The sequence below is a fragment of the Marinovum sedimenti genome, assembly GCF_054052205.1.
Window position 1 is genome coordinate 3537409 of the sequence record NZ_CM133223.1, and the last position, 55246, is coordinate 3592654.

The 55246-nt window shown below is 60.7% G+C and carries 53 protein-coding genes, 1 tRNA gene and 3 pseudogenes (2 of these 57 running past the window's edge); 15 read left to right on the forward strand and 42 right to left on the reverse strand.

Features of this window, described 5'->3' with window-relative positions:
• The 14 genes from ACW9UO_RS16890 to alr form a co-directional block, all read right to left on the reverse strand.
• Positions 1-295: the 5' portion of a LysM peptidoglycan-binding domain-containing protein gene (locus ACW9UO_RS16890; RefSeq protein ID WP_457086929.1), read on the reverse strand. It extends 875 nt beyond the left edge of the window; 295 of the gene's 1170 nt are visible here — the first part of the coding sequence; it begins with the start codon at positions 293-295; its stop codon lies beyond the left edge, outside the window.
• A gap of 63 nt (positions 296-358) precedes the next feature.
• Positions 359-1003 carry a protein-L-isoaspartate(D-aspartate) O-methyltransferase gene (locus ACW9UO_RS16895; RefSeq protein ID WP_457086930.1) on the reverse strand — a complete coding sequence of 215 codons (645 nt, stop codon included), beginning with the start codon at positions 1001-1003 and terminating at the stop codon, positions 359-361.
• Positions 1000-1785 (reverse strand): 5'/3'-nucleotidase SurE, encoded by a 786-nt coding sequence (gene surE, locus ACW9UO_RS16900; RefSeq protein ID WP_457086931.1) that lies wholly within the window; start codon positions 1783-1785, stop codon positions 1000-1002. Before surE ends, ACW9UO_RS16895 begins: the two co-directional genes overlap by 4 nt.
• Positions 1786-2055: 270 nt before the next feature.
• Positions 2056-2703 carry an SDR family NAD(P)-dependent oxidoreductase gene (locus ACW9UO_RS16905; RefSeq protein ID WP_457086932.1) on the reverse strand — a complete coding sequence of 216 codons (648 nt, stop codon included), beginning with the start codon at positions 2701-2703 and terminating at the stop codon, positions 2056-2058.
• 151 nt (positions 2704-2854) lie between these two features.
• Positions 2855-3118 carry a hypothetical protein gene (locus ACW9UO_RS16910; RefSeq protein ID WP_457086933.1) on the reverse strand — a complete coding sequence of 88 codons (264 nt, stop codon included), beginning with the start codon at positions 3116-3118 and terminating at the stop codon, positions 2855-2857.
• Positions 3119-3330: 212 nt separating this feature from the next.
• The gene (gene purF / locus ACW9UO_RS16915; protein WP_457086934.1) at positions 3331-4788 is read right to left on the reverse strand and encodes an amidophosphoribosyltransferase; all 1458 of its coding nucleotides are present in this window, start codon (positions 4786-4788) and stop codon (positions 3331-3333) included.
• Between the two features lie 293 nt (positions 4789-5081).
• The gene (locus ACW9UO_RS16920; RefSeq protein WP_457086935.1) at positions 5082-5645 is read right to left on the reverse strand and encodes a CvpA family protein; all 564 of its coding nucleotides are present in this window, start codon (positions 5643-5645) and stop codon (positions 5082-5084) included.
• Positions 5646-5675: 30 nt separating this feature from the next.
• Complete coding sequence (gene radA / locus ACW9UO_RS16925) at positions 5676-7043, reverse strand: DNA repair protein RadA (RefSeq protein ID WP_457086936.1); 1368 nt, start codon at positions 7041-7043, stop codon at positions 5676-5678.
• A gap of 58 nt (positions 7044-7101) precedes the next feature.
• Positions 7102-7830 carry a DNA repair protein gene (locus ACW9UO_RS16930; RefSeq protein WP_457086937.1) on the reverse strand — a complete coding sequence of 243 codons (729 nt, stop codon included), beginning with the start codon at positions 7828-7830 and terminating at the stop codon, positions 7102-7104.
• A gap of 169 nt (positions 7831-7999) precedes the next feature.
• Complete coding sequence (locus tag ACW9UO_RS16935) at positions 8000-8461, reverse strand: paraquat-inducible protein A (RefSeq protein WP_457086938.1); 462 nt, start codon at positions 8459-8461, stop codon at positions 8000-8002.
• Complete coding sequence (locus tag ACW9UO_RS16940; protein ID WP_457086939.1) at positions 8458-8853, reverse strand: hypothetical protein; 396 nt, start codon at positions 8851-8853, stop codon at positions 8458-8460. The genes ACW9UO_RS16935 and ACW9UO_RS16940 overlap by 4 nt, the downstream gene beginning before the upstream one ends.
• Positions 8850-9596, reverse strand: coding sequence for an ABC transporter ATP-binding protein (locus tag ACW9UO_RS16945; protein ID WP_457086940.1), 747 nt, complete (start codon positions 9594-9596; stop codon positions 8850-8852). The genes ACW9UO_RS16940 and ACW9UO_RS16945 overlap by 4 nt, the downstream gene beginning before the upstream one ends.
• Positions 9593-10378, reverse strand: coding sequence for an MlaE family ABC transporter permease (locus ACW9UO_RS16950; RefSeq protein ID WP_457086941.1), 786 nt, complete (start codon positions 10376-10378; stop codon positions 9593-9595). Before ACW9UO_RS16950 ends, ACW9UO_RS16945 begins: the two co-directional genes overlap by 4 nt.
• Positions 10375-11412: an alanine racemase gene (gene alr, locus ACW9UO_RS16955; protein ID WP_457086942.1), complete on the reverse strand. Its 1038-nt coding sequence runs from the start codon at positions 11410-11412 to the stop codon at positions 10375-10377. The genes ACW9UO_RS16950 and alr overlap by 4 nt, the downstream gene beginning before the upstream one ends.
• Before the next feature lie 104 nt (positions 11413-11516).
• On the opposite strand from alr, the gene cobT reads away from it, so the two are divergent.
• The 3 genes from cobT to cobC are packed head-to-tail and all read left to right on the forward strand — an operon-like array spanning position 11517 to position 13803.
• Positions 11517-12530, forward strand: a complete 1014-nt coding sequence (gene cobT / locus ACW9UO_RS16960; RefSeq protein ID WP_457086943.1) for a nicotinate-nucleotide--dimethylbenzimidazole phosphoribosyltransferase — start codon at positions 11517-11519, stop codon at positions 12528-12530.
• Between the two features lie 47 nt (positions 12531-12577).
• Positions 12578-13294, forward strand: coding sequence for an adenosylcobinamide-GDP ribazoletransferase (gene cobS / locus ACW9UO_RS16965; protein ID WP_457086944.1), 717 nt, complete (start codon positions 12578-12580; stop codon positions 13292-13294).
• Positions 13282-13803 (forward strand): alpha-ribazole phosphatase family protein, encoded by a 522-nt coding sequence (gene cobC / locus ACW9UO_RS16970; RefSeq protein ID WP_457086945.1) that lies wholly within the window; start codon positions 13282-13284, stop codon positions 13801-13803. The genes cobS and cobC overlap by 13 nt, the downstream gene beginning before the upstream one ends.
• 133 nt (positions 13804-13936) lie before the next feature.
• Here cobC and ACW9UO_RS16975 read toward each other — a convergent pair whose 3' ends face one another.
• The 8 genes from ACW9UO_RS16975 to ACW9UO_RS17010 all read right to left on the reverse strand — a co-directional run bounded on the left by ACW9UO_RS16975 (position 13937) and on the right by ACW9UO_RS17010 (position 23894).
• Positions 13937-15427 carry a replicative DNA helicase gene (locus ACW9UO_RS16975; RefSeq protein WP_457086946.1) on the reverse strand — a complete coding sequence of 497 codons (1491 nt, stop codon included), beginning with the start codon at positions 15425-15427 and terminating at the stop codon, positions 13937-13939.
• A gap of 224 nt (positions 15428-15651) precedes the next feature.
• Entirely contained in the window at positions 15652-16329 is a 678-nt protein-coding gene (locus tag ACW9UO_RS16980; protein ID WP_457086947.1) for an orotate phosphoribosyltransferase, read from the reverse strand.
• A gap of 77 nt (positions 16330-16406) precedes the next feature.
• A complete protein-coding gene (gene pyrC / locus ACW9UO_RS16985) occupies positions 16407-17444 on the reverse strand; it encodes a dihydroorotase (protein ID WP_457086948.1) in 1038 nt (345 codons plus the stop codon).
• A 297-nt stretch (positions 17445-17741) separates the two neighbouring features.
• The gene (locus tag ACW9UO_RS16990) at positions 17742-18698 is read right to left on the reverse strand and encodes a phosphoadenosine phosphosulfate reductase (protein WP_457086949.1); all 957 of its coding nucleotides are present in this window, start codon (positions 18696-18698) and stop codon (positions 17742-17744) included.
• 138 nt (positions 18699-18836) lie between these two features.
• Positions 18837-19880 (reverse strand): glycosyltransferase family 2 protein, encoded by a 1044-nt coding sequence (locus tag ACW9UO_RS16995; RefSeq protein ID WP_457086950.1) that lies wholly within the window; start codon positions 19878-19880, stop codon positions 18837-18839.
• On the reverse strand, positions 19880-22207 hold the full coding sequence (locus ACW9UO_RS17000; RefSeq protein ID WP_457086951.1) for a glycosyltransferase family 2 protein: 2328 nt from the start codon (positions 22205-22207) through the stop codon (positions 19880-19882). Before ACW9UO_RS17000 ends, ACW9UO_RS16995 begins: the two co-directional genes overlap by 1 nt.
• Complete coding sequence (locus ACW9UO_RS17005) at positions 22204-22851, reverse strand: hypothetical protein (protein WP_457086952.1); 648 nt, start codon at positions 22849-22851, stop codon at positions 22204-22206. Before ACW9UO_RS17005 ends, ACW9UO_RS17000 begins: the two co-directional genes overlap by 4 nt.
• Complete coding sequence (locus ACW9UO_RS17010; protein ID WP_457086953.1) at positions 22848-23894, reverse strand: glycosyltransferase family 2 protein; 1047 nt, start codon at positions 23892-23894, stop codon at positions 22848-22850. The genes ACW9UO_RS17005 and ACW9UO_RS17010 overlap by 4 nt, the downstream gene beginning before the upstream one ends.
• A 227-nt stretch (positions 23895-24121) precedes the next feature.
• On the opposite strand from ACW9UO_RS17010, the gene ACW9UO_RS17015 reads away from it, so the two are divergent.
• Positions 24122-25033 (forward strand): AAA family ATPase, encoded by a 912-nt coding sequence (locus tag ACW9UO_RS17015; RefSeq protein ID WP_457086954.1) that lies wholly within the window; start codon positions 24122-24124, stop codon positions 25031-25033.
• A 12-nt stretch (positions 25034-25045) separates the two neighbouring features.
• Here ACW9UO_RS17015 and ACW9UO_RS17020 read toward each other — a convergent pair whose 3' ends face one another.
• The 4 genes from ACW9UO_RS17020 to ACW9UO_RS17035 all read right to left on the reverse strand — a co-directional run bounded on the left by ACW9UO_RS17020 (position 25046) and on the right by ACW9UO_RS17035 (position 31779).
• A complete protein-coding gene (locus ACW9UO_RS17020) occupies positions 25046-28075 on the reverse strand; it encodes an FG-GAP-like repeat-containing protein (protein ID WP_457086955.1) in 3030 nt (1009 codons plus the stop codon).
• A 122-nt stretch (positions 28076-28197) separates the two neighbouring features.
• On the reverse strand, positions 28198-29424 hold the full coding sequence (locus tag ACW9UO_RS17025) for a tetratricopeptide repeat protein (RefSeq protein WP_457086956.1): 1227 nt from the start codon (positions 29422-29424) through the stop codon (positions 28198-28200).
• The gene (locus ACW9UO_RS17030) at positions 29421-30920 is read right to left on the reverse strand and encodes a tetratricopeptide repeat protein (protein WP_457086957.1); all 1500 of its coding nucleotides are present in this window, start codon (positions 30918-30920) and stop codon (positions 29421-29423) included. Before ACW9UO_RS17030 ends, ACW9UO_RS17025 begins: the two co-directional genes overlap by 4 nt.
• A 289-nt stretch (positions 30921-31209) precedes the next feature.
• Entirely contained in the window at positions 31210-31779 is a 570-nt protein-coding gene (locus ACW9UO_RS17035; RefSeq protein ID WP_457086958.1) for a YcbK family protein, read from the reverse strand.
• Between the two features lie 340 nt (positions 31780-32119).
• Here ACW9UO_RS17035 and ACW9UO_RS17040 point away from each other — a divergent pair, with 340 nt between their 5' ends.
• From ACW9UO_RS17040 to ACW9UO_RS17055, 4 genes are read left to right on the forward strand one after another with little or no spacing between them, the layout of a single operon-like run.
• A complete protein-coding gene (locus ACW9UO_RS17040) occupies positions 32120-33736 on the forward strand; it encodes a L,D-transpeptidase family protein (RefSeq protein WP_457086959.1) in 1617 nt (538 codons plus the stop codon).
• 33 nt (positions 33737-33769) lie between these two features.
• Complete coding sequence (locus ACW9UO_RS17045; protein WP_457086960.1) at positions 33770-34861, forward strand: UDP-3-O-(3-hydroxymyristoyl)glucosamine N-acyltransferase; 1092 nt, start codon at positions 33770-33772, stop codon at positions 34859-34861.
• 36 nt (positions 34862-34897) lie between these two features.
• The gene (locus ACW9UO_RS17050; RefSeq protein ID WP_457086961.1) at positions 34898-35158 is read left to right on the forward strand and encodes an acyl carrier protein; all 261 of its coding nucleotides are present in this window, start codon (positions 34898-34900) and stop codon (positions 35156-35158) included.
• A 33-nt stretch (positions 35159-35191) separates the two neighbouring features.
• Positions 35192-36400, forward strand: a complete 1209-nt coding sequence (locus ACW9UO_RS17055) for a beta-ketoacyl-[acyl-carrier-protein] synthase family protein (protein WP_457086962.1) — start codon at positions 35192-35194, stop codon at positions 36398-36400.
• Between the two features lie 80 nt (positions 36401-36480).
• Here ACW9UO_RS17055 and ACW9UO_RS17060 read toward each other — a convergent pair whose 3' ends face one another.
• From ACW9UO_RS17060 to ACW9UO_RS17075, 4 genes are all read right to left on the reverse strand, one after another.
• Positions 36481-37296: a lytic murein transglycosylase gene (locus ACW9UO_RS17060; RefSeq protein ID WP_457086963.1), complete on the reverse strand. Its 816-nt coding sequence runs from the start codon at positions 37294-37296 to the stop codon at positions 36481-36483.
• An 80-nt stretch (positions 37297-37376) separates the two neighbouring features.
• The gene (locus ACW9UO_RS17065) at positions 37377-37793 is read right to left on the reverse strand and encodes a hypothetical protein (protein WP_457086964.1); all 417 of its coding nucleotides are present in this window, start codon (positions 37791-37793) and stop codon (positions 37377-37379) included.
• A gap of 153 nt (positions 37794-37946) precedes the next feature.
• Positions 37947-39353, reverse strand: coding sequence for a type I glutamate--ammonia ligase (gene glnA, locus ACW9UO_RS17070; protein WP_457086965.1), 1407 nt, complete (start codon positions 39351-39353; stop codon positions 37947-37949).
• A gap of 116 nt (positions 39354-39469) precedes the next feature.
• Positions 39470-39808: a P-II family nitrogen regulator gene (locus ACW9UO_RS17075; protein ID WP_457086966.1), complete on the reverse strand. Its 339-nt coding sequence runs from the start codon at positions 39806-39808 to the stop codon at positions 39470-39472.
• A gap of 167 nt (positions 39809-39975) precedes the next feature.
• Here ACW9UO_RS17075 and ACW9UO_RS17080 point away from each other — a divergent pair, with 167 nt between their 5' ends.
• Positions 39976-41583, forward strand: a complete 1608-nt coding sequence (locus tag ACW9UO_RS17080; RefSeq protein ID WP_457086967.1) for an NAD(P)H-hydrate dehydratase — start codon at positions 39976-39978, stop codon at positions 41581-41583.
• On the opposite strand, the gene ACW9UO_RS17085 is transcribed toward ACW9UO_RS17080, so the two are convergent.
• On the reverse strand, positions 41580-42107 hold the full coding sequence (locus tag ACW9UO_RS17085; RefSeq protein WP_457086968.1) for a Hint domain-containing protein: 528 nt from the start codon (positions 42105-42107) through the stop codon (positions 41580-41582). The genes ACW9UO_RS17080 and ACW9UO_RS17085 overlap by 4 nt on opposite strands.
• A 168-nt stretch (positions 42108-42275) precedes the next feature.
• Between ACW9UO_RS17085 and ACW9UO_RS17090 the strand changes: the two genes are divergently transcribed.
• Positions 42276-42359 (forward strand) — tRNA-Leu (locus tag ACW9UO_RS17090).
• Between the two features lie 247 nt (positions 42360-42606).
• Here the strand turns inward: ACW9UO_RS17090 and ACW9UO_RS17095 are convergent.
• The 4 genes from ACW9UO_RS17095 to ACW9UO_RS17110 form a co-directional block, all read right to left on the reverse strand.
• Positions 42607-43623: a zinc-binding alcohol dehydrogenase family protein gene (locus tag ACW9UO_RS17095; protein ID WP_457086969.1), complete on the reverse strand. Its 1017-nt coding sequence runs from the start codon at positions 43621-43623 to the stop codon at positions 42607-42609.
• Complete coding sequence (locus ACW9UO_RS17100) at positions 43620-44366, reverse strand: ATP-binding cassette domain-containing protein (protein ID WP_457086970.1); 747 nt, start codon at positions 44364-44366, stop codon at positions 43620-43622. The genes ACW9UO_RS17095 and ACW9UO_RS17100 overlap by 4 nt, the downstream gene beginning before the upstream one ends.
• 99 nt (positions 44367-44465) lie before the next feature.
• Positions 44466-45407: an ABC transporter substrate-binding protein gene (locus tag ACW9UO_RS17105; RefSeq protein WP_457086971.1), complete on the reverse strand. Its 942-nt coding sequence runs from the start codon at positions 45405-45407 to the stop codon at positions 44466-44468.
• 35 nt (positions 45408-45442) lie between these two features.
• Entirely contained in the window at positions 45443-46456 is a 1014-nt protein-coding gene (locus ACW9UO_RS17110; protein WP_457086972.1) for an ABC transporter permease, read from the reverse strand.
• 165 nt (positions 46457-46621) lie between these two features.
• Here ACW9UO_RS17110 and ACW9UO_RS17115 point away from each other — a divergent pair, with 165 nt between their 5' ends.
• Positions 46622-47527, forward strand: a complete 906-nt coding sequence (locus ACW9UO_RS17115; protein ID WP_457086973.1) for a GntR family transcriptional regulator — start codon at positions 46622-46624, stop codon at positions 47525-47527.
• Positions 47528-47531: 4 nt separating this feature from the next.
• On the opposite strand, the gene ACW9UO_RS17120 is transcribed toward ACW9UO_RS17115, so the two are convergent.
• On the reverse strand, positions 47532-47858 hold the full coding sequence (locus tag ACW9UO_RS17120; RefSeq protein WP_457086974.1) for an aldo/keto reductase: 327 nt from the start codon (positions 47856-47858) through the stop codon (positions 47532-47534).
• Entirely contained in the window at positions 47858-48970 is a 1113-nt protein-coding gene (locus ACW9UO_RS17125) for a mannitol dehydrogenase family protein (protein WP_457086975.1), read from the reverse strand. The genes ACW9UO_RS17120 and ACW9UO_RS17125 overlap by 1 nt, the downstream gene beginning before the upstream one ends.
• 104 nt (positions 48971-49074) lie before the next feature.
• Between ACW9UO_RS17125 and ACW9UO_RS17130 the strand changes: the two genes are divergently transcribed.
• Positions 49075-49323: a hypothetical protein gene (locus ACW9UO_RS17130; protein WP_457086976.1), complete on the forward strand. Its 249-nt coding sequence runs from the start codon at positions 49075-49077 to the stop codon at positions 49321-49323.
• A gap of 247 nt (positions 49324-49570) precedes the next feature.
• On the opposite strand, the gene parA is transcribed toward ACW9UO_RS17130, so the two are convergent.
• From parA to ACW9UO_RS17145, 3 genes are all read right to left on the reverse strand, one after another.
• Positions 49571-50209, reverse strand: coding sequence for a ParA family partition ATPase (gene parA, locus ACW9UO_RS17135; RefSeq protein ID WP_457086977.1), 639 nt, complete (start codon positions 50207-50209; stop codon positions 49571-49573).
• A gap of 141 nt (positions 50210-50350) precedes the next feature.
• The gene (locus ACW9UO_RS17140; RefSeq protein ID WP_457088683.1) at positions 50351-50986 is read right to left on the reverse strand and encodes a LysE family translocator; all 636 of its coding nucleotides are present in this window, start codon (positions 50984-50986) and stop codon (positions 50351-50353) included.
• 99 nt (positions 50987-51085) lie between these two features.
• Complete coding sequence (locus ACW9UO_RS17145) at positions 51086-51463, reverse strand: hypothetical protein (protein ID WP_457086978.1); 378 nt, start codon at positions 51461-51463, stop codon at positions 51086-51088.
• 89 nt (positions 51464-51552) lie between these two features.
• Between ACW9UO_RS17145 and ACW9UO_RS17150 the strand changes: the two genes are divergently transcribed.
• Positions 51553-52191, forward strand: coding sequence for a TetR/AcrR family transcriptional regulator (locus ACW9UO_RS17150; protein WP_457086979.1), 639 nt, complete (start codon positions 51553-51555; stop codon positions 52189-52191).
• Between the two features lie 43 nt (positions 52192-52234).
• Here the strand turns inward: ACW9UO_RS17150 and ACW9UO_RS17155 are convergent.
• Positions 52235-52528: pseudogene (locus tag ACW9UO_RS17155) on the reverse strand (integrase core domain-containing protein); the annotation flags it as partial.
• Positions 52529-52664: 136 nt separating this feature from the next.
• Between ACW9UO_RS17155 and ACW9UO_RS17160 the strand changes: the two are divergent.
• A pseudogene (locus ACW9UO_RS17160) lies at positions 52665-53956 on the forward strand (IS110 family RNA-guided transposase).
• Positions 53957-54157: 201 nt separating this feature from the next.
• Here the strand turns inward: ACW9UO_RS17160 and ACW9UO_RS17165 are convergent.
• Positions 54158-54894, reverse strand: a pseudogene (locus ACW9UO_RS17165) (IS3 family transposase); the annotation flags it as partial.
• A gap of 74 nt (positions 54895-54968) precedes the next feature.
• Between ACW9UO_RS17165 and tnpA the strand changes: the two are divergent.
• On the forward strand, positions 54969-55246 hold the 5' portion of the coding sequence (tnpA, locus tag ACW9UO_RS17170; protein ID WP_457085816.1) for an IS66-like element accessory protein TnpA. Its footprint extends 100 nt past the window's final position; only the first 278 of its 378 coding nucleotides appear in the window; the start codon lies at positions 54969-54971; the stop codon falls past the right edge of the window.

Here is a 55246-nt window from a genome sequence, read left to right on the forward strand (position 1 = left end):
TGCCGTTGAACTTTGAAAGATCGGCGACGCTCATGCCAATGCGTGTGGCCAGCTTGCCAAGCGTATCGCCGCGTTGGGCCACAGCGACCTGATAGCTCGGGTAGGAAATAATCCCGCGCGCATCAGGTGTTGGCCGATTGGCCGTGGCATTGCGGGCGGCATCCGACGTGTCGAACTTGCTGTCGCCAATCTTGCCGCGCAGGTCAAAATCATTGGGCAGCTGATCACATCCAGCCAGAAACGCCAGTGCCGAACCGGCCATGATCACCGCAAAACGGGGCGGAGTACTCCACATCTCGATATCCTCAAACTTCGTCCGGTTGCCCCGGGTCGTCACGTTACCAGTTGTATACACGCATCATGTGTCGCGCCCAAGGCCTTCGACCAAGGGCACAAAGCGCACGGCGCGCAGTTCATCGTATTGCAGACCATCTTCCTCGCGGCGCACCCGTATGAGGTGCTGCACCGCATCGGATTGACCGACCGGCACCACCATGACGCCACCGACGCGCAGCTGCGCGAGCAGGGGGCCGGGGGGGTCTTCGGCGGCGGCAGTCACGAGGATGCGGTCAAACGGCGCCTGATCGGGCAGGCCGAACGAGCCATCGGCGGTGAAGGCGGTGATATTGGTCAGATCGAGCTTGTCAAACACCGCGCGGGCGCCCTGCACCAGCCGCTTGTGACGGTCGACGGTATAGACCCGCCGCGCCAGCTGGCTCAGGATCGCGGCCTGATAGCCCGATCCGGTGCCAACCTCGAGCACGGTGTCGCGAGGCTGCACGTCAAGCGCCTGGGTCATCAAGCCGACCACCGAGGGCTGGCTGATGGTTTGGCCACAGGCGATGGGCAGCGGCATATCCTCATAGGCGCGTTCGGAAAAGAAGCCTTGGATGAAGTTGGCGCGGTCGACCCGCTCCATCGCCGTCAGCACACGCTTGTCGGTCACGCCCTTGGAGCGGAGCGCGTAGAGGAACTGCATTTTGCGTTCGGCGTCGACGGTCATGCCAGGTGATCTTTCAGCGCGTCTAGGGCGTCATGTGCGGTCAGGTCGGCGCGCATGGGCGTGACCGAGATATAGCCGTCGAGGTTGACGCCAGCATCGCTGTCGGGGGCGACAGGGGCGCGCTGATCGCCACCGCGGATCCAGAGAAAGCGGCGGCCTGAGGGCGAAAGATGCGGCTCGACGCTAAAGGAGGTGCCTTGGCGCAGGCCCTGTGTCGCGGCGCGCAGGCCTTTGACATTGGCGGCGGTTTCGGGCGGGAAGTTGATATTGTAAAACAGCCCGTAAGGCTGGGGGTTGGCCAGATCGGCGGCCAGAATTTTCCGGATGGTGGCGGCACCGTGCACGCGGGCGGCCTCGAACGGGTCTTCGGCATCGCGGTTGCCGGGGCCGTAGTACTGCGAGAGCGCCATCGCGGGCAGGCCCTGCAGCGCGGCTTCCATCGCGCCGCCAAGGGTGCCGGAATACAGCGCGTTCTCGGCGGAGTTGTTGCCACGGTTCACGCCGGAGAGCACCAGATCGGGCGGGCTGTCTTTGAGAACGTCATGCAGGCCGACGAGGACGCAATCGGCCGGGCTGCCTTCGGCGGCAAAATGGCGCGGGCCCATCTGGCTGACCATGAAAGGGTGGGTGTAGGAAATGCAATGCGCCACGCCAGACTGCTCAAACGCGGGGGCCACGGTCCAGACTTCGCCATTGGGGCCAGCGAGGTCTTCGGCGATGTCCTGAAGAACCTGGAGGCCCGGTGCGTTGATGCCGTCGTCGTTGGTGATGAGAATGCGCATGTAGGTCCCGTGAATGCTCGCAATCTGCTTAGTGGAGCGGGGCGGGAGGAGCAAGGCGGGGCGCAGAGATTGTCACCACCGGAGCCGATCCATCGATGGATCGGTGCCGATCCGTCAACGGATCGGGCGGTTGTGCGGTTTGGTGCCGTCGGGGGCCTCTGCGTTTGGCCGCGGTGAGAGTGGGCAAAATGGGCGCAGAACGTGGTGCTGACGGCGCCGATCCATTGATGGATCGGTCCCGATCCGTCGACGGATCGGGCTGTTGCGTGATTAGCTGAGGTTTAGTGCTGCCAGCACTGCCTGCGCTTCATCGCGGGGGCGTGCCAGTTCGCCAGCCACTTGGCCGGGGAAGAACCGCGCGCGGGTGCCCGAGGGCATTTCGGCGGGTTGCAGGATATGAACCTTGGGCCCAAGGCTGGCGCTTTCGATCTGCCAGCTGCGGGCGAGGGCGATCTGCGCGGCCTTGGTTGCGCCGTAAGAGGCAAAGAATTTCTCGCCTGCACGCGGATCATCAAAGAACACGGCCTGACCCTCAGTGCCCAAAAGCGGGGCCAGAAAGGGGATCAAACGACCCACTGCCGTCACATTGACCTCAATGCTCTTTTGCCAGTCGCGCATATCGAGATGCTCGGCTGGGGTCAGCGGGGCCGCATGGACCGCAGTGTGGCACCAGAGGTCGAGCTTGCCCCAACGGTCATATATGCTGCGGCAGAGCTGCGCCATCGCCGCCTCTGTCGTGATATCCATCGGTGCCAGCGTGGCCTTATGGCCTTTGGCCTGAATCCGGTCATCCAGCTCTTCGAGCGCGCCGGTGGTCCGGGCCACGGCAATGACGTGGTGGGTGGGCGCGAGCGCTTCGGCCAGTGCGGCACCAAGGCCGCGGGAGGCGCCGGTGATAAGGGCGGTTTTCTCTGTCATGCGGCGGGTTTGGGACGGTTTTGCGCCAAGGTCAAGCGGTGGTGCGGACCCTGCGCCCAAAATCCTGCCCTTGCGACGAGACGACGCTTGCGCGGCTCACCTCGGGCAGCGCGCCATCACCGGCCGCTGCCAAACCGCAGGGGCGCGCGTTTCAGTACCCCGGAATGGTCAGTTTCAGGCCGGTGCCCTCATGCGATATGAAAACCTCGCCCTCGCCAATTGCGGTGACTTCGCCGCCATTGATATGCGACCCGATGCCGACGGTGTTCACGCCGCCATAGCCGTTGCGCAGAATGGCTTTCGGCCCCGACGGTGTGCTCAGCGTGCCGAGCAGGACAGTTTCGAGAAGTGGCAGTTCCCCAGACTGGGTTGCTGCTGCTTGCGTTTCAGGCGTGATCTTGACGTTCTGTGCCATGTGGCATTCCCCATTTGTATAAGCACCGCAAACCTACCGGGTAGGTCGTTGCATCGCGACGCCGCGAAACGGCATCTAGGGGGTTATTGTAGGTATGAGAAGTATACCAAAGAATAACGGCAGAAACATGCTGTACGGACTGATAGCGCAAGCAACTTGCCGCTTGCTGTGCCGCTAGGTCGCAGGGGAAGGGCGCGCGGAATAAACGCTGATTATTCCGCGGCTTTCATTTCGAAACCTTTTTCGATCATATCCGCCGGTATCACCGGATATTCACCCGAGAAACAGGCGTCGCAATATTGCGGACAGCTTTTCTTGCGGCCCTCAGCTTCGCCTACAGCACGGTACAGACCGTCGAGCGAGATGAACTTCAGAGAATCAATCCCAAGGTGTTCGCGCATCTCGTCTTCGCTCATCGTTGCCGCCAGCAGCTTTTCGCGCTGGGGGGTGTCGACGCCGTAAAAACACGGCCAGGCGGTGGGCGGTGAGGCGATGCGGAAGTGGACTTCGGCGGCTCCAGCATCAAGGATCATCTCCTTGATTTTGCGCGATGTTGTGCCCCGCACAACGCTGTCATCCACCAGGATCACCCGCTTGCCTTCGATCAGCGCGCGGTTGACGTTAAGCTTGAGCCGCACACCCATGTTGCGGATCTGTTCGGTCGGCTCAATAAACGTCCGGCCCATATATTGATTGCGGATGATGCCCATACCGAAGGGAATCCCGCTTTCATGCGCAAAGCCGATGGCCGCCGGGGTGCCACTGTCGGGCACCGGACAGACCAGATCTGCCTCGACCGGAGCCTCTTTCGCCAGTTCCACACCGATCTGACGGCGGGTTTCATAGACGGAGCGGCCGCCGAGAATCGAATCAGGGCGCGAGAAATAGACGTGTTCAAAGATGCAGAACCGCGATTTCGCAGGCGCGAAGGGCCGGTGTGAATGAACCACACCATTCTCAACCACCACCATTTCGCCCGGTTCGACTTCGCGCACCAGTTCGGCACCGATGATATCAAGCGCACAGGTCTCAGAGCTCAGCACATAGCCGTCATCGCCGATCTTGCCCAACACCAGCGGGCGCACGCCCAGCGGGTCACGCACACCGATCAGCTTGGTCCGGGTCATGGCAACGATGGAAAATGCGCCTTCGACGCGGCGCAGAGCGTCCTGCATCCGGTCGGGCACTTTGCGTTGCAACGACACTGCCATCAAGTGAATGATGCATTCGCTGTCTGACGACGACTGGAAAATCGACCCGCGATCAATCAGTTCGCGGCGCAGGGCCTCGGCATTGGTGATATTGCCGTTGTGGGCAATCGCCGCGCCACCCATCGAGAATTCGCCAAAGAACGGCTGCACATCGCGGATCGCGGTCTGGCCTTTCGATCCGGCGGTGGAATAGCGGACATGGCCAATGGCAAGCGACCCCGGCAGGGTCTCCATCAGCGAATGCTTGGTGAAATTGTCACGCACATAGCCAAATCGGCGGGCCGAGTTGAAATCATGGTCGGGATGGTAGGATACGATCCCGCCAGCCTCCTGGCCACGGTGCTGCAGTGCGTGCAGACCAAGCGCGACGAAATTGGCGGCGTCGGTTACTCCGACAACGCCGAAAACGCCGCATTCTTCTTTGAGTTTGTCATCATCAAAAGGATGTGCGGGGGGCATCTGGGCGTCGGCCAAGGGGGGCTCCGAATCCGTTGCAGCTTCGGGCTCTACTTAATCCTTCGCTGCGGCTATGTCACGGCACTATGACGTTTATCACAAATTTGGCCGGTTTTACGGTGTCAATTGCCTGTGATCGGGCGTGCGGGGCGATGTTCGGCTGTTTCCTAATCAAGACAATGCTGCGGTGCGGAAAGGATGTGTCGCGCGTGTCGGCTTTCGCAGAATAAATGAAAAAGGCCCGTTCGCCACCGAGATGGGGAACGGGCCTTGAATACGGGTCGGGCCGAATCTGATTACTGCGCGGGTGCGTCGCAGGCGCCGACAAGCTCTTCGTATTGGGTGGTGACCCAGCCAAGCGCCTGTTCGGGGTTGCGCTGTTCGATGGCGGCGGTCATGCGGCCAAAGACCTGCGCCGACCGGCTGTCATCAATCATCTGGATGTCCTGGCTGGTGATCACCGTGTCATAGACAAAGAACGCAATCGCCACGAGCAGGATGCCGCGCGCCACGCCAAACAGGAAGCCAAGCCCCTGATCCAAGCCGCCAAGCGCCGAGCGTTGGACAATCGACGAAAACAGCGGCGTGAACAGCGACACCACAACAAGCGCCAGCGCAAAGACGGCGGCAAAGGCGGTGATGATGCTCAGCTCACAGCTGTCGCGGATGAAATCGCCGACAACCGGGATTTCCTTGACCAGCGGATCAACCTGCGGCGCAAAGATGAACGCGAGGATCGCAGCCGCGACCCAACCGGCAATCGCCATAGCTTCGCGTACGATGCCACGCGAATACGCCAGCAGCGCAGATAGCACGATAACAACGGCAACGATGCCGTCTACCAGTGTAAAACCTTCCATGTCCTGCCCTTCACTGCCCTTTGCGGTGCACTACCCGGCACCAAACGTTTCGCCCACGAATGCGGTCAGATCAGCCATGCAGTTAAGCTTTAACCCGGCGCTACCGGAAACTTTACCGCCCGTCGGCACGATCGCCGCCGTAAAACCAAGTTTGGCCGCTTCTTTCAACCTGTTTTCGCTCTGGCTGACCGGTCGCAAGGCTCCAGATAGGCTGATTTCGCCGAAAACCACTGTCTCGGGCGGTAATGCTACATCTTCACGCGCAGAAAGAAGTGCGGCGGCCACAGCCAAATCGGCCGCAGGTTCGCTGACTTTCATGCCACCGGCCACGTTCAGGTACACATCGAGCCCCGCAAAGGGGATGCCGCAGCGCGCTTCAAGCACCGCGAGAATCATCGCCAGCCGCGAGCCATCCCAGCCAACAACGCTGCGCCGCGCCTGTGCGTGGGGCGAGGGGGCAACGAGGGCCTGAAGCTCGACCAATACCGGGCGCGTGCCTTCGATGCCGGAAAACACCACCGAACCGGGGGCCGGGGTGCCGCGTTCGGACAGGAACAGCGCCGAGGGGTTGGTGACCTCTTGCAAGCCGGCGCCGGTCATCTCGAACACGCCGATCTCATCCGCCGGGCCAAAGCGGTTCTTGACCGCGCGCAGAATGCGGAACTGGTGGCCACGCTCGCCTTCGAAATAGAGCACGGTGTCGACCATATGTTCGACCACGCGCGGGCCAGCGATCTGGCCGTCTTTGGTGACATGGCCAACAAGGATCACCGACATGCCTTTGCGCTTGGCAAAAGAGGTCAGCTCATGCGCTGCCGCGCGAACCTGGCTTACCGAACCGGGCGCAGAGCCAACATTGTCGGCCCACATCGTCTGGATCGAATCGATGATCGCAAGCTGCGGGCGTTCCTGTTCCAGTGTGGTGAGAATGTCGCGCAGGTTGGTTTCGGCCCCAAGCTTGACCGCCGCCTGTGTCAGACCCAAACGCTGCGCCCGCATACGGACCTGCGCGCTGGCCTCTTCGCCCGAGATATAGACGGTCTTCAGACCCCGGTCGGCAAACTTTGCCGCCGCCTGCAACAGCAGGGTTGATTTGCCGATGCCAGGATCGCCGCCGACAAGGATTGCACTTGAGGGCACAAGACCGCCGCCCAACACCCGGTCAAGCTCGTCCATGCCGGAATTGGTGCGGGGCGGGGGGGCCTCTTCGCTCGACAGGTCAGACAGGGCGACCGAGCGGCCACGGGACTGCCCCAGCGAGGTGGCCACCGGGCCAGTCGAAATGCCGGTGTCTTCGGTGATGGAGTTCCACTCACCGCAGGCTTCACATCGGCCCGCCCACTTGTTGGTGACGTCGCCGCAGGCGTTGCAGGAGAAGGATTGTTTAGCTTTGGCCATAAGGCGTCATGCCTTATGGCCGGAGGCTTGCCAAGCGCTGTAGCCGCGCTTGGAGTGTTTATTCAGCGGCCTGCCGGTTTGCCAGTTCGATCATCCGACCATTGGCCATACGGCTGGTTTCGCGGATGTCGGGTTTGTTGGCGTCGTCAAGCTCTGGCATGACCTCGAACAACATCTCCTGCAAACGCTGGATTTCCGAGCGCGCCACATCTTCTTCCAATTCGACGCGCATCGCCCAGTTGTGCATGTCATTGGCGATGATCTTGGCCTCTTCGAGCCGCTCTTCCATCTGTTTCACCTCTTGCTGACGCTGGGTGAGGAAGGCGCGGGCGCGGTCGACCTTTTCATCGGAGTAGGACTCGGCCAGCTCGTGGCTGATCGACCCCATTTGCGAGGCGACTTCGAGCAAATCAGTCTCAAGACCGCCAAGATCGGGGTGATTACGCAGGTAAGTCATCCGCTCGCGCACCGCATCAAATTCGGACTTCATCGCAAACACGCCTTCGCGGTCGGCGCGGTGGACGGCGTCATAGGCGCGGGCCACATCCTGCATGTTCATCGCAAAACGGCGGTGCGAGGTTTCAAGCCGCAAAATGCGCTTGTTGCCGGGCAGGTAAGCCACCAGCCCCAGAACCAGCACCGTCAGGCCCGTTTGAACCATCCAACCGGCCTCCATCGGCGGGACATCGCCGAACTGCAGGGGGAGACTAAGCCAAGGCGCAAGACCTGCGGCAGATGCTATGGTATAAGCCAGCAGCGCGAGCCCGGATGCGACATACAAAGCCATGAAAAGCATCTGAAAAACTACGGCGGCCAAGCGTAGTGCGGCGTTAATGTTTTGCATAAGATCCTCCTGGGATCGTAAAGTTGGCGGCCTGTATCAGTATGCGGCCCTGCGACGTTACGACCTAGGAGAAATTAAGGATTGGTCAAACTTTGCCGATGCGAAGTGAAGATTATTTCGATTCGAAATGTTTCGTGAGAATTGAGCAGGTCATTGATGCCAAAATGCATACAGTGAACAGGTAGAGGCCCCATTGTGTCTCGATTCGGCCTATACCGATTCCCTTGACCACCGTGATGTAGAGGGCAATCAGGAAGATGTCGGCCATCGCCAGCTTGCCGAGGTAGGCCAGTACCGGCACAAGCCGGTGATCCGCCAGATCGAAGTGTACCAGCGCCAGGCCAATGGTCTTGAGGTAGGGGGCAAACAGCGCAAAGACGGTGACAATCAGCGCCAGCATGATGTCGGTCGACCAAAGCGCCTGAAGCCCGGTGATCACGCTGATCTGCTCCAGCCCAAACAGCGGCAGAAGCCCGGCCTGCATCAGCGGCGCAAACCACGCCACCGGGAACGCCACCAGCAGCGCCAGATTGACCCAGCGCACCGCCGTGATCAGCGCGGCTTTGCCGATCAAAACACCCGCGTCCAACCCCAAAGCCCCAGCAGCACCGCGATCAGCACGTAATGCGCCAGGTCGACCCAGCGCCAGTTGCGCCCGCGCACAAAAGCCGAGGCGAGAAGCGGCACAGAGGCGATGAGGGGCAGGGCCATGCCGCCGCCGGTCTTGGTCAGGGTCGAGGCCAATTGCGGCAGGGGGCCGGTGTACAGCTTTAACGCCGCCGGGCCGAAATGCGCGGCCATCCCCGTCAGCGCGAGCAGCAGCGACAGGGCCGCCAACAGCCGCGCGGGCCCATGCCCGGCACCGGCGCGGCAGGCGCAGAGCAGGGCCAGCAGCGGCAGATAGAAAAACGATTGCAATCCCAGCAGCGCCAGCACCGCAGGACTTGGTTGCAGAAAGGCACTCATCGCACCGCCTCAATCGGGCCGTCGGCGCGGCCGTGGATGAACTGTTGCAGGTAAGGATCTGATGCGCGGTCCATTTCCCCAATCGGCCCTTCCCATTGAATGACCCCATCATGCAGCATCGCCACGCGGTCCGCGATGGTGCGCACGCTGGTCATGTCATGGGTGATGGTCATCGTGGTCGCGCCCATTTCGGTGACGATTTCCCGGATCAGCTCGTTGATCACGCCCGCCATAATCGGGTCAAGCCCAGTCGTCGGCTCGTCGAAAAAGATGATCTCCGGCTCGGCGGCAATGGCACGGGCCAGGCCCACGCGCTTTTGCATGCCGCCCGAAAGCTCGGCAGGAAAGCGATCGGCCACATCCGGCGACAGCCCGACGCGCCGCAGCTTTTCAATCGCAATCTCGCGCGCTTCGGCGCGGGGCCGCTTAAGCGCGCCGCGCAGCAGACGAAAGGCCACGTTCTGCCACACCGGCAGGCTGTCAAACAGCGCACCGCCCTGAAACAGCATCCCAAATCGCGCCAAAAACGCATCGCGGTCGCCTTGATTGACATCGCGCCCGTCAACCTCGATCAGTCCGCGATCCGGGGCCACCAGCCCGAGCACCGACTTGATCGCCACAGATTTGCCCGTGCCCGACCCGCCGATGATCACCATCGACTGGCCCTTGGGCACAAACAGATCGACCCCGCGCAAGACGTGGTTGCTGCCAAAGGATTTATGAACGCCGGTCAGTCGGATCATGCTGCGAAAAACACCTCGGTCAGGATATAGTTCGCCGCGAAGATCAGAACAGAGGCTGTCACCACCGCCGATTTCGTCGCCCGACCCACGCCTTGTGCGCCGCGCCCCGAGTTCATGCCGAAATAACAGCCGCACAGCGCCACGATAAAGCCGAACACCGCGCCTTTGATCAGCCCCGAGGTGACATCCCAAAGCTCAAGGAAGTCGACGGTGTTTTTGAGGTAGGCGGCAGAGTTGAAATCAAGCCGCGTCACGCCCACCAGAAAGCCGCCAAAGATGCCGATGCTGTCGCCCACGGCCACCAGAACCGGCACCGCCAGCGTGGCCGCGACCACGCGCGGCACGGTGAGGTATTTCATCGGATGGGTCGAAAGCGTCACCAGCGCGTCAATCTGTTCGGTCACCTTCATCGTGCCGATTTCCGCCGCGATGGACGAGGCAACCCGCGCCGCCACCATCAAACCGCCCAAGACAGGCCCCAACTCGCGCACCATGCCGATGGCCACGATCGAGGGCACCGCAAATTCCGCCTGAAACCGCGCCCCGCCCGAGTAAATCTGAAGCGCCAGCGCGCCGCCGGTAAACAGCGCCGTCATCCCGACAACAGGCAGCGACAGCCAGCCGATCTGCACCAGCGCGATGCCGAATTCGCGCCAATACCACGGCGGGCGAAACACATGCGCCACCGCCTGTCCGGCAAACAACGCGAGGCGCCCGATATAGGCCAACATGCCCAAAGTTGAGCGCCCGACCGCGGCGAGCAGAGAGGCCACAAGCGTCATTCGCCGCGATACACCCGGTTATAGCGCGCCCCGAGCGAGGTCAGGATCTCGTACCCGATGGTACCGCCCCATTCCGCCAGCGTATCGACAGTCTGGACGTCGCCCAAAAGCGCCAGCGTATCGGGCACTTCGCGCGCGTCGGTGACATCGACGCCGATCAGGTCCATCGAAATCCGCCCCGCCACCGGGCAGCGCGTTTCGCCTGCCATCAGGCTGGCATTTGGCCCCATCGCCCGCAGGATACCATCGGCATAACCCGCCGAAATCGTTGCAATCCGCGTCGGGCGCTGCACGACAAAGGTGGCTCCGTAGCCAACCACATCCCCGGGTTCGAGATCGCGAATCTGGATCACCGGAATGTCGAGGCTGACCACCGGCGCGGCGTCCTCAAACGGTGCGCCGCCATAGAGGCCAACACCGGGGCGGGTGAGGTCAAAGTGATACTCTGGCCCGAGCAGAATACCGCCCGTCGCCGCCAGCGAACGCGGCACTTCAAGGCCGTCGGTCATGTCGCGAAATGTCTGAAGCTGATAGGCATTCATCGGGTGATCGGGCGTGTCCGCACAGGCCAGATGGCTCATCAACAGCACCGGACTTTGCGCCAATGCAATGTCGCGCAGCGCCGACCATTCAGCAGGCTGCATGCCCAGACGGCTCATCCCGGTATCAAGCTGGATGCCAAAGGGCGCCCCCGGAAGCGCTTCGACGTGGCGCAGCATCTGATCGATGTTGTTGATCATCGGTACCAGTGCGAGATCGCCAATCATGTCGGTGTCGCCCGCCATATGCCCGGAAAACACGCAGATTTCCGGCCCCGGACCCAGCGCCTCGCGCAGGGCCGCACCTTCCTCGGCCAATGCGACAAAGAACCGCCGCACGCCATCATGGGCCAAAGCGCGCGCCACCCGCGCCGCGCCGAGGCCATAGCCATCGGCCTTGACCACCGCTGCGGTTTCCGCCGTCGAGAGCATGTTAAGCGTGCGCCAGTTGCTGCGCAGCGCGTCGAGGTCAATTGTCAGTTTTGCCTGTGCCATAGCGGCTTAGTCATCCCGGCAGGGGGCCAAGGTCAAGGGGGAATTGGACGCCATGTGTCGCATTCGCGATTGTCCGCGCGGGGGCAGGGCGCTACTCAGTCAGGATGGAACAGATTACACAAGATTTTCGCCGGTCGCTGCAGGCCAAAATTGACCAAAAGACCAAGCCGCTCGGCGCGCTGGGCCGGATCGAGGAGCTTGCCGCGCGCATCGCCATGGTTCAGGCCCGGCTTGATCCCCGGATGGAGAACTGTCAGCTGACAATCTTTGCCGCCGATCATGGTTTGGCCGACGAAGGCGTGTCGGCGTTTCCGGCGGAAGTCACCCGCCAAATGGTGCTCAACTTCGCCTCTGGCGGCGCGGCGGCCAACGTCTTTGCCCGCGCCAATGGCGTGGCGCTTGAGGTGGTCAACGCCGGGGTGCGCGGCGGCGATTTCGCCGTCGAAGGCGTGCGCGACCTGCCCTTGGGCGAAGGCACCGCCTCGGCCCTGCGCGGCCCGGCCCTTAGCCCCGACCAACTGGCGCGCGGGCTTGAAGAGGGTGCGCGTCTGGGCGCGGCAGGCGATTGGGATGCAATGGCCTTTGGCGAGATGGGCATCGGCAACACCTCCTCTGCAACGCTGATTGCGCACCGCTTGCTGGCGCTGCCGATTGGCGATCTGGTGGGCCGGGGCACGGGCGTCGATGATGACGGTCTGCGCCACAAGCAAGAGGTGCTCGAGGCGGCGTCTGACCGTGTACAGGGCGCTCTCGCCCCCGAAGATGTGCTGCGTGAATTTGGCGGTTTCGAGATCGCGATGATGACCGGCGCAATGATCGCCGCGGCCAAGGCCGGGCGCGTCGTGATCGTCGATGGCTTCATCGCCTCCGCGGCGGCTTTGCTCGCGGCGCGCATGGCACCGACCAGCCGCGATGCGATGGTCTTTGCCCACCACTCTGCCGAGGCCGGCCACGGTGCCATCCTTGCCGCCCTTGAGGCGCAGCCACTGTTGCACCTTGGGTTGCGCTTGGGCGAAGGCACCGGTGCGATCCTGGCCTGGCCCCTGCTCAAATCGGCCGCGGCGATGCTCAACGACATGGCCTCGTTTGCAGAGGCGGGCGTGTCGGACAAAACCTGATGGGGTGGCGCGCCGAACGCCAGTCGGTCCTGCTTGCGGTCCAGTTCATGACCCGACTGCCGGTGCCACGCGACCTGGCGTTCTCGGACAGTGCGATGCTGCGGGCGTCGCGCTACTATCCGCTGGTGGGTCTGCTTGTGGGCGGGATCGGCGCGCTGGTGCTTTGGCTCGCCAGTCTGGTGCTGCCGATGATGGTCGCGGTCCTGATCTCCACCGGTGCCACCCTCCTTGTCACCGGTGCCTTCCACGAAGACGGGCTGGCCGATTGCGCCGATGGTCTGGGCGGAGGGCTGACCCGCGACCGCTGCCTCGACATCATGCGCGACAGCCGGATCGGCACCTATGGCGCGGTGTCTCTGGGATTGGTGCTGGCGCTTAAGGTTGCAACTCTGGCGCAACTGCCGATGTCCCTCGCGGCGGTGCTGCTGATCACCGGCCACGGGCTCAGCCGTATGGCCGCAGTTTATGTGATCACCCGCCACGCCTATGCCCGCGAAACCGGGGCGAAATTCGTCGCCCCCAGCGTCTCACCCGCAAGCCTCCGCATCGCGCTGATCACCAGCGCTCTGCTGGCGGTCCTGTTGCTGGCCACCACCGGCCCCGGCCTGGCCCTCACAGCCCTCGGCACCGGCGCGCTTGCCGCAGCGATACTAACGCGCGCTTACCTGCGCAAACTCGACGGCTACACCGGCGACTGCCTCGGCGCGACGCAGCAACTGGCGGAATGTGGCTTCTATCTCGGGGCGCTGGCATGGGCCGCATAACGCTGCTGCGCCACACCATGCCCGCAGTGACGCCGGGCACCTGCTACGGGCGCACCGATCTCGGGCTGAGCGACACGTTCCACACCGAAGCGCAAACCGCCCTCGCCACTCTGCCAGTGTTCGACGTGCTGATCTCCAGCCCGCTGCAACGCTGTCAAAGCCTCGCCGGGCACATCGCCCAAGCCACCGGCACCGCGCTACAGATCGCGCCGCTCTGGACCGAAATGGACTTCGGCAACTGGGAGGGCACCGCTTGGTCCGACATCAACCGCACCGCGCTTGACGCATGGGCCGCCGACATCCTGCACTACAACGGCCACGGCGGCGAAACCGTCGCCCAGATGCGCACCCGGGTCGCCACAGCCCTCGCCGATCTGCCCGACGCACGCTGCCTGATCGTCACCCACATGGGCTGTATCAAGGCCGCGCGCCACCTGACCGGCGACCCCCACGCCTGGGAGTACAGCCAACCGTTCGGCAGCCACACGGTCCTACCTTCTTCTGTTTAAAAATATCGCGGGGGGGCCCGAAGGGCGGGGGCAGAGCCCCCAAAACCCGACCCGCCACATATAGTACGGGCCGAACTTGCCCAGTCCGACCCGCACCCTGCCTCACGCTCGATTATCTCTCAAATGCAGGCGCTTATCCGTAATTATTGTCGCCATCCTGTTGCCAGGATTTAGCGAGATTGCCGAACCGGGTGAACTGCGCCTCAAAGGCCAGCTCGACCGTGCCAATCGGACCGTGCCGCTGCTTGCCAATGATGACCTCAGCCTTGGCGTGCAAGCGCGACATCGCCTCTTGCCACTCGGCCATCTTGTCCAACTCGTGATCGCCCGGCTTTTCGCGCTCTTTGTAATATTCCTCGCGGAACACGAACATCACCACGTCGGCATCCTGTTCAATCGACCCCGATTCCCGAAGATCCGAAAGCTGCGGCCGCTTGTCCTCGCGGTTTTCCACCTGACGCGACAACTGCGACAGCGCAATCACCGGAATGTTCAGCTCTTTCGCAATCGCCTTTAGCCCCATCGAGATTTCGGCAATCTCCTGCACCCGGTTTTCGGCGGTGCCGCGTGCGAGTTGCAGATAGTCGATGATCAACAGATCAAGCCCATGTGTCCGTTTCAGCCGCCGTGCCCGCGCCGCGAGTTGCGAAATCGGGATCGACGGCGTGTCGTCGATGTACAGCGGGCAGGCCTCTAGCGATTTCGCCGCTTCGACAAACCGGCGGAACTCGCTCTCGTCCATGTCACCCTGACGGATCTTGTGCGACGAGATTTCCGAGGCTTCGGCCAAAATCCGGCCCGCGAGCTGTTCTGCCGACATCTCGAGCGAGAAGAACCCCACCACGCCGCCGTCAATCGCGCCTTCGGTGCCGTCGGGCCGCTGCCCGCGCTTATAGGCTTTGGCCACGTTGAACGCGATGTTGGTCGCCAGTGAGGTTTTGCCCATCGACGGACGCCCGGCAAGGATCAGAAGGTCCGACGGGTGCAAACCGCCGAGCTTCTTGTCCATGTCGATCAACCCGGTGGAAATCCCGGCCATGCCACCTTCGCGCTGGTAGGCGGCGTTGGCGACGTTGACCGCATCGGTGACCGCCTTCAGGAAGGATTGAAAGCCGCCCTCGGTGTGGCCCTGTTCGGCCAGCTTATACAGCTTTTGCTCGGCTTCGACGATCTGTTCGCGCGGCTCAGAGGCGATGTCGACCCGCGCCGCCTTGGCGCTGATGTCGCGGCCGAGCGCGATTAGATCGCGGCGCACGGCAAGGTCATAGATGATCTGCGCATAGTCGCGCACCGCAAAGGCGCTGACCGCCGCCCCCGCAAGCCGCACCAGATAGGCCGGACCGCCAAGCTCTTGCAGCCCTTCGTCGCCCTCCATGAACGCCTTGAGCGTGACGGGCGAGGCAAGGTTGTTTTTGCCGATCCGAGCGGCGGCGATTTCAAAAATGCGGGCGTGGACGGGTTCGTAGAAATGCTTGGGCGTGATGATCGCGGCTACGCGGTCATAGACGTCATTGTTGGTCAGAATCGCACCCAGAAGCTGTTGCTCGGCTTCGGTGGAGTGCGGCATGGTTTCTTCTGCCTGAATCTCCACGCCTGTCGGATTGATCGTTGCGATCTCGTTCATGACTGCTCTTCTTGATTTTGTCCGCTAAGCGCTCCTTCTAGCCAATGTGGACCGTTCGATCCATCTGGATAAACCTGTGGATACTCCGCAGGGATAACTTGGCTGACCTTGCGTCAGAGGAATGTCTAACTGCCCGATATGGTAGCGGATCGGGCAGTTTTTGCCAAATGTTGATTTCTCAGGGGATTCGATTAACAGTTTTCCCCAGTTATCCACAGGTGGATTTATTTCTTGTTTGCTTCCTGCCACTTACGGGGATCGTTCAGGAAAGCTTCGACTTCGCTCAGGGTGTCGGCGTCGAAATTGCCCTGTGTCTTGGCCTCGGCGAGCACGTCCCACCAGGTGCAGAGGTGGTGCAGCTGCACCCCATGATCGCCCAGCGTTTTGATCGTTTCCGGAAAGATGTCGTAGTAAAAGATCACCGCGGTATGGCCACAGCTCGCCCCGGTTTCACGGATCGCGTCGACAAACGACAGCTTTGATCCGCCGTCGGTTGTGAGGTCTTCAACTAGCAGCACTCGCTCGCCTTCGGACATCACACCTTCAATGCGCGCGTTGCGGCCATAGCCTTTGGGCTTCTTGCGCACATAGGTCATCGGCAGGGCCAAACGCTCGGCCATCAGGGCGGCAAAAGGGATGCCTGCGGTTTCGCCACCGGCGATATTGTCGAACGCTTCAAAGCCTGCGTCGCGCATCACCGTCACCGCCATAAAATCCATCAGCGTGGTGCGGATGCGCGGGTAAGAGATCAGCTTGCGGCAGTCGATATAGCTCGGCGAGGGCAGGCCGGAGGCGAGGGTGAACGGCTTTTTGGTGTTGAAATCCACCGCGCCGATTTCCAGCAGCATCCGCGCGGTCAGGCGGGCGATTTCTTCTTTCGGGGGATAGCTTGTCGGGATCATGGGATCGGTCCTTTGGGGGCGGTGCGCCAGCGGCCTGTTTGGCCACTGGCGGGAATAGTCTTTGCCAGAGCAGGCGGTTAAGCGACGCGCCAATGCACGGGAAAGCCGGGGTCAAACACGGTGACAGGGCCATCCTCGGTGTCGATCCTGTCGGGGAAGGCCACAGCGTCGCCTTTGGTCAGGGTCAGCGTGGCGTCATTCACCGGCAGGCCGTAAAAGCCGGGGCCATTGCGTGAAGCGAAGCCTTCCAGCTTGTCCAGCGCGCCTTCCTCTTCGAACACATGCGCGAGCAGCGGCATGGTGTTCGTCGCGGTGAAACATCCCGCACAGCCACAGGCCGACAGCTTGTTGTCATCGGTGTGCGGCGCGCTGTCGGTGCCAAGGAAGAACCGCGCGTCGCCCGACGTCGCGGCCTTGCGCAGCGCTTGGCGGTGCTCTTCGCGTTTGGCCACCGGCAGGCAATAGTAGTGCGGTTTGATCCCGCCCACGAGGATGTGGTTGCGGTTGATGATCAGGTGGTGCGTGGTGATCGTGGCCCCGAGGTCTTGGTCGTTGGCCTTGACGTATTCGACGCCGTTGGAGGTGGTGATATGCTCCATCACCACCCGCAGCCCCGGCGTGGCGCGGCGGATCGGATCAAGCACGCGGTCGATGAACACCGCCTCGCGGTCGAAAATGTCGATGTCGCTGTCGACCACTTCGCCGTGCACACAAAGCGGACAGCCGATCTCGGCCATACGCTCAAGCACTGGGCGGACCTTGTCAAAATCGGCCACGCCGCTGGCGGAATTGGTGGTGGCCCCGGCGGGGTAAAGCTTGACCGAGGTGATCAGACCACTCGCATGCGCGGCGGCGAGGTCTTCGGGGTCGGTCTCTTCCGTCAGATACAGCGTCATCAGCGGGGTGAAATCCGCGCCTTCCGGCATCGCCGCAAGGATACGGTCGCGATAGGCCGAGGCCTGCGCGCCGGTCACCACGGGCGGCACCAGATTGGGCATGATGATCGCACGGGCGAAATGCCGTGTGGTTTCGGGCAGGACAGCACGCAGCATTGCGCCATCGCGCAGGTGCAGGTGCCAGTCGTCGGGGCGGCGGAGTGTCAGGCTTTGCGTCATGCGCTTCGCTTACACCAGCGCCGCGATTGGTGCCAGAGGTGAGATGCTGCGGGTTTGGGTTTTGCGCCGGTCCGTTCGCCTAGGGTGCAAGCCGCGCAGCGTTGGGCCGTGGTGCGGCGATCCGACGGGCGTTGGACGTACTTTATGTCGGCAAAAATGCTCGTCGCTGCGATCGGAGCGCTGCGGCAACCATATCGCCGCGCCAAGGGGCGGCCCGGCGATGCGCGGCGGCTTTGCCGCTGTTAACGCGCTTGGTGTCTATGCGATGTGGTGCTGCGCGCCTATAGCGTCCCGCTCTCAGCCAACCTTTTTATCCTGAGCCGTCAACTCATCCAGCCGCCGCTGAAACTTGGGCGCAGACTGACGCGAGATCACAAAGCGGCACAACCTTTCGGCCAGACCGCTGCGCTGGTCACGGTCCAATGCCGAAAGCAGCTTGCGCAGATAAGGCGTATGACTGCGCCGGGCGCGCATCAGGCGATAAAAGCTCAGCGGTGTGAGCTTGCCCGTCCCGGCCTTGGCCAGCACCCGGTAAAGTACTGCCATATCAAGCATATCGCTTTGAATGGTGTCGCCCATGTTGGGCAACGGCAACAGCGTGGTCTGCGGCCCGTGAAACAGTGCGGCATGCATCGCATCCAGCGGCTCACGCGGATCATAGATCACAAAGGCCGCATCGGCCCCTTCGGTCATCTCGGGCGCATAGCCGTAGCGGCTGGTGAAATCCATCCTGCGCAAATCGGTAAAGCGGTCATCCCAGCCGGTCAGGCGCGGATTAAGCGTGGCCTGCGGCTGGATCGCGACCACCGTGGCACCGGGGGCGGCAACCGACAAAGCTGCGGCGGCATAGCCACAAGGTCCGGCACCGTAGAACACGATCCGCTCGAATTCGTCGAAAAAGCCATCGTCGGTCAGCTCGTCAAAGAAGGCATAGACCTCTTCGGCACGAAACCAGGTCTCGCCGTCGCAGATCACCCCCAGATGCGACCAGCCCATTGCCCGCACAAGGTCAAACCCCAGCGGCTGGCCGGTTTCTGACAGCGATTGTATGCCCTGAAAGCTTTCGAACGTCACAACAAGCGTGTCGCCTTCTTCGATAAAGGCGGCGGCGTGTTTCGGCCCGAGCGGCGCGTAAAAGCCCTCTTCCTCGGCAATCGCTTTGAGCGCGCCGAACCATTTGGCCTTGGGCAAGGACGTCATTGGGGCGTCGAACGTGTTCGGCGTATCCTGCATCATATATTCCTCGGGTCTCACGGGTATACCGCGTTTTTTTCCCAAGATACCGATCAATTTAGGCGAAACTTTGAAGAAATGCTTACAGATCAAGGCGATTTGCGGACAGGTCAGTCAGGTTACGGCCAGTCAGGTTCTGGCCAATCAAGTTTTCGCCTGTCAGGGTTTGGCCCGACCGCGCTGTGCATGGGCCATCAGTTGGCGGCCAATTTCGGGCGAGGGCGGCTGGGACGGCGGTGTCATCAACAGACGGCCAAACAGGGCGCGATAGGCATCATCTTCGACCAACTCGGTAAACCGTGTCTTGCGCCAGGCGACGGCTTCGCCGTGCAAGCGGGCCAATTCTGGATCTTGTGCCAACCGCGCGCGCTCTTGCGCCACCTGCGGGGCCAAGGCCAGAACCGAGCGGTCGGCGTCGGTGTTGAAATTCCGCTCGACCCAGTAATCCATCCCCAGCTGATCGCTGGAATGCACCGCGCGGCCGCGGGCCGATTTGAGCACATAGCTCTCCATCGCGCCCAGTGGATAATGATTGAGCTGCGCCAGTTTATAGTGACGGTGCCCAAGGATCGAAAACACCCGTTTGTCCTGCGCCTGCAAATCCAGCGCGCGGCCCTCGCAGTCAAACCAGCGCACATCGCCAGCCCGCTCCTCGCGCAGGCCACGCGGGCGGTGCACCCCGAGCTGGCGAAAACAGCCATCGTTGCGATACAGCGTCTTGAACATCAGAGCCCGCCACGGCCACTGCATCACCTGCGGCGCGGCATGAGTGAACACCTCGGTCATCGGCTGATCGCGGTAAGCCACCTCGCCGCTATTGCCAAACAACCGCCACGTCAGAGTGATGGCATTTGCCTCGGGCAGGGCGGCAATCAGATCCTCCAGCCGATGCGCCCCGGCGTGAATGTTGACATATTCATCGATGTCCAGCGCCATCAGCCAGTCGGCCTGGCGCACCGCCTTGGTCTTGCCCGCCAGCTTCATCCCGGTGAACTGGATGCCGCCGTTGTCATAGGGGCCATCGTTGCGGATGTGGGTCACGCCGCCCAGTTCGGCCAGCCGGTCGGCCATCACATCGGTGCCGTCGCTGCAATCATTGGTGCAGATCACCACCTGCGAAAACCCCACCGCGCGGTGATGCGCCAGCCAATCCAACAGAAACGCCGCCTCATCGCGCAGACATAAAACCGCGGTTGCCTGCATCAGCTTTCCATATCAAGCGCCAGCGCATAAGCGGCGCGCTCGGTTTCGTTCAAACGCATCGAGACCGCCTTGGCATACAGCTCGGCAAACTCGGGGTTCTTGTGCAGTTCCAGTGCCTTGGCCCGGTGCCATGCCAGCCCCTTGGCGTGCCATTCCGCCAACACAGGATCGGTGAGAAGCCGGTCAAACTCGGCCCGGACACGCGGCACATTGCGCTTGATGGTGATGTCGCGGGCGTCGCTCCAATCCATCCGGATCCAGTAATTCAGACCGATTGTGCGATCCACATGCAGCGCCCGCCCGCGTTGCCGCTTGATCAGGAAACTCTCGGCCGAGCGCAGCGCATAATGGTTCAGTTGCAAAAGATCATAGCCGATCGAACGCTTGGAATTGCGCCAGCCGTTCACCTTGACCTCATCGCCCATGCTCGCGCCCGAGCCGTTGAACCACCGCACCTTATCCTCCATCCCCGGCACCAATTTGTTGGGCCGGTGGCACGACAGTTTTTCATAAGCCCCGATATTGCGCATCATGGTTTTGAACCCCCAGGCCGTGTGCGGCTTGGGGCAGAATTTCGGGGCGCAGGTGTCGAATTGCTCGATCACAAAGCGGTCTTTCAGCTGCGTCACGCCGTTATGGCCGAACATCCGCCAGGTCATCGCGACGTTGGTGGCATCGGGCACGCGGTCGAGGAAATCCTGCAAGGTGCCATTGCCGCAGCGGATGTTCATGAACTCATCGACGTCGATATGGATGATCCAATCGGCGTTGCGGATCACCGGTTCCTTCAGCGAGTCGTTGAGCGCGGATTGCTGTGGCGACTTGCCTTTCCAGACCTCGTTGTTGCGGTGTTCGATCATGCCAAGCGCTTGCAAACGGTCGAGAATTTCAACCGTGCCGTCTTCGCAGCCGTTGGTGTAAATCAGGAAATTGTCGATGCCGATGGCGCGGTGATAGGCGATCCATTCAAGGATATACGGCGCTTCGTTTTTCATGCAGCCGACGATGACATTGCCGCTGGACCCGGCAGGCAGGGTGCGGGGCGGGGCGGGGGCGTACGCGGCGGCCAGCTCCTCCTCGTTGACCTGCCCCAGCCGATTGTGCGGCGCAAAAGGCCCGCCTTTGAGTTGAGCGAACTTTTCCTTGGCGAGGGACGGCATCACCTTGGCCGCCTGTTTCGACAGACCCTCGACCTTGCCGTCGGTTCTGGCCTTTTCGGTGGTGCGGGCCTCGCGGGTGGCTTTTTCAATCCGGGGCAGGGCGGCCAGAAGATATTGCGTGGCGCGAAACCCTTGGCGCGCCTCAGGTTCGCTCCAGACTGGCAGCGGCTTGTCGTGGGCAAAGACGCGGGCCAGCTCCGGTGTGGCTTTGGCGAGTTCCGCCAGATCGGGCGCAAAGCGCGCGGCGACAGGGGCAAGCGCGCCGGGTTTGAGCGCCTTGCCCGGCACCCGCACCTCGCCCAGAAGGCGTTTCCACAACAGGCGCGGCACCTGATGCTCGCCCTTGGCCAAAAGCCGGGTCAGCACATCGTTGAACTGGCGCGCGCGCGCCAGCCAGTCGGCGGCGGGCGCAACGGGCGGCTTCACCGGGTCATATTTGCCGATCTGATCGTCGAGCCCGAAGGCCGCGCGCACCTCATCGGTCACGTCGTCCCGGCACAACGCCGCGATGTCGAGTGGGCGAAACCGGAAAGTGCCGGTGCCAAACACCGCCTCCCAATGGTGCCGCAAACCGGAGTAATCAAGCCAGGGCGGGGCCATCTGAACCTCGGGGAAAATCCCCTGATCCGGGGCCGAGGCAGGCCGGGTTTCCAGCGCGTGCGCCCACCAATCGCCCGCCTCCGCCAGCCGCAATTCCATGTCGAGCGGGCGCATGCGGCCGTCTAAAACCTGCACGCCGTAATGGCGCGCCAACATCCGCGCCGGGCAGTCAATATGCGCAATCACCTCGATGTTTTCGGAGATCGGTGCCAGCATCTCGCGCAGCCGCGCAAGCTCGGACGGCAGCACCAGCGCCGCGCCGAATTGATGCGCCGACAGGATCAGATGGTCGGCCTTGCTCGCCGCAACCTCATTGTGCAGCGCCTGCATCACGTCGGCGCGCAGCTTCTCCTGCCGCTCGGGGTCGCCAAAACCGCGGTTGTGCCGCAGGGCGTCCACCGCTCCCGGATCGCTTGCCGCCATATAAAGCCGGGTGTGATTTTTGGCCCCCGGCGTGCGGGCATACAACACGCCGCTGCGCAAAAGCTGGCGCCGCTTGGCATCCAGCACAAGTTGCAGCCGGGTGGCAGACCAGACATCCGGCCCGATGTGCAGGCTGATTTTCATGACGCCGCCTTTTCCTTTGCCGCGGTCTTTACCGCGTTCACATTGGTCTTGCCCCACCACGGCAAATCGCGCCCGATAAAGGCCCCGATCTGCGCCGGGGCCTCGGGGGCGGCCACATCATAGCGCAGGTAATCAGGGCTGCCGTCAAAGAACCGGTCGAGCGCCGCATAGTGCCCGGTGATCCATGTCACCCGTTCGCGCGAGGTAACACCGTACCCCTTTGGCAGGCCAGGAATATCGGCCTCGGGGATGCGCTCGGTGCCAAGATTGAACCAGCGCAGCATCGAATCCGACATCACCTCGGGCGGGCGCCACGAGGCCAAAAACCGCACCCCGGGATGATGCGCGCGCATGGCCGAGAGCAGCCCGAAATCAAACTGCGGCCAGATCGAGCGTTCGCCGCGCAGCGCACTCAACTCGGAGAAACCGTCGAAGTCATCCAAGCCATCCAGCGGGTCGCCCCGCAGAAAATAGCCGTCATACAGCATCTCACCGACAAACCTGCGATGCAGCGCGGCATTCTCGGTCTGTACCGGCTTGATCCGGTAATCGGCCACATGCAGCCCTGCCTTGCGCAGCGCCCGCGCCAAGGTCGTGGTGCCCGATTTCGGCAGACCGAGGTTGACCACTCGCAGCCGGCTCATGGCAGCGCCAGAACCGGGTGATCACCCAGCGCCTCGATCAGCGCATCTTCGCCCGGCGGCAAACGCGACGCCGCGCGCAGTTGCGCTTGCATCGCCCGGTAGCCGTCTTGCTGCACCAAAGCATCGCGCCGCGACCGGTGCAGACGCACGGTTTCGTCATGCAATTCCGCAATCCCCGGCAGCGCCTTGAGCACCGCAATCTGCGCCTCAAGCCGTGGCAGCATCCGCAAGATCGAGCGATCCTCCCAAACGTCATCGTTGCGTTCGCGCCAGTATGTATCGTCGAAATCGCGGTTTTCGCGGTTCACATCGCCCCGATCATTTTTGACCAGATAGCTGTCGAGCGAGCGCAGCGCATAGTGATTGAGCGTGGCGAATGCCCGCGCCCCGGCGGCAGGAAACTTGCGAATGCGCCGCTTGTTGGCGGCGATCAAAAACGCCTCGGGCACATCGCGGCCAGCGCCGTCTTTCCATTCCAGCGCCGTCTCGCGCACCTTGGCGGTGCGGTGAAACGGTCGGTGCGCACCGTAGTATTGCAGCGGAAAATCGCGACGCACCAAGGTCTTGACCTCAATCGCGGTCTCGGCGCACCACAGATCGGGATTGTGGCCACGGGTAAACTGGCCGATCACCGGCTTATCGTGAAAACTGTCGACGCCGCCGCTGGCAAAGAACTGGAACGTCACCGAAATCGCCTGCGGATTGCCGCAGATCTCGATTAAGGCCGGGATGGTGTGATCGCCGACATGAATGTTGAGAAATTCGTCGACATCCGCCACCCAAACCCAATCGGCTCCGGTCACAACCTCCTGTCGTCGCGCATCCTTAAGCGCTTCCATCTGGTAATTGCGGCCCTGCGCCGGGTTGGGCAGGTGGGTCGCGATGCCATGATCGGACAGTCGATGCAAAAGCCGGTCGGTGCCGTCCGAACAGTCGTTGGAATAGAACAGATGATCGGTCACGCCGATCACGCGATTGTAGGCGATCCACTCCAACAGGAACGGGCCTTCGTTTTTCACACATGTCACGGCGGTTATGCGCATCTTGAAATGCCCCTCGCCGGTCGGTCTTGCCTTTGCATCGCTGTCCTGCTGTCTGGCCTCATGCCTGCGTTTGTGCCGCAACTTGGTTATCTTTTGGCAAAAGAATCGCATTTTGCGGCTGGCGCGTCAATCGCGGCTCCGGATGTCCTGCTCTTCGAGCGCGACTTTTGTCGCCTTGACCCCGGATGCCACGCGTGTAGCCCTTGTCGCCAATCTGGAGGATATCAATGGCACAGTTACCGGCAAGCATCGACGCGGTTCAGGATATGCTCGCAGCGCAGGATTACGTGTGCGGCCGCGCGCTGGGTACGGTGACCTTTCTGGCCCTGACCCTTGGCAAGCCGCTGTTCCTCGAGGGTGAGCCGGGCACCGGCAAAACCGAGATCGCCAAGGCCATTGCCAGGGGGCTGGGGCGTCGTCTGATCCGGCTGCAGTGCTACGAAGGGCTTGATGCGAGCTCTGCCGTTTATGAATGGAACTTCCCGGCGCAGATGGTGGCAATTCGTACCGCCGAGGCCGAAGGCAATGCCAATCGCGACATGCTTAAAACTGAACTGTTCGGCCCGGATTTCCTGATCGAACGTCCCTTGCTCGAGGCGATGCGCCCGGATGAAAATGGCGCACCTGTCCTGCTGATCGACGAACTCGACCGCACCGATGAACCGTTCGAAGCCTTCCTTCTGGAAGCGCTCTCTGATTATCAGGTCACTATCCCCGAATTGGGCACGATCAAAGCCCCCGAGCCGCCCATCGTTATCCTCACGTCCAACCGCACCCGCGAAGTGCATGACGCGCTCAAGCGGCGGTGCCTCTATCATTGGGTCGACTACCCCGACTTTACCCGCGAGATGGAGATCTTGCATGCCCGCGTTCCCGAGGCCGCCGCAACCCTCAGCCGCGAAATCGTTGCCTTTGTGCAGTCCCTGCGCACCGAAGATATTTTCAAACGTCCCGGCGTTGCCGAAACCATCGACTGGGCAAAATGCCTGCTGGCCCTTGATGTCATCGCCCTCTCGCCGCAAGTCATCTCCGACACGCTTGGCGCGATCCTCAAGTATCAGGACGACATTGCCCGCCTGCAAGGGTCTGAAGCCAAACGCATTCTTGACGAGGTCAGAGCCTCCATTGAGCCTGCCTGACCCCGGCCGCCGTCACCTCGCGCCGCGGGTCACCACATATTCATGACCGGCCTCAAGCGGTCCGTCGAGTGTGCTCTCCGAACCATCACGCCAGCGGATATGCAAAACCTCAACACTGTCGGCATCGCCCAGCCCGAAGTGCGCTGATGGCACGTCGAATGACATGAACCCACCGCCAAGCTGGATCTCGCGCGTTTGAATTTTGCCGTCCGCCAAATGGATCGTCAGCCGCGCCCCGATTCCATCTCGATTGCCTTGGTGATCCTCCAACACCACTCTGATTGCATTTCCGTCTTGGGCATTATTGCGGAAAAAAATTAACGGGCCGTTAACTGAATGTGTGACAATATCCAGATCACCGTCATTGTCGAAATCAAACTGGGTCGCGGCGGCGGTCATCAGGTAATCTTCCAGCCCCATTGGCCCTGAGGCTTCGGAAAAACTGCCATCGCCGCGATTGTGAAAGAACAAATTGGAGGGACTGACTTCATTCGGCACCCATGTGCCGTTAACGATATAGACATCTTGCCAGCCGTCATTGTCGAAATCGGCAATTTTGGTGTCCCAGGACCAACCGCCCACGTCGAGCCCGCGCGCCGCGGCTGTGTCCGTATAGGTGCCATTCTTCGGTTCCAGCAACACGTTGGCGCGCTGTATCTGGGGCAGGGCGCTGTCGATCTCGTTCTGCGTCACCAGCCGCTCGGGCAGAAAATGCACGGCGCAATATGCCTGTGCGATTTCCTGGTTGGCCGGGATAAGGTCACAGATCTTTGGGTCACGCCGCTGGATCGCGATGTCCTTGACCAGCATGCCTTTGCATTCGCTCCGGTCTGGCTCGGGCAGTTCGGCACAGCGGCTGGCATACGACGGATCGAACCGGTTGCCGGATTTATACCAGGTCTTGATCTCCATATTGCGGGCACAGATCGCCTTGGCTCCGGGGTTCACGATCTCGTCGCAATAGCGCGCGAGCGGTTGCATCTTGAGGGTGTCCGATACACCTGAAGACCGGCCCGCGATCTGTGCAAAATACAGCTGCGTTTGGCCGGTGTTGGCCAGATCGGCGGTCTTCACTGCCATGGTCGTCTGGGTTGTGTGGGGGATGGTGCCATCCTGTTTGCGCACCGGGGCAAACCCGCCTTTTCCATCCCCTAGATAGATGTAATCGGGCACCGCAAAATCATTGCCTTCGATCAAATCCGCCGCGCCATCACCGTTGATATCGGAAAACAGCAGCGACAAGGTTTCACCGGGAATGCCGGGCAGCGACACAAAGGTATCGCCCAGCGTTTCGACCCCTGTGTTGAGGATCACGCGATTGCGGCTTTCCTCGCCCGGCACCTGCCGATACCAGCCCGCAGCCCAATTGCCGACCGCGATATCAAGGTCGCCGTCGCCGTCAGCATCATCAAATGCCAGGGCGAGGGACAGGCGGGCGTCGGGCTGATTGGGAATGGGCTGCGCGTCCGCCAAATCAAAGCGGCCGCCGATGTTGCGCACAAGGTAATTCCCGTCGAGATAGGTGGCGAGAATCAGATCGGGCCATCCATCGTTGTCCATATCCGCAAAACCCGCGTTAAACACATAGCGATCTGCAAAAGGGCCGGGGGACAACGCCACACGCGAGAAGCTTCCGCCTGTGTTTTCATAGAGATAGAGCGCTTGCGAGGTCGAAGCGATCGCAAGATCGACATCGCCGTCCCGGTCGTAATCGGCGGTGGCAAGACTGCGCCCTTCCCAGAACGGCGGCCACATATCCTTGAACGAAAACTCGATCGGTTTGTCGATGCCGATCTGATCGGCCTCCATCCGTGTGAACAGCGTCGCGCCCTCCGGCGAACGTTTAGAAAAAGGCCGCGCCGTCACGGAGATGTCGGGGCTTTGCGCATGGGCCGGTGCCACGATCTGCGGCACGGCCCCAAGCAGGATGTCGAGCGCGCGATCAGATTGCCAATTGTGGTATTTTTCTACCGCTGCGCCGCTTGCCACGCCCAACACCAACACCGAGGCGGCCATCGCATTGGCGATGCGAAAGGAAAACGCCTGCGCCACGATGAAGTAACTGTAGATCGAGAACGACCCGAGCGTGAACAACAGCGCCATGACATAGCCATGGCTCGCGCCCGCCGACAACAGCGCGCCGGTCACCACCACATCAAAGGCGATAGGCACCGGCAAAAACAGGCCCACGGCCGCCACCACCACCAATATCCCGAGGCTGAACGGCAGCGATCCCAACACATCTTGGGGCAACAACGTGCCCGCAAGCGCGCCAAGAAACCCAGCGAGAAACATCAGCGGCACCGTCAATTTCACGATGAACACAAGGTTGGCGACGTAGCTTTTTAACACCGCGAGGCCAGAGCCGAGAACGCTTTCGTTTGCGTCAATCTCAGGCGCACGAAAGAATTCAGTCGGTGGCGTGTTGATCGGCGCAATGCTGGGCGCGGGCAGTCCCCATCGCACCACCAGTGGCACAATCACAAGTATTATCAACAGACTGAGGCCTATTTTTAATCCCGCAATATACGCGGGCAACAGGCTAAACGCCATCGTCAGCACCACGATGTTAAGCGTCGGAGAGGCGATCATCGCCGATAGCGTGGTCTCGGCCCGAAGCCCGCTGGCCTTCAATCCACGGGCAATCGGCGCGGCACAGTTCACGCAAACCCCCAGCGGCGCGCCGATAAACATGCCCAGCACCGAATTCGCCCAAGGCGAGCGAAACGCCCGTTGGCGCAGGCTGGCGATCAGCGTCATCAGCGCGGCGGCAAACAGCAGGCCAAAGATCATGCCCTTTTTGTTGGTGTTGATCCAATTGAGCGTCGACACGGCCACCCGCTCGGCGAAACCCATGTCCGACGTAAGTTGGATCTTGGCCTCGAATCCGATCGGATCTTCCAACTGGATTGCACCGCTCATCATCGCCTTTTCGTCCAGCGCAGGATAGCGGGATCCCGTCCAGAACAGATAGGCCAGAAGCAGCACGATCAGCGCCGCGAGAAAAAATCGCGACTTGTTTTCAATAGCTTCGTTGAACATTTGACCCTCCGGCGGCGAGCGGCTGCGCCACATATGAAATCAGTTAATTCCCGTAGCGTGATCCAAGCGGCCGGTTTGCGCAACCGTGTGTATCCGCGCCCACGCCAGAAACCCTGTGACGGTTAGCGAGACGAAGCTTTGAACACCGGCGCGGGCGTCCAAATCGTGGCACCATAGGCTTGCGCGGCGGCGATCTGTTGCTCTGGCATCTTCGCCAGCAGCCAATTCAACATCTCGGCGTGTTGCTTTTCGCCGGCGGCAATCGCGGCCGATGTCCAGGCATAGGCGCGCAAATAATCCTGCGGCACGGTCAGGCCGCGCGCGTAATATTGCCCCATATTGGCCATCGAGGGGGCATGGCCGCGCTGCGCCGCCTGCTCAAACCAGAAACGCGCGCGCGCCTGATTTGCGTGCGTCGCCTCCTCCAAGCCAAGATAGGCGAGGGCCAGATAATATTGCGCAACCGGATCACCGCCCCGGGCGCGTATCTCTGTCTGGGCCAACAGGTCTTCGGTCAGTTGCAGCGGCGGTAAGAACGGATCGGTGGACAAGGCCCCCGGCACATCAGACGCCGAGGCTCCGGCCTGGGCGGCGGCCAGCCATTTGGCGTGCAACTCATCGCTTTGCGCGACGCCAAACCCGTTTTCATACATCACAGCGAGGTTGCCCATCGCGGTCCGCTGGCCCAAATCGGCGGCGGCCTGAAAATACTGCGCCGCTTGTTCATAATCCTGCGTCACGCCATCGCCGCGCACATAGAGCAACCCCAGATTATTGAGCGCCCGCGCATCGCCGGCCTCGGCCGCCTGATCGAACAGGTGTTTGGCTGCGGCGAAATTCTGGTCGGTGCCAAGACCCTCCATATGCATCAACGCGAGCGAGGTGACAGCGGCCACTAGCCCCTGATCCGCCGCGGCGCGGTAGGTCTCGAACGCGCGAACCAAATCTTCTGGGCTCCGATTGGCAGTCTCAAGAGTGGCTGCAAAATCAAGTTGATAGCTTGCATCGCCGTGCCCCGCCGCGCGTTCAAGCCAGACAAGAGCCTCCTCGATATTCTGGGCTGTGCCCAATCCGGCAGAGAGGTGCCGGCCAAGCTGATTTTGTGCCTCGGGATGGCCCTGTTCGGCGGCCAGGCGGAAAAGTTTCACCGCTGCAGCGTAGTCGGGCAGCATCCCATCGCCTTGCGCCAAGGCTTTGCCCAGACGCGTTTGTGCCTCGGGGTGGCCGCTGTCTGCAAAGGAATGCAGGTTTTCCAGCGTCGGCATCACAAGCTCTTGCGCTGTTGCGGCGGGCGGGGTCAGTGACGCCGCCGCAACAGCGACGGCAAGCACGCGGACGGCGCAGATCATTCGCCCTCGGTCCGGATCGGGGGGGGCGCATTGCGGATGGCCTCGAAAAAGGCGGTCGCCAATTCCTGGGCTTCGGCCACCTGATCCGGGGTCATCAGATCGGTCAGAGCATCGCGCAGGGGGGCCGCCTCGGAAAGACCGCGCGCCGCCGCGACGTTAAACCATTTGTGCGCGGCGATATAATCGTTGTCGGTGCCGACACCAAGCGAGATCATCCGCGCCAGCGCCAATTGCGATTCTGGCAAATCTGCCTCGGCGGCGCGGGTAAACCATTGTACGGCCAATTCTGCGTCACGCGGGCCACTCGCCCCCTCGGGTGTCTCGTAATAATACGCCCCAAGCGCATGCATCGCCTGTCGCACTTCGCCCTCGGCCTGTTTTTCCAGCCAAGGCAGCGCCTCGGCATCGCCTTGCCGGGCGGAAAACAGCACCCAAGGCACCGCATCATGCGGCGCGGCGCGTCCGCCAAGGAAGTTGGCCGCCGCCAATTGCCCAAGGCGCTGGGTGGCCCGGTCCGACCCCTGTTCATTGGCGCGCAGGTACAGGGCGAAGGAGCGGTTGATGTCCATCGGAACACCTTGATCTTCTTCGAGTATTTTGGCGGCGCGATAGCTGGCTTGGCGCACCCCGCGATCAGAGGCGGCGATAAAATAGGGCAGGGCCTGCGCCGGGTCGGACGGGATGCCCATCCCGTCGGCGTAAATCAGACCAAGGTTGAACTGCGCGCCTGCATCGCCTTTTTCCGCTGCGCTGCGCAGCCAGCGAATCGCCTCTTGCGTGTTTTGCGCGACGCCTTCGCCGCCAAGATGGCGCACGCCCATCGTGCGCTGCGCCAGAACATGGCCGTTTTCGGCGGCGCGGCGATACCAATCGAGCGCCAAAACGGTGCCGTCGCCTTGGGCTGGCTTGATTGCGCCACTGTCGAAACTGCGGGCCAATTGATATTGCGCTTCGGGCAGGCCAGCATCGGCGGCCTTGGTGAGCCAACCAAAGGCGGCATTAAGGTCAACGGGCGCGAATTTGCCTTGGGATAACAGCTCGGACAGGCGGTATTGCGCCCCGGTGTGGCCGCCTTCGGCCGCCCGCGTGATCAGCGCGAGCGCTTCCTCGGCGTCCGGCCCTTTCAGGAGCAGCTCACCGAGCAGGTAAGTCGCTGGAATATCGTCGAGTTCCGTTGCGCGCCGCAGGTATTGCCGGGCCGAAGCATCTGCGCCGGGGGCTTGCGGCTGGGCCAGAGCGATCTGCCCCATGATCCGGTTTGCCACCGGATGATCCTGCGCCGCGGCCTTGGCAATCCAGTCTTCGCCGTTGTCCCGTTCGACCGGGCCGCCCTTGCCTTGGATCATCAACAGACCGATGTCGAGCTGCGATCCGGCATCGCCGCGTTCGGCCAGGGCCAGCAGCAGACGGCGGGCGGTGACATAATCACCCGAGTCATACGTGGCTTTGGCGGTTTCCAGCGCTTGGTCCAGCGGTTCGGCAGCGTCTTGCGCCAACGCGGGACAGGCCAAAGCCAAGGTGCAGAGGGCAAATATGGTCGGACGGGGCAGGGTGTGATGCTTGCGCGGCAAAGCTCGAGTCCTTCAAAAACAAATAGTTCAAAAAAGTCGGAACCATTCCCGGCACCGGTGCGTTAACTGATAACACGCCGCATGGCCAAGGTCATGTCAAGGAAAGCCAGAAGCCGTTTGCCCGTTTGTCATCCTTCCCCAGATGCACCGTGCAAAAAAAAACGCCGTCCGCTGGCGGACGACGTCGGCAAGACTGAGATGGATAGAGTGGGGCTTAACGGCCCCAGCTGCGCACTGCGCCGCAATCCATATGCACAAAGTTCGAGCTTGAGTAACGGCCCACGCCGCCAGCCCGGCAGGCTGCGCCCGCTTTTGCGATCTGGCCGACGGAGCGACCTTTAAGGCTTACATCTGCGGCCTGACCTTTCAGGTGCAGAGAGTTTTTGGCAACGCCGCTCGACCGAGACCGGAGCATCGCGTTGGTTTTGGGGCTACGGTAGCCCGAGAGGAGCATGTACGGCTCTGCCACATCGAGAAGGTTGTGCGAGGCCGCCAAGATATCGATTGTACGCAAATCGATATATTTTACGTCATTCGTGCGCCAATCACGCATGAATTTATGCACCTCTTCCACCGCATCTTTGATATACTCACCTTCGACCCAATAGATCATGTCGAGTCTTTCGCCCGTCCGGGCGGAATACATCTTGATGCGCCGAATATCACCACCGCCGCGCAGGAAGCCTGCTGCACTGGTAAAGGTTGGAGCTGCTGTTACGAGTGTTGCCGCAAACGCGCCCAAAAGGCCACGCCGCGAGATACCGCTGTCGCGAAGATTTTTCATGTTGTATTGCGCCTGTCCGTCGCTCTCTAAATTTGGTCTGCGATGTTACGCGAAACCTGCCATCTCATCCCCAGATGCGTGGTCTGTATGCCACATGCTCATTTTATCTCCAACATCGGATTCCCAGGATTGCCTGGGGCACTCGATATTGGGCAAAAACTCGCTCAAATCTGGGGTGTGCTGGCAGGATTGTGCACACCGTAACCTTGTCTACCATGTCGCCGGCCTCATGCCGGTAAGCGTCAAGGTAGCTTATGGAGCTTAAGAAATTGTGAGTAGACAAAGGGCTAGTCGGGACTAACTAATGTATAGCTATAAATTCACTGCCCGGAGGGACGGTATGACGCATTCACACGAAATGGGCCGAATGAAAGGGCTGCTGGCCGGAATCGCCATGGCAACGGTGGCGACTTTCGCGCTTCCCGAGCCGGTTCTGGCCGAGGTTACAGCCTTTAAACAGGCGGTCGCCGAATCCGCCTCCGGTAATCGTGACATCGCCGCCTTCTACCGCGAGAACCAGTTCGAGCCGATCTGGACCGGAGACAGCGATATGCACCGCGCGCGCCGCGCCGCGCTTCTTAATGCGGTGTCGACCGCGAGCCTTTATGGCCTGCCGACGCGCAACTATGATCCCGAAGTTCTGCGCCGCATGATGGCCTCGGTTCGGGGCGAGCGTGCCTTGGGCGAACTCGAGGTCGAGCTGAGCGAAATCTTCGTGCTGTTCACGCGCCACATGCAGACCGGCGTGCTTGATCCCAAAAAGATCTCGTCAACGATGAAGCGTGAGGTCCCGGTGCGCGACCCAATCGCCAACCTGCGCGATTTCAGCGCCGGCAGCCCGGATGCGTTTTTCCGCAGCATCATTCCAGCCACGCGCGAATATACCAGCCTCGTGCGCGCCAAGCTTGATCTTGAGCATGTGATCAACCGGGGCGGCTGGGGCGGGGCGGTGCAGTCTGGCACGCTTGAGCCGGGCCAATCCGGTGCCCAGGTGGTGGCGCTGCGCAACCGGCTTGTTGCGATGGGCTATCTGGAGCGGTCGTCGACCGGCAGCTATGACGCCGCGATGGAGAAGGCCGTACAGCAGTTCCAGCTTGATATGGGCCTGACCTCGGATGGTATCGCGGGGGGCTCTACGCTGAAGGCAATCAATGTGTCGGCCTCCGAACGGCTGCGCTCGGTTCTGGTGGCGATGGAGCGCGAGCGGTGGCTCAACCGGCCCCGCGGTGATCGGCATGTTCTGGTGAACCTGCCGGATTTCCGCGCGCAGATCATCGACAACGGCAAGGTTACTTTTGAAACCCGCGCCGTGGTGGGCAAGAACACCCTCGACCGGGAAACGCCCGAGTTTTCCGACGTCATGGAATATATGGAGATCAACCCGTACTGGAATGTCCCGCGTTCGATCACGGCAGAGGAATATCTGCCGGCGATGCGGAGCAACCCCTATGCGGTCAGCCATCTTGATGTGATCGACAGCCGGGGCCGCATTGTGCCGCGCTCGGCGGTGAACTTCTCGCGCTATACTGGCAAGAACTTCCCGTATTACCTGCGTCAGGCTCCGTCGAACCGCAATGCGCTGGGGCTGGTGAAGTTCATGTTCCCCAATGTGAACAACATCTATCTGCACGATACCCCGGCCAAGAGCCTGTTCTCGCGCGACGTGCGGGCGTTTTCGCATGGTTGTGTGCGGCTGAACGATCCGTTCGACTTCGCCTACGAGCTGCTGTCGAAGCAAACCGACGATCCGGTGAACTTCTTCCAGTCGCGTCTGCAAAGCGGCCAGAACACGCGGGTCAATCTTGAACAGCCGATCCAGGTGCACCTGATCTATCGCACGGCTTATACCGATGCGAAGGGCCGCCTGAATTACCGCGACGACATCTATGGCCGGGATGCCCGGGTTTACGATGCGTTGCGCAACGCAGGGGTGGCGCTGAGCGAGGTTCAGGGATAAAAACAGCCTCGCAAAGATAGCGAGGCGCAGACCATGAGCCATACGGTGAATGACATAGCGGTGGCGCTCGGCTGCGAGGCAGCGGGCGCCACTGACATTTCTGTCGACGGGCTGCGCGAGCCTGCGGATGCGGGCCCAAACCATTTGGCGCTGGCGATGAAGCCGGAGTACGCTGAAACCCTGTCTAAGGGCGGCGCGCGTGCCGCGATCCTTTGGGCCGGCGCGGATTGGCAGGCGATGGGGCTTGAGGCCGCAATCTTTGCGTCCCGCCCAAGGTTTGTCATGGGCGGCCTGTCGGCGATGATGGACCGCGGGCCAGAGTATGGCGCGGGCCTCCACCCGGCGGCGGTGATCGACCCCACAGCAAAGATTGGCGACAACGTCAGCGTTGGGCCGGGCACGGTGATTGGACCGCGCGCGGTGATCGGGGCGGGATCGGTGATCGGGCCACAGTGTTTCATCGGCGCGGATGTACATCTTGGCGAAAACGCCTTTCTGCGCGAACAGGTCGTTCTGTGCCACGGCATCCGCATCGGCGCGCGCTTCATTGCGCAGCCCGGTGCCAAGGTCGGGGCCGACGGCTTCTCTTTTGTGACGCCCGAGCAAAGCGGCGTCGAACGGGCGCGCGAAACTCTGGGCGATCAGGGCGGCGCGGCGGCGCAATCCTGGGCGCGCATCCACTCGCTTGGCGGTGTGACCATTGGCGATGACGTCGAGATCGGAGCCAACGCCTGCATCGACCGGGGCACCATCCGCGACACCACTGTCGGCAACGGCACCAAGATCGATAACCTCGTGCACATCGGCCACAATTGCGAGGTTGGCAACGATTGCCTGCTGTGCGGCCAAACCGGCATTGCCGGATCGGTCAAGATCGGCAACAACTGCGTCTTTGGCGGCCAAACCGGGATCAGCGACAATATCTTTATCGGCGACAACGTGATTTCCGGCGGCGGCACCAAGATCATGTCGAACGTGCCCACCGGGCGCGTCCTTCTTGGCTATCCTGCCACCAAGATGGAGACACAGCTTGAAAGCTATAAGTCTGTGCGCCGCTTGCCACGGCTGTTGCGCGATATCACCGAGCTTAAAAAAGCGGTTTCCAAGCTGACCGGGAGCGACTAATCCTCGGGCAGCGCAGACAGAGGCGGAGACAGGCCAATGGACGTCAGTAACAAGGTGGTCGCGATCATCGCGGAACAGGCCGTTCTGGAGACCGAAGATGTCACCATGGACAGCACGCTAGACGATCTCGGGATCGACAGCCTCGGGCTGGTTGAAAGCATTTTCGCCATCGAAGAAGCCTTTGATATCGCGATCCCGTTCAATGCCAACGAGCCCTCGGAAAGCGATTTCGATATTACCACCGTAGGCTCGATTGTGGCCGGGATCGAACGGCTGATCAAAGAGCAAAAGGGCTAGGCCCGAAACCAGGAAAACAGCGGAGCAGGAGCCATGAAACGGGTAGTGATCACCGGCGCTGGCACCATTAACGCGCTGGGCCACAATGTTGCTGATACGCTTGAGGCGATGCGCGAAGGCCGTTGCGGCATTGGCCCGCTCGATATTCCCGATGTTGACCGGCTGTCGATCAAGATCGGCGGGCAGGTGCGGGGGTTCAGCTCCGAAACCGCGTTCAACCGCCAGCAGCTCGCGCTGTATGACCGGTTCACCCAGTTCGCCGTGCTGGCCGCACGCGAGGCGCTGGCGCAATCGGGGCTTACCTTTTCCGATGAGCTTTCGGCGCGATCCGGCGTTATTCTTGGCAATTCCGGCGGCGGGATGAACACCCTCGATGAGAATTACCGGTCGGTCTATGAAGAGGGCAAGAACCGGGTGCATCCCTTTGTTGTGCCCAAGCTGATGAACAACGCCGCCGCCAGCCATGTCTCGATGGAGTTCAACCTGCGCGGCCCGTCCTTTACCGTTTCGACCGCCTGCGCCTCCTCCAACCACGCGATGAGCCAGGCGTTCCAGATGGTCCACGGCGGCATGGCGCCGGTGATGGTCACGGGCGGCTCTGAGGCGATGCTGTGCTTCGGCGGGGTCAAGGCGTGGGAAGGGCTTCGCGTGATGTCCAAGGACGCCTGCCGCCCGTTTTCCGCCAATCGCAATGGCATGGTACAGGGCGAAGGCGCGGCGATCTTTGTGTTCGAGGAATACGAGCACGCCAAGGCGCGCGGCGCAGAGATCCTCGCCGAGATGATGGGATTTGCGATGTCCTCCGATGCTTCGGACATTGTGATGCCGTCCAAAAGCGGTGCGGCGCGCGCCATTCGCGGCGCAATGCAAGACGCGCGGATCAATCCCGAAGAGGTGGGCTATATCAACGCCCACGGCACCGGCACCGCCGCCAATGACAAGACTGAAAGCGCCGCGGTTGCGGATGTTTTTGGTGCCCATGCTGACAAGCTGATGATTTCGTCAACCAAGTCGATGCACGGCCATCTAATTGGCGGCACCGGCGCGGTCGAGCTTTTGGCCTGTATTATGGCGCTGCGCGACGGGGTGATTGCACCGACCATCGGCTATGAAGAGCCCGATCCCGAATGCGCGCTTGACGTGGTGCCGAATGTGGCGCGCGAGGCCAAGGTCGATGTGGCGCTGTCAAACGCCTTTGCCTTTGGTGGATTGAACGCGGTGCTGGCGTTGCGCCGCTTCTAACGCTTTCTGCAGAATTGAAAAAGCCCGGAACGCTGATCACGCTCCGGGCTTTTTTGTTGTCAAACAGTCGCTTGCTGCGGTTACTTCACGCGTTCTGCCGAATAGGCGATGGCGCGCTGGTAGTTGCCGCTGTCGTTCCACGCCGAAAGCACTTTGAAGTTGCGCGTGCCGGGGCCAAAGGGCTGCCCCGCCTTCCAGCCGTTGCGTTTGAGCATATTGGCCGCCGAGGCCAGCGCATCGGTGGCGTTATACGGGTCGGCGCGGCCATCGCCGTTGCCATCAACACCGTACTTGATCCAGTTGCCCGCAAGAAACTGCATATGGCCAAGCTCGCCCGAGGGGCCGCCTTGTTTGGTGGCCGGGATAATGCCGCGATCCACCAGGCTCAGGGCGGCAATCGCATGCTCTTCAAACCGCGGGTGGCGGCGGCAATACGAGGCCAAAGTGACCGCACCGCCAACAATCGGCGTTTGCCCAAGGTATCCGCCCCAGCTTGTCTCCAGCCCCCAGATCGTGGCGAGGATGCCAGCGGGCACGCCATAGGCGCGCTCGATTGAGGAGAAGGTGTTGGGGTTGGCCGCGATCTTTTGCTTGGTGCGCGAAATGAACGCCCCCGCCGAGCTGCCCGAGCGTTTGGCGAGGAACTTCGCCGGGTCGCCTTGCAGGGTGCCGCTCTGGCTCGAGGGGTTCGATTCGAACCGCCATGTGATGCCGGACAGCGAGGCCGATTGCAGCGCGCTCAGGCCACGTTGGCCGACGCCACTGCGCTGCGCGTCCTGCGCCAATTGCCCCTTGTAGCCGTTAAAGGCCCCTTTGGAGGTGATGCATTGCGCGGCCTGAACGGCAGGCGCGGACAGGCCGATAATGGCTGACAAAATGATGGTTAAACGGCGCATTGGAATGTCCCTGTTATTTTGGTCATTGGGGTACAGTTTAGCCCGCAGGCGCGATCCGTCCAGAATTTTCCGGGCGGAATTTACCCCCTGAAGGCCAGAACCGCCAGCACCACGATAAGCGCGGCAAGCCCCGCCGCCACCTTGGCCAAATACGCCATCCGCGCCGGAACGGGCCGGGGGCCACCACGCGCCGCGCGATAGATCACAAAGTTCATATAGGCCGACACACAGGTCAGCGCGAGCACGCAAAGTAGCTTGAACGCCAGCCATTGACCCATCGCGCCGCTGTAAACCGTCAGCCACATCCAGAGGCCCGTGATCCAAAGCACGACAATCGCCGCACCCGAGAGTTGCGCCAACCGCGCGCGCGTTTTCATCACCACGGCGCCCGCCTCGGGGGCCGCACCTTTGGACATCGCCATCATCACCAGCCCGGCAAGGCTAAAGCCCAAGCCAGCGGCCAGGGCCCAGAAATGCAGGATCTTCAGTAACGCCATTGTATTGCCTCCCAAGTGCCGAACACCGTTTGCGTGTCACCCGTAACCGCGAGGTGCCCGACTAGGCCGAACCATCCACGTAAAATCCGCAGTGGTCCAACACAAAAGGGCGCCCCGAAGGACGCCCTCTCTGATTTTCAGAATGTGCCGCAATCAGCAGCTGTAGTACATGCCGAACTCAACCGGGTGCGGCGTGTGTTCGTACAGTTCGATCTCTTCCATCTTCAGCTCGATATAGCCGTCGATCTGGTCTTTGGTGAACACGTCACCGGCCAGCAGGAAGTCGTGATCGGCCGCCAGACACTCTACGGCTTCGCGCAGCGAACCACAGACAGTCGGGATACCTTCCAGCTCTTCGGGCGGCAGGTCATAGAGGTTCTTGTCCATCGCCTCGCCGGGGTTGATCTTGTTGGTGATACCATCAAGGCCAGCCATCAGCAGCGCCGCAAAGCACAGGTAGGGGTTCGCCGAAGGATCGGGGAAACGCGCTTCGACGCGCTTGGCTTTGGGCGAGTCTGTCCACGGAATACGAACGCAACCCGACCGGTTGGAGGCCGAATAGGCGCGCAGAACCGGTGCTTCAAAGCCCGGGATCAGGCGTTTGTAGCTGTTGGTCGACGGGTTGGTGAAGGCATTCAGCGTTTTGGCGTGCTTCAGGATACCACCGATGAACCACAGCGCTTCGTTGCTGAGGTCGGCGTATTTGTCGCCCGCAAACAGCGGCTTGCCGTCTTTCCAGATCGACATGTTGCAGTGCATGCCGGTGCCGTTGTCGCCATAGATCGGCTTGGGCATGAACGTCGCCGTCTTGCCATACGCCTGTGCGACGTTGTGCACGACGTATTTGTATTTCTGCAGCTCGTCGGCCTGTTTGGTCAGCGTGCCGAAAATCAGGCCCAGCTCGTGCTGACAGGAAGCCACTTCGTGGTGGTGCTTGTCGACCTTCATGCCGAGGCGCTTCATGGTCGAGAGCATTTCCGAACGGATGTCCTGGCCATCGTCGGTCGGGTTGACCGGGAAATAGCCGCCCTTAAGGCCCGGACGGTGGCCGGTGTTGCCCATTTCGTATTCGGTGTCGGTGTTCCACGAGGCGTCAAGCGCGTCGACTTCGTAGGATACCTTGTTGATGGTGTTCGAGAAACGAACATCGTCGAACAGGAAGAATTCTGCTTCCGGACCCCAGAACGAGGTGTCACCAATGCCGCTCGACTTGAGGTAGGCTTCGGCCTTCTCGGCGGTGCCGCGCGGGTCGCGGTTGTAAGGCTCGTTGGTGTCGGGCTCGACAACCGAGCAATGCACGCAGACAGTTTTCTCGGCATAGAACGGGTCGATATAGGCGCTGTCGCAGTCGGGCATCAGCTTCATGTCCGAAGCTTCGATCGACTTCCAGCCGGCAATGGACGAACCATCGAACATCATGCCGTCTTCGAGGAAATCCTCGTCAACTTCGCTTTCGATGACGGTCACGTGCTGCAGCTTGCCGCGCGGGTCGGTGAAACGGATGTCAACGTAAGCCACGTCTTCATCTTTGATCAGCTTGAGCAGATCTTTTGCGCTCATGTCTAAATTCCCTTGATTGGTTCTACTTGGGTGTACGCTGTCCCGGATGCGATCCGAGACCTCATGGTGTAGGCCGCAGGAGGAGACCCCGGAGCAGGTCCGGGGCGCGATCCGCCTTACAGCGCGTCGGAGCCGGTTTCGCCGGTCCGAATACGGATGGCCTGTTCAACCGTGCTGACGAAAATCTTGCCATCACCGATCTTGTCGGTCTTGGCCGCCTCTACGATGGCCTCGATGGCTCCGTCAACCTGATCGTCGTCCAGCACGACTTCAATTTTAACCTTGGGCAGAAAATCCACCACATATTCGGCACCGCGGTAAAGCTCGGTATGGCCTTTCTGACGGCCAAAGCCCTTTACCTCGACGACGCTGAGGCCCTGTACGCCGACATCCTGCAGCGCTTCTTTGACTTCATCGAGCTTAAATGGCTTGATGATTGCCTCGATCTTTTTCATGTGGTGCCTCCTCGCGTGACGTGTTGGGCCGGTCAGATCACTTCTCTTCCGGGGCTACAATTGAGTAGGGTTCCGGAGGTGACAAATTGAGCATCGCCAAAATGCGTGCGCTTAAAAAACGGGCGATTTGCACAAAATGCAAGCGGAATTGAATCGGGAGCGCAGAAATGAGCGAATTGCTGACCGGAGCACAGATGCGGGCGATTGAGCAGGCCGCGATTAACAGCGGCGATGTCACCGGGTGCGCGCTGATGGAGCGTGCCGGGGCGGGCGTGGTTGAGGCGGTGTTTGAGGAATGGCCTGCGTTGGGGCAGGGCGGGCATCGGGCCGTTGTGCTCTGTGGACCGGGCAACAATGGCGGCGACGGCTTTGTCATCGCCCGCCGGTTGCACGCGCGCGGCTGGGAGGTTGCGGCGTTTCTTTTGGGTGATCCCGAAAGGCTGCCGCCGGATGCCCGCACAAATTACCAGCGGTGGCGTGAGATCGGCGCGGTTCTGCCGTTGCCTGCGCAGCTTGGCCCCATGCGGGGTGCGACCGTGATCGTGGATGCGCTGTTTGGCACCGGGCTGACGCGGCCCTTGCGCGATCTCGGGCTGTTGCTTCTCGATCTCCAAAACAGCCGAGGGCTGGGGGCGGATATCCCTGTGGGAGAAAGGCCGGACAGGACGCCGCTTTTGGTTTCGGTCGACGTGCCAAGTGGTTTGTGCGCTGACAGCGGGCGGGTGCTGGTGCCGGAGGAATTGTCCGGGTTGCCCGACCGCCTCGAAGCCGCGTGTGTGACCTGCGACCTGACGGTGAGTTTCCATGCGCTCAAGCTGGGCCATGTCGTGCACGACGGGCCGTCGACCTGCGGTAAGGTGGTCGTTAAGGACATCGGGTTAAGGCACGCCCGCGACGCGGAAGTTGCCAAGCAGGTGGTTCGCCCATCGGCATCGGCGCTGAGCAAGCAGGCGGGTCACAAATTCAGCAATGGCCATGCGCTTGTCGTATCGGGCGGCTTTGGCAAAACCGGGGCCGCGCGGTTGGCGGCGCGGGGGGCTTTGCGGATCGGGGCCGGGCTGGTGACGCTGGGCGTGCCGGGATCGGCGCAGATCGAGGTGGCAAGCCAGATCACCGCGCTGATGTTGCAGCGGGTCGAGGATGGCGCGGGGCTGGCCCGCGTTCTGGAGGATGCGCGGATCAATGCGCTCTGTCTCGGGCCCGGACTGGGGCTTGAGCGGGCGCGCGAATTGGTGCCCGTGGCGCTGGCGTGTGGCGGGGCGAAACCCCGGCCAACGGTGCTCGACGCCGACGCGCTGTCGGCCTTCGAGGACGATCCCGCCACGCTGTTCACCATGCTTCACGGCCTCTGTGTGCTTACCCCGCATGGCGGCGAATTTGCCCGACTGTTTCCCGACATCGCCGCACACCTCGGCGCTGCTCCAACGCGCGGCCCGGCCTATTCCAAGGCGGATGCGGTGCGCGACGCGGCGGCGCGGGCGGGCTGTGTGGTGCTGCTTAAAGGGCCGGCCACGGTGATGGCCGATCCCTCGGGGCGGTGTTCGGTGCACGCCGCCGTTTATGACCGCGCGGCCCCCTGGCTCGCCACCGCAGGCTCGGGCGATGTGCTGGCCGGGTTCATCACCGGATTGCTGGCGCGCGGCGTGGCTCCGATGCAGGCGGCAAAGATCGCAACATGGACGCACGTCGAATGCGCCCGCAAATTTGGCCCCGGCCTGATCGCCGAGGATCTGCCAGAGGTATTGCCGCAGGTGCTGCGCGACCTCGGGCCTTAGCTGGCCTTGGCCATCGCGCCGCTGCTTTCCACCTCAAGCCCGTCGGCATAAAGGATATGGGGCGCGTCAAACCGCAGCTGCACCAGGCGCAGCTTTTCGCGCGGGCCCCGGCTGACAAATTGGCCATCCACCAACCGTGCCACCGGCACCAGCGCCGATTTCATGCCAAACAGCGCTTCGGCCCGCCAATCCCGGATCAACACGCGTTGGGTGGCGGGCAGGGTCATATCCTCCTCCGGGCGCGTGTGGCCCAAGGAACCGGCCTTGACCCGCACCACTTCGCCCCAAGCCTCGATCACACGCACATCGCGCAGCACGGCCATGCCGACATCGCGCGTGATGATCCGATCACCGGGCGAGAGGTATTCGGCGGGCATTTCGCCCTCAAGCGTCAAAAGCCGGGTGCCCGGCAAGAGACCGTTGAGGTCATATCCATCGAGTTCATATTCTGCGCGCACGCCATCCGGTGCCAAACCGGAGTGCTGGAATTGTTCCGCTGCGCGCCCGACCGTTTTCGGTTTCATGGGCGTACCTGTGATTACTGCTCGTTTTTTTCACAGAATATATCAACATCTCGTAAATGTCCTGCGTTTTCTGCCCCCCTGCGATGCGGTTTGTGCTCGCATCCGGTTTCGACCTTTGCTAGAGACCGGCGGGCGTGGGCGGCCAATCGGCCGCAATCGCGCAAATGTGCGGGTGTGGCGGAATTGGTAGACGCACCAGATTTAGGTTCTGGCGCCTATGGCGTGGGGGTTCGAGTCCCTTCACCCGCACCACTTTGAAAACAATCACAAAACGACCGAAGCCTGGCGCGTTTGCGGGGCTGCTCTAACGCCGAGGTATTCTTCGCGGCGCAGGGCTTTGCCGTCTGCCCGAACCGCTGCCATATCCGCAGATGGCTGGTCTGCGACAGGCAGGTCGGAACCGGCGGGAATGCCGTGATCCGCTCTGCCGATCACTTGGCCGTAGCGGGGGGCGACCTTGGCAAAGGTGTTCGGGGGCCCTGTTTGGGCCGCAGCGGTCTCAATCCTGCAATTGCACAATCGCTTTAATCAGACCGGCCCGATCCGCAGCCAAGGCACCGAATGCGGTGGCGAGATCATCAAGCGACAAGACGTTGGAGCAAAGGGCGTCTGCATCAATCAGCTTGTCCCGGAACGCCGACATGACCCAATCAAAATCAACCTTAAGCGCATTGCGGCTCCCGATCAGGCGCATCTCGCGTTTGTGGAACTCTGGGTCATTAAACGTGATGTCATCTTTGACCACGCTCACCAAAACGTAAGTGCCACCATGGGCCACCGCAGGAAACCCCGCCTCAATCGCGCCGCCATGACCGGTTGCGTCAAAAATCACGTCGTACCCCTCGCCGTCGCTGGCAGAGATGGCGGCCTCAATGCTGGTATGTCCGCGATCAAAACCAAACCTGTCGTTCGCCATCGCGAGCCGTTCCGGGCTGAGGTCAAGCAATGTGACATGCGCGCCCTTTAGCCCTGCGAAAAGCGCGGCCCCGATCCCAATCGGCCCCACACCCGCGACCAGCACAGTATCATCCGTGGCAACGTCGGAACGCCGCACAGCATGTGCGCCAATCGCCAGGAATTCGACCATGGCCGCTTGCAACGGGGTCAGCCCATCGGCCGCATAGAGATTTTGCGCGGGCACGGCCAGTTGCGGGACAAGACCGCCATCCCGGTGCACGCCAAGAACCTCGATGTTCGCGCAACAGTTCGGTTTCCCGCGTTTACAGGCCCGGCACCCGCCGCACGACAGATACGGGTTCACAACCACAAGATCGCCGGCAGACCAGCCGTTGCCGTCCTTCGCCACGCGACCGCTGAGCTCATGGCCAATCACGCGCGGATACTTAAGGAACGGATGTTTGCCCGCAAAAATATGATAATCAGTGCCACAAAGACCCACGGCGCAAATGTCGATCAAGACCCAACCATCGGGAACCGTGGTGATGACAGGGCGGTCTTGCACGTCAAAGGTGCCCGGTTCGACCACGACACCGGCGCGCATTGTCAGGCGGCTCATGCGGTGTCTCCGCGCGGTGTCCAATCGTCGGGCAGGGTGCCCTTGATGATCAGGCTAAGGATATCGTCTTTGTTCACGTCTGCGATGTTGAACGCGCCAACGTTGCGGCCTTTGTTCATCACAACCACACGATCGCATAGGTCAAAGACGTCATGCATGTCGTGGCTGATCAGAAAAATTCCGATGCCTTCGTTCTTTAAGCGGAGTGTCAGATCGGCCACCATTGCGGTCTCGGATGGGCCAAGCGCCGCTGTCGGCTCGTCCATGATCAGGACTTTCGCCTGAAAATAGATCGCACGCGCAATCGCGATAACCTGCCTTTGGCCCCCCGACAGCTTTGAAACCGGGTCTTTGAGGTTGGTAAAATTCGGGTTGAGTTGGCGCAAGGCTTCCTTGGTCTCGCAATACATGCGCGCTTCATCGAGGTTGCCAAACCGGGTCTTGAGCTCGCGGCCGAGAAACAGATTGGCCGAGGCATCCAGATGGTTGGCCAGCGCCAAGGTTTGATAGATCGTCTCGATCCCGTAGGACTTGGCGTCTTGCGGTGATTTCAGGTCAACCCGCGCGCCGTTGACGTTGATCTGGCCACCGCTTAGCGTCATGGCCCCCGACAGCATACGCATCAGGCAGGATTTACCGGCCCCGTTATGGCCGAGAACGCCCACGACTTCGCCGGGTTTGAGATCAACAGAGACGCCTTGCACAGCGTGAACGCCGCCAAACTGCTTATCGATATTCATCATCTGGATCAGGGGGGTATCGTGAGAGACTGTGTCCAACATCTGAAATCCTATTCGAGAAGAGTTGGGCCGACGCACACCAGCGCGCCGACCCTTGCGCACTCAGTAAAGAACGTTTTGCGCCACGGGGGTTTCGATGTTTTCCTTTGTGACCATGACAACACCGGTATCGATGACATCACTGACCAAAGCACCCGACAGGATGTCGGCCACGGCATTTACGCCCAACTCCCCCATCTGGAACGAGCCTTGAACCGCCGTTGCCAGAAGTGTGCCGCTTTTGACCATGTCTTGCAGGTCCGCGTTGCCGTCAAAGCCGATCGCAATCAACTGACCCGCTTTGCCCGCCTGTTCGATCGCGCGGCCCATGCCGATGGCTGTTGGCTCGTTCGCACCAAAGATGCCCACAAGATCGCCGTTCGCCGCCAAAAGATCGGTGGTCTGGTTCAACGCAGTCGCCATTTGTGACTGGGAATACAGCGGCCCAACGATTTCGATGTCAGAGTTTTCGCCGATGTAGTCGACAAAACAACCAACGCGGCCAATCTCGGACCCCACACCCGCAACGTAGGACATCACAGCAACCTTGCCTGTGCTGCCAGCGCTGTCGATCATCAGTTGAGCGGCTTGCTGACCGGCGGCACAGTTGTCTGTGGATAGGAACGCCTGGAAGTACTGTTCGCTGCCTTCGGTCAGGCCACTGTCGATGATCGCGACGGGAATGCCGGATTCATACGCACGCTTGACGACAGGTGCCAAGGCTTCAGGGTCGGAGGGGGCAAGGACGATAGCAGCCACGCCACGGTTGATCGCGTTTTCGACCAATGCAACCTGATCAGCGATGGCAGATTCAGAGGCAGGACCGTTGAAGGTCATTGTGTGCTCGGAGTGGTTTGCAATTGCTGCGGTCGCCCCCTTGTTTACGTTCTGCCAGAAACTGGAGTTCGTGGTTTTGACGATCACCGCGATTTCGCCTGCGGACGCAACGGAGGCTGCGGTTGCAAGAACGCCCGTAACGAGGGCTGTTGTCAGAAGTTTCTTCATGGTTTCCTCCCTTTGAAGATTTTGATTGGTGGTGATTATTTCTTGTTGCGGAACTGATCGATGTAGACCGCTCCGATCACGACGATCCCGATAATGATTTGCTGAATGAAGGCTGAGGTGCCCGCCATATTCAGGCCATTGCGCAGAACGCCGATGATAAATGATCCGATCATGCTGCCGGAAATGCTGCCGACTCCGCCCATCAGGGACGCGCCGCCGATGACAGAGGCCGCGATGGCATCCAGCTCGTACATGACACCTTCGTTTGGCTGCACGGTGACAAGTCGAGACATCAAAACCATGCCCGCAAGCCCGGCCAGCGCACCTGACGCGGTGTAGGCCCAGATCTTTGTGCGCTCGACATTGACGCCGGATAGGCGCGCGGCTTCCTCGTTGGAGCCCACGGAAAAGATGTGGCGGCCGATCTGACGCTTTTGAAGCAGGAACGCGCCCAGGATCGCCATGATCACCAAGAGCACCGCAGGGTAGGGGATGCCCGCAAAGATCACCTTGGGAAACCCATTGGCCTGCATCTCGACGACACGGAAGAACGCGCCATTGCCCAGCGTGCCGAAAGCTTCGCCAAGACGGCTGATCGGGGCGGCACCTGTCAATTGCAACGCAAGTCCGCGCGCGATCATCATCATGCCGAGCGTCGCCACAAATGGGGTGATCCGCATTTTTGTTATGACCAGCCCGTTGACGAACCCGCAGGCCGCCCCGGCCAGGATACCAAGCGCCATCGCCGGCAGGACAGGCAGGCCCGCCTTGATGATCAACCCGGTGACCACCCCAGCCAACGCGAGAACGGACCCGACACTCAGATCGATGCCACCGGTGATGATCACCATGGTCATCCCAATCGCCAGCAAGCCGATCACCGATGTTTGCAGCAAGACAGTCAGGCCATTGTTCACACTCAGAAAGGCAGGGCTGGTAAACGAAAACACTAGGATCAAAAGGATCAGCGTCAGCAAAGCCGAGATTTTGTGCAGCGTTGACCCTGTGGGCAAAAAGCCGAGTTTTGATGTGCCGTCGTTGGCCGCCATTTGGTCTTCCTCCTGTGACAGTCTGGGCCACTTGGGCTTCGAATGTCTTTAATAATAATAAACCGTACGACGCCGAAATTTCGCCGTCAAATGTTTTTAATTTTTTTGAACATCCCGGAAAAGACAGCTATGATGGGGGCGTTGCAGTCAGGACCTGGAGGCCCAATGGCCCGTACAAACACCCGCTTTGTCGAAGCGCATACCGAGATGCTAACCATCTGTGACGAAATGGAAATCGGCGCGCATTTGCCGTCGGAAAATGTGCTGGCGTCGCGCCTTGGAGTCAGCCGGACCGTGGTGCGCAGGGTCTTGGCCGAGCTGGATGAACAGGGGATGATCGCGCTTCAAGGTCGCGAAAAAGTTGTCAGGCGGCGCTCGACCCAGAAGGATCGCGTTGCAGCGCCACCGGTCCTGCTCAACATTGAGGAATTGGAAGGGCGGTTCCTTGATTGGGTGCTGCGTATGGACGTGCCCCCCGGCACCACTTTGAACGTCGCACAATTGGCCAAGGAGTTTTCCGTCGCGACCCACACCCTGCAGGAATTCTTGTCATCCCTCAGCCGGTTTGGCATCGTCGTCCGCCGTCCAAAGGGGGGGTGGGTGCTGCATGGGTTCACCCGTGATTACGCGGTCGAACTGTCAGATTTCCGCACGATGCTCGAGCTTAATTCCGTTGGCCACATCGTCACACTGCCAGAGACCCATGCGATCTGGGCCCGCCTTGATCAGCTTGAGCGCGATCACCGTGATCTGCTTGAGCGGATTGATCAGGACTTTCACGATTTCTCGCAATTGGATGAGGTTTTTCACACAACTCTCAACAATGTGGTGACCAATCGGTTTGTGAAAGAGTTCCAGAAGATCATCTCGTTGGTGTTCCACTATCACTATCAGTGGAACAAATCGGATGAACGTGTCCGCAACGAGAACGCGATCAGTGAGCATCTGGTTTACATTGATGCCCTGCGCAGCCGCGATCTTGGCCGGGCCGAGGCCGCAGCCAAACGCCACCTTGCCACGTCAAAGCAGACGCTGCTGACCTCTCTCCGGCTCAACAGCCACGCCTCCTAAGCTGTCACGAACCGGCGTGCCTGTGTGGAAAGCTCCCTGTGCGCCGCTGCAAGATTGCGCGCGAGTGAGCTGACTTTTCCGGTGCCAAGCAGCACGGAACAAGCGGCGGTTTGGTTTGTAAAAATGCGCCGATCCGTTGCTCGGACAGCCCGCGGCCATACTGCGGGGCGGTGTCAAAATACCGGATGCCCGCAGCCCAAGCGTGTTGCATCACAGCCGTGGCATCCTCGTCGCGCACGACACCGCCGAGGTTGCCAAGGCTGGCACCGCCAAACGCCAAGGACCTGACAGAAACATCGGTTGCCCCGACCCGCTTTGTAGCGATGGCCATCAGGTGCGGCCCTTATTCTGTGCGACAATCGCGGATAGGATGGGCTTTGGTGAAAGATCCCCTTGGGTCGTGGCCCAGTCCAACATCGCTTCGACCCTGCGCGCGACTTTTTGGGCATGGTTTTGCGCAATATCAGCGATCCGGTGGTCGAGGAACGGATTGGAAAACCGCTCGAGGGTTGTGACGACATAGGCGTCGAATGTCTCGGCCAGGTTTGCGGCGACAAGCGCCGGGCGCACCTCATTTGTGAGAACCTCGAGAAGCGTTGCAACCTCATCGGCATCATCCACGAGATGCCGCACAAGCACATCATCGCCACCGGTCTTGCGACGCCACCGGTCCGCAAGCACCGTGTGCCCAAGGTTCAGGACAAACAATTTGAGCGCCTCAATCTCGGCTAGAGACGGCACGATTTTCACGGCGGGATGACGACACGGCAGAATAAGACCGGGTTGATCCTCAATCGCCCACAGCGCGTAGGGTTCAGCCACGGCGCCAGCGGGGTCGAGCGGTTGCGATACGATCCGATCCACCAAGGAATTCACCCAGGTTACATCACGGTCGAGATAGGTGCGAAAGTCAGGCGCATCATCCTGTGCCAACGTCATCACCCGCGCTTTCAGCACCGCACCGTTATTGGCAATCAATTCCATCGGCATAATCTGGATGGGGGCCGCACCAGCGGCGAACCGCAGGCGCAAAAGATGGGTCAGCTTGGCGGGATAGGACATCGCCTGATTAAAGATCGGTTCGCCATCGCAAGCTTGCGGCGCATACCCGGCGTCGCCCGTGTTCGATAGAATAATCTGTGCCTCTTGCATGAAGATTTTTGCAACCTTCCCCCAGTCGGATCCGGTTGAGAGTGTCCGCGCAACGCTTTTCACCTCCAAGGTTTCCTGCACCCGTTTGCCATCGACAAGGCCTTCGATACGCACCGGGTAAGACCCAACCAAAGCGGCCAAACGCGCCGCCCGGCTCGGGTCGCCAGAGCTTTGCACGACCGTGATCGGGCCGACGTCTTGCCCGTCTTCCATAGCCTGTGAGACGAAAAGATCAGCGTGCGCTTGCAAAAACCGGCTCGTGCCGAACTGAAGAATGGGCGTGGCTTGCATGGGATGTCCTTTGATGGGCGCAAAGTGAACTCAGTGCTTTACGTTGGGGTGTTTTTAATTATAGAAAACATAGCAAGTCAACCACGTCGTCTCGGGAACGGCTTATGTCCAATCCGCCTAAAATCGACGCCCACCAGCATTTTTGGCAAATCGCGCGGGGCGACTATGATTGGATGACACAGGACGTCGCTGATATTCGCCACGATTTCCTGCCTGCCAGCATGTCCCCGTTGCTTGAGCAGCACGGGGTTGCGGGGTCGGTCGTGGTCCAGGCGGCAGCCACTGTGGCGGAAACGGAATTCCTTCTTGGCTTGGCCAAAGACACGCCGTTTATCAAAGGCGTGGTCGGTTGAGTTGATCTGACAGACGCTACATGCCCCGACGTGCTCGACCGCTTGATGGCCGCGCCTGCCTTCAAAGGGGTGCGTCCGATGTTGCAAGATATCGAGGACACCGGCTGGATTTTACAGCCCGCAGTGCTGGCCAGTCTGAAAGCTCTCGCCGTCCACGACCTCGCTGCAATCGGGGCCAACCCGCCGTGTGACAGCTGCCATAGGCACACCATGGCGCCACGTGGAAAGGCCGCCAAACACCCCAGATCTACGCCTGCAAAACCGAAAACACCTCCCGAGCGAGCGCACGGACTTCATCCGAGGCCGCGCCGGATTTCTGGGTCTCCATCACACCAAGACCGCACCCCAGCGCTTCGGCATAGATCACTCGGTTTGCCAAGGAGGACTGAAACTGCTTGGCGTCAAGCTCCCCAACCGATTTGGCAACCTGTTCGCCGACCCGGGTGCCAACCCGGGTGCGGTTCATCACAATATACGTTGGCTTTTCGGCCCGGTCCGCCAAATCCAAAAGATCGTGGGTCGCCCAAACGTCAGCCTGACTGACAGAAACCGGCACCAGCACCAGATCTGACTCTCGCAAGACCCAGCGCACATCGCTGTCGGCCTTGGGCGGCGTATCGATCAGGATAATATCGGCCGCGTCACTGAACCCTCGGATCGCGCGCGAAATCCCGTATGCGGTCGCGGTTGCAAACCGGAGGTTTTCGTTCTCGCCCAGCGTCTCTTCGCGAATGTCGAGCCAGCGCCCGAGACTGCCTTGAGGATCGGTATCCAAGAGGGCAACGCTTTTTCCTTCGGCCAGGAAAGCGATTGCCAAATTGGAAACGAGCGTTGTTTTGCCCGCGCCGCCCTTCTGCTGCGCCACACAGATGATTTGACCGCTCATATGGCAGGCCTCCCTGAATACTTCTTCAGCGCAGCTTGCCACTTGGAGGCGTGAAAGGCGATAGACCCAAATCAAGTCTGGTTTGGTCGCATAGATCGCAGCTCGGGGCGAAACTGTTGATGTGACGAACATCATCGCCGGTTAAGCCCCACTGCGGCTCACAAAGGCCAAGGCCAAGCCCAGGGCAACCAGGAACCCGCCACAGGTGCGATCAATCCAAAGCGCGCCCCGATCACTTAGAAACCCGATCGCCCGAGCACCAAGCCCAGCATAGGCAAACATCACCACGACATCGATGGCGATAAATACAAGCGCCAGCGTGACGTATTGAGAGAATAACGGCTGTGACAGCGTAAGGAACTGCGGCAGGAAAGCCGTAAAGAACAGGTATCCCTTTGGATTTGTAACAGCGACCAGAAAGCTCTTTCCGAAGATCGCCACTGCGCCAGCCGGATCGTCCGCCTTGGTTTTTGGCGTCTGGTCTGGAACAGGTCCAAGCGTCCCGGAGGACAGGAGCATTTGGACACCAAGCCATACAAGATAGGCGACGCCAATCGTTTTGACGACGGTGAACCAAAACGCCGAAGCCGCAAGTAGCGCGCCAAGCCCCAGCGCCGCAGCGGCAATCAGAACAGCATCCGACAGCGCGGCGCCCAAAATTCCGTAAGCTGCGCACGTCAAACCGAACTTGGACCCGTTGGTCAAGGCAAGCAGGACAGTCGGCCCCGGCGTCATCACAACGACCAGCGCCATCAGGGCAAAAGTTAAAAGCTCCATCACGTACGCTCCATGTTTTTGGCGGTTTGCGATGTTAAGAGGGAAGGGGGGCGCGTGAGGGAACGCCCCCTCAGGCCGGCCCTTTGCCTTTGGAAGCGGTCAGTGCGATCTCACCGTTCCTCTGGCCGCGCCGATCACCCGCACAAAGATCACAATGGCAGCGATTTGGCCCAGAAGGACTGCGGGCCAGATCAACCCAAACTGCGCATCAAAATACTTTTGCGGCCCAAACGACACCAGCGCCAGCACCCCGGCCAGAAAACTCAGGGCGCGGCCTGTCGGGTTGGCCAACGGCAGCACGATCAGCGCCGCGATGGCGATGGACAGCGAGACCCCAAGGAAGGGGGCAATCCCAAAGAGCGGCGTGGCAACCGGCGGATGCGGTTTGATCCCTGCATAAAGCGCGGACAGCATGATCACCTGCAGCATGATAAGCGATACGAGGGCGGCAGACGCTTGGCGTTCAGGTTGGGTCATTTCACTTCTCCAAAAGCGTATTAGTGGTTACGGTTGTGCTTATCCGTAATTTAAGTTACGGATTATGTCAATCAACTGGAGGCACCAAGTTGCGGGAAGAAAAGCGGTCGTTGCGCCAGAAACAGATCGAAGATGCGGCCTATGAGGTGTTGGAAGCCAAGGGGTATGGCGGCACCTCGATGCTTGGCATTGCCAGACAGGCGCGTGCGTCAAATGAAACGCTTTATAACTGGTACGGCGATAAACAGGGTCTGTTTCAGGCGCTTGTCACCCGCAACGCAGAGGAGGTGAAATCGCACCTCGACTCCGAGCTGAAAACCGGCAACGACGCCCTGTCGATCCTCGGCACGCTTGGCCCGAAACTGCTTGAGCTGCTGACAGGCGACCGGGCCGTTGCCCTGAACCGGGCTGCCGCGGCTGACAGCAGCGGCGAGCTTGGCGCGACACTGTCAAAGGCCGGTCGTGAGGCGGTTTTTCCTTTGCTGGAGCAGGTGCTTTTGCGCGCCAAGCAAGAGGGCCAGCTTACCTTCGAGCATTCTGGCGATGCCGTCGGACTGTACTTGGATCTGTTGATCGGCGACCAGCAGATCAGGCGCGTGATTGGCCGCCTGCCAAGCCCGTCGAAAGCCATTTGCAAAGATCGCTCAGACCGCGCCGTGGCAAATCTCTGCACGTTGCTTGGCAAGCCAGATGATCCTCGCACCGCCACGACAGATGCCAAATTGTGATGGTGTACGTGGAGTGCCCCCATCGGGTGGTCCAGTTTGAATGTTAGTGCATGGTCGGCCTCTGGTCTATTGGCATGATACTTTTTGGCACCGGAGGGCGGTAGCCCAGAGCGCTATGTGGCCTGACCGTGTTATAGTGGCGGCGCCATCTTTCGATCAGGATCCGGGCTTCGCGTAGCGTTTAGAAGACCTCGCCGTTGAGGAGCTCATCGCGGAATCGGGCGTTGAAGCTCTCGCAGTCGCCATTTTCCCAAGGTGAGCCTGGGGCTATCAACGCGGTCTTTGCGCCCACGGTGCCGATCCAAGCGCGCACCTTCTTGGCGATAAATTCCGCGCCATAACACCTTCGGAATGACGCTTTTAAGAGGCTATGACAGCCTGCGCAGCCTTCATATAGCGCAGCAGGTGGTCATAGCCGTGCCTCAGGTCTCTACAGTGGTTTTGCACAAACCACACTGCAAAGGAGACCGACTATGACCGAGACAAGTATTACACAGAACGCGACCATTTTGGTTGCGATCGATATAGCAAAGGCGCGTCATGAAGTTCTGATTGCCATTCCGGGCAAGAAGCGACGCCGTAGATTGACCGTGCTCAGCCAACTGGACGACTTCAAGCGCTTGATTGCATCATTGGCCAGTTACGGACTGCCCGTCCGGGTCGCTTTCGAGGCCACCGGCAATTACCACCGTGCCATAGCTTATCATTTGGCGGCAGCAGGCTTTGAGATGAAGTTGGTCTCTTCGGTGTCATTGGCTCGTACACGTGAGGCCCTTCATAACAGCTGGGACAAGAATGATCCGAAGGATGCCCAAGTTATCCTGCACATGATGGAGATCGGGAACACCCAGTTCTACCATGACCCACTGGCGTGCGGCACCAATGACATTCAGGAACTTTCAAAGACGCATGACATCGTTTCCAAGTCCAAAACCGAACTATGGCACCGCATCCTGACACATTATCTGCCGCTATATTTCCCCGAGGCAGACCGCTTTCACCGTAGTTCACGCGGAGATTGGTTCTTTGCCTTTCTGGAACGTTATCCGTCACCCCATTTGATCTCGGCGATGGATAGGGATGCGTTCATCGCTGAGGCCTGGGATGTCGTGGGCCGTAAAGTTGCAAAAGAACGTTTACTTACAGATATCTACGAGACTGCCAAAACATCTGTTGGCTTGCCTGTCGGCCCAGACTCAGACGCGGTTAGCATGTTCCGTTTGGTTCTCGGTGAGGGGCGCGGCTTAATCGCACAACGCAATCAAATTGAACGCCGCGCCGTCGAACTGCTCCAAGATTTACCTGACTATCAGCTGCTGACATCTGTCCCAGGGATAGGCCCAATCAACGCCCTGACCATACTTGCCGAAGCTGGAGACTTGCGCCGCTTCAATCATCATCGCCAGTTCTTGAAGTTCTGCGGCATGGACCTCGCCACCATCCAATCGGGAACATTCCGCGGCCAGACCAAGCTCTCAAAATACGGCAACGCGCGTTTGCGGCGTACCCTCTGGATGGCCGGACAAGTTGCTATTCTTCAAAAGACGAACAGCTTCCGTGACAAGTTCGAGCGCTACATCGCCAAAGACCGTCACAACACCCATTTGCGCCGCAAGGCGTATACAGCAATCGCCGCGAAGATGGCCCGAACCGTTCACGGGATCATCAAAAACGGTGAACCATATCGCCCCTTCTTAGAGGGGTGATCGACAGCAGTAGGACCTTTCTCTGTAGTTGCCGTGGAGGCAAAATTCTGACCTCGTAGATAATGTTTAGGCCTTCTGCTCAACGACCGAAGATCTCGTCTTAAGGACGGTGAGAGCCGCAACAGCGTACTCTGTGTTTGTTATGGGAGAGACAGTTCGTTGACCAAAACGCCAAACTGGGCCATGCTTCAAACGTGTTGAGACATCTCGATGCGACAATAACCTGATGCCAAATCAGCCAATCATTCCGCGCATAGGACGTTGTCTGATCTTATGAACTCGGGCGGCCCTCGCAGGAGGAACAGATCCGTCAAGGCATCGACCACGTCGACGGAATTGAGCTTACGCCTGACGCGGATCACCAGAGCCTCCTTTGTGAACTCATCGATGATGTTGAGCGTGCGGTATATTCTCCCGTCGTGGGTCCGGTCCTGGACGAAGTCATAGGACCAGACATGATTGGGTCGGTCCGGCCGCAGTCGGACACAGGAGCCATCGGTAAGCCAAAGCCGCCCCTTCTTGGGTTGTTTTTGCGGGACTTTCAGCCCTTCAAGCCGCCAAATCCGTTCGACCCTTTTAGGGTTCACAGGCCAGCCGCTGTCGTTCAACATCCCGGTGGTCATGCGGTACCCGTAGCGTCCGAACTCTTCTGTCCGTGCAATACTGTCCTCGGTCAGCCGTGCTTCGTCCGGCACGCCGCAAGGACCCTTGCGCTGGGTCGAACGAGACTGCCCGAGCGTGCGGCAGGCCCGGCGCTCAGATACGCCAAGGGTCTGCCGCACATGATCAATGCACTGACGGCGGCGGGAAGGGCTTAGAAGTTTCCCCGTGCAGCCTCGGTGAGGATCATCTTATCCAGTGTCAGATCCGACACCGCGCGCCCGAGTCGGGTGTTTCCCGTCTCCAACTCTTTAAGCCGCTTGAGCTGATCGCGGCTCATCCCGCCATAGTCCTTGCGCCTTCGGTAATAGGGTAACCGCTCCGTTGCTACCGCCTGCCTGATTTTGGCGTGATGGGCTAAGACACGTGCATAACGACGTCGTTTGCGACGTGTCTTATGCGGGGGTGTTGATGCGGGGTGAAATTCTTGGACTTGAGCGGCGGCGGCGGTGGAGCGATGAAGAGAAGCTCGGGATCGTCATGTCGGTCGGGATCGATAATGCGACAGTGACGCAAGTTGCGCAGCGCCATGATGTGACACGGCAACAAATTTATGCCTGGCGCCATGATCTGAAGAAGAAAGGGCTTTTGCCGCCGGAGAGCGGCGTGCTGTTCCTTGCTGTCGATATTCCACCCGCGCACCGCGTTCCCGCCATCTCCGAAGCGTCCCCCGGAGCAGAGCCCAAGCC

Excerpts from the sequence above, each read along its gene's own strand:
- ACW9UO_RS16895 (WP_457086930.1), bottom strand. The coding sequence starts at position 1,003 with ATGACCGTCGACGCCGAACGCAAAATGCAGTTCCTCTACGCGCTCCGC.
- surE (WP_457086931.1), bottom strand. The coding sequence starts at position 1,785 with ATGCGCATTCTCATCACCAACGACGACGGCATCAACGCACCGGGCCTC.
- ACW9UO_RS16905 (WP_457086932.1), bottom strand. The coding sequence starts at position 2,703 with ATGACAGAGAAAACCGCCCTTATCACCGGCGCCTCCCGCGGCCTTGGT.
- ACW9UO_RS16910 (WP_457086933.1), bottom strand. The coding sequence starts at position 3,118 with ATGGCACAGAACGTCAAGATCACGCCTGAAACGCAAGCAGCAGCAACC.
- purF (WP_457086934.1), bottom strand. The coding sequence starts at position 4,788 with ATGCCCCCCGCACATCCTTTTGATGATGACAAACTCAAAGAAGAATGC.
- ACW9UO_RS16920 (WP_457086935.1), bottom strand. The coding sequence starts at position 5,645 with ATGGAAGGTTTTACACTGGTAGACGGCATCGTTGCCGTTGTTATCGTG.
- radA (WP_457086936.1), bottom strand. The coding sequence starts at position 7,043 with ATGGCCAAAGCTAAACAATCCTTCTCCTGCAACGCCTGCGGCGACGTC.
- ACW9UO_RS16930 (WP_457086937.1), bottom strand. The coding sequence starts at position 7,830 with ATGGCTTTGTATGTCGCATCCGGGCTCGCGCTGCTGGCTTATACCATA.
- ACW9UO_RS16940 (WP_457086939.1), bottom strand. The coding sequence starts at position 8,853 with ATGAGTGCCTTTCTGCAACCAAGTCCTGCGGTGCTGGCGCTGCTGGGA.
- ACW9UO_RS16945 (WP_457086940.1), bottom strand. The coding sequence starts at position 9,596 with ATGATCCGACTGACCGGCGTTCATAAATCCTTTGGCAGCAACCACGTC.
- ACW9UO_RS16950 (WP_457086941.1), bottom strand. The coding sequence starts at position 10,378 with ATGACGCTTGTGGCCTCTCTGCTCGCCGCGGTCGGGCGCTCAACTTTG.
- alr (WP_457086942.1), bottom strand. The coding sequence starts at position 11,412 with ATGGCACAGGCAAAACTGACAATTGACCTCGACGCGCTGCGCAGCAAC.
- cobT (WP_457086943.1), top strand. The coding sequence starts at position 11,517 with ATGGAACAGATTACACAAGATTTTCGCCGGTCGCTGCAGGCCAAAATT.
- cobS (WP_457086944.1), top strand. The coding sequence starts at position 12,578 with ATGACCCGACTGCCGGTGCCACGCGACCTGGCGTTCTCGGACAGTGCG.
- cobC (WP_457086945.1), top strand. The coding sequence starts at position 13,282 with ATGGGCCGCATAACGCTGCTGCGCCACACCATGCCCGCAGTGACGCCG.
- ACW9UO_RS16975 (WP_457086946.1), bottom strand. The coding sequence starts at position 15,427 with ATGAACGAGATCGCAACGATCAATCCGACAGGCGTGGAGATTCAGGCA.
- ACW9UO_RS16980 (WP_457086947.1), bottom strand. The coding sequence starts at position 16,329 with ATGATCCCGACAAGCTATCCCCCGAAAGAAGAAATCGCCCGCCTGACC.
- pyrC (WP_457086948.1), bottom strand. The coding sequence starts at position 17,444 with ATGACGCAAAGCCTGACACTCCGCCGCCCCGACGACTGGCACCTGCAC.
- ACW9UO_RS16995 (WP_457086950.1), bottom strand. The coding sequence starts at position 19,880 with ATGCAGGCAACCGCGGTTTTATGTCTGCGCGATGAGGCGGCGTTTCTG.
- ACW9UO_RS17000 (WP_457086951.1), bottom strand. The coding sequence starts at position 22,207 with ATGAAAATCAGCCTGCACATCGGGCCGGATGTCTGGTCTGCCACCCGG.
- ACW9UO_RS17005 (WP_457086952.1), bottom strand. The coding sequence starts at position 22,851 with ATGAGCCGGCTGCGAGTGGTCAACCTCGGTCTGCCGAAATCGGGCACC.
- ACW9UO_RS17010 (WP_457086953.1), bottom strand. The coding sequence starts at position 23,894 with ATGCGCATAACCGCCGTGACATGTGTGAAAAACGAAGGCCCGTTCCTG.
- ACW9UO_RS17015 (WP_457086954.1), top strand. The coding sequence starts at position 24,122 with ATGGCACAGTTACCGGCAAGCATCGACGCGGTTCAGGATATGCTCGCA.
- ACW9UO_RS17020 (WP_457086955.1), bottom strand. The coding sequence starts at position 28,075 with ATGTTCAACGAAGCTATTGAAAACAAGTCGCGATTTTTTCTCGCGGCG.
- ACW9UO_RS17025 (WP_457086956.1), bottom strand. The coding sequence starts at position 29,424 with ATGATCTGCGCCGTCCGCGTGCTTGCCGTCGCTGTTGCGGCGGCGTCA.
- ACW9UO_RS17035 (WP_457086958.1), bottom strand. The coding sequence starts at position 31,779 with ATGAAAAATCTTCGCGACAGCGGTATCTCGCGGCGTGGCCTTTTGGGC.
- ACW9UO_RS17040 (WP_457086959.1), top strand. The coding sequence starts at position 32,120 with ATGACGCATTCACACGAAATGGGCCGAATGAAAGGGCTGCTGGCCGGA.
- ACW9UO_RS17045 (WP_457086960.1), top strand. The coding sequence starts at position 33,770 with ATGAGCCATACGGTGAATGACATAGCGGTGGCGCTCGGCTGCGAGGCA.
- ACW9UO_RS17050 (WP_457086961.1), top strand. The coding sequence starts at position 34,898 with ATGGACGTCAGTAACAAGGTGGTCGCGATCATCGCGGAACAGGCCGTT.
- ACW9UO_RS17055 (WP_457086962.1), top strand. The coding sequence starts at position 35,192 with ATGAAACGGGTAGTGATCACCGGCGCTGGCACCATTAACGCGCTGGGC.
- ACW9UO_RS17060 (WP_457086963.1), bottom strand. The coding sequence starts at position 37,296 with ATGCGCCGTTTAACCATCATTTTGTCAGCCATTATCGGCCTGTCCGCG.
- ACW9UO_RS17065 (WP_457086964.1), bottom strand. The coding sequence starts at position 37,793 with ATGGCGTTACTGAAGATCCTGCATTTCTGGGCCCTGGCCGCTGGCTTG.
- glnA (WP_457086965.1), bottom strand. The coding sequence starts at position 39,353 with ATGAGCGCAAAAGATCTGCTCAAGCTGATCAAAGATGAAGACGTGGCT.
- ACW9UO_RS17075 (WP_457086966.1), bottom strand. The coding sequence starts at position 39,808 with ATGAAAAAGATCGAGGCAATCATCAAGCCATTTAAGCTCGATGAAGTC.
- ACW9UO_RS17080 (WP_457086967.1), top strand. The coding sequence starts at position 39,976 with ATGAGCGAATTGCTGACCGGAGCACAGATGCGGGCGATTGAGCAGGCC.
- ACW9UO_RS17085 (WP_457086968.1), bottom strand. The coding sequence starts at position 42,107 with ATGAAACCGAAAACGGTCGGGCGCGCAGCGGAACAATTCCAGCACTCC.
- ACW9UO_RS17095 (WP_457086969.1), bottom strand. The coding sequence starts at position 43,623 with ATGAGCCGCCTGACAATGCGCGCCGGTGTCGTGGTCGAACCGGGCACC.
- ACW9UO_RS17100 (WP_457086970.1), bottom strand. The coding sequence starts at position 44,366 with ATGATGAATATCGATAAGCAGTTTGGCGGCGTTCACGCTGTGCAAGGC.
- ACW9UO_RS17105 (WP_457086971.1), bottom strand. The coding sequence starts at position 45,407 with ATGAAGAAACTTCTGACAACAGCCCTCGTTACGGGCGTTCTTGCAACC.
- ACW9UO_RS17110 (WP_457086972.1), bottom strand. The coding sequence starts at position 46,456 with ATGGCGGCCAACGACGGCACATCAAAACTCGGCTTTTTGCCCACAGGG.
- ACW9UO_RS17115 (WP_457086973.1), top strand. The coding sequence starts at position 46,622 with ATGGCCCGTACAAACACCCGCTTTGTCGAAGCGCATACCGAGATGCTA.
- ACW9UO_RS17120 (WP_457086974.1), bottom strand. The coding sequence starts at position 47,858 with ATGGCCATCGCTACAAAGCGGGTCGGGGCAACCGATGTTTCTGTCAGG.
- ACW9UO_RS17125 (WP_457086975.1), bottom strand. The coding sequence starts at position 48,970 with ATGCAAGCCACGCCCATTCTTCAGTTCGGCACGAGCCGGTTTTTGCAA.
- ACW9UO_RS17130 (WP_457086976.1), top strand. The coding sequence starts at position 49,075 with ATGTCCAATCCGCCTAAAATCGACGCCCACCAGCATTTTTGGCAAATC.
- parA (WP_457086977.1), bottom strand. The coding sequence starts at position 50,209 with ATGAGCGGTCAAATCATCTGTGTGGCGCAGCAGAAGGGCGGCGCGGGC.
- ACW9UO_RS17140 (WP_457088683.1), bottom strand. The coding sequence starts at position 50,986 with ATGGAGCTTTTAACTTTTGCCCTGATGGCGCTGGTCGTTGTGATGACG.
- ACW9UO_RS17145 (WP_457086978.1), bottom strand. The coding sequence starts at position 51,463 with ATGACCCAACCTGAACGCCAAGCGTCTGCCGCCCTCGTATCGCTTATC.